The organism is Streptomyces sp. CA-251247 (genome assembly GCF_050952975.1).
In the GTDB taxonomy this organism is placed as follows: domain Bacteria; phylum Actinomycetota; class Actinomycetes; order Streptomycetales; family Streptomycetaceae; genus Streptomyces; species Streptomyces achmelvichensis.
This window is the reverse complement of sequence record NZ_CP191861.1, coordinates 3,700,424-3,755,960: the sequence shown is the minus strand read 5'-3', so window position 1 is coordinate 3,755,960 and position 55,537 is coordinate 3,700,424. Positions and strand designations below refer to the sequence as shown.

General features: G+C 72.1%; 51 protein-coding genes and 2 pseudogenes (2 of these 53 cut by a window edge). 25 read left to right on the top strand and 28 right to left on the bottom strand.

The features are described from left to right. A protein-coding gene (locus ACQPWZ_RS16360; protein ID WP_433571710.1) for a helix-turn-helix domain-containing protein crosses the window boundary here: on the bottom strand, positions 1–664 show its 5' portion. Its footprint begins 179 nt before the window's first position; only the first 664 of its 843 coding nucleotides appear in the window; its start codon is at positions 662–664; the stop codon falls past the left edge of the window. A gap of 113 nt (positions 665–777) precedes the next feature. Here ACQPWZ_RS16360 and ACQPWZ_RS16355 point away from each other — a divergent pair, with 113 nt between their 5' ends. The 4 genes from ACQPWZ_RS16355 (at position 778) to ACQPWZ_RS16340 (ending at position 3,495) form a co-directional block, all read left to right on the top strand. Further along, on the top strand, positions 778–993 hold the full coding sequence (locus tag ACQPWZ_RS16355; protein ID WP_340473809.1) for a hypothetical protein: 216 nt from the start codon (positions 778–780) through the stop codon (positions 991–993). Then, entirely contained in the window at positions 990–1,208 is a 219-nt protein-coding gene (locus ACQPWZ_RS16350) for a hypothetical protein (RefSeq protein ID WP_340478193.1), read from the top strand. Before ACQPWZ_RS16355 ends, ACQPWZ_RS16350 begins: the two co-directional genes overlap by 4 nt. 87 nt (positions 1,209–1,295) lie before the next feature. Then, entirely contained in the window at positions 1,296–2,759 is a 1,464-nt protein-coding gene (locus ACQPWZ_RS16345; protein ID WP_433571709.1) for an ABC transporter permease, read from the top strand. Positions 2,760–2,808: 49 nt separating this feature from the next. Further along, on the top strand, positions 2,809–3,495 hold the full coding sequence (locus ACQPWZ_RS16340; RefSeq protein ID WP_356703950.1) for an ABC transporter ATP-binding protein: 687 nt from the start codon (positions 2,809–2,811) through the stop codon (positions 3,493–3,495). 158 nt (positions 3,496–3,653) lie between these two features. Here ACQPWZ_RS16340 and ACQPWZ_RS16335 read toward each other — a convergent pair whose 3' ends face one another. The 3 genes from ACQPWZ_RS16335 to ACQPWZ_RS16325 are packed head-to-tail and all read right to left on the bottom strand — an operon-like array spanning position 3,654 to position 7,050. Further along, the gene (locus ACQPWZ_RS16335; RefSeq protein ID WP_340473806.1) at positions 3,654–5,108 is read right to left on the bottom strand and encodes a PTS transporter subunit EIIC; all 1,455 of its coding nucleotides are present in this window, start codon (positions 5,106–5,108) and stop codon (positions 3,654–3,656) included. 52 nt (positions 5,109–5,160) lie between these two features. Beyond that, complete coding sequence (murQ, locus tag ACQPWZ_RS16330) at positions 5,161–6,120, bottom strand: N-acetylmuramic acid 6-phosphate etherase (RefSeq protein ID WP_405570715.1); 960 nt, start codon at positions 6,118–6,120, stop codon at positions 5,161–5,163. A 12-nt stretch (positions 6,121–6,132) separates the two neighbouring features. Beyond that, positions 6,133–7,050, bottom strand: a complete 918-nt coding sequence (locus ACQPWZ_RS16325) for a MurR/RpiR family transcriptional regulator (RefSeq protein WP_356703947.1) — start codon at positions 7,048–7,050, stop codon at positions 6,133–6,135. Positions 7,051–7,166: 116 nt separating this feature from the next. On the opposite strand from ACQPWZ_RS16325, the gene ACQPWZ_RS16320 reads away from it, so the two are divergent. Together ACQPWZ_RS16320 and ACQPWZ_RS16315 are read left to right on the top strand one after the other, a co-directional pair. Beyond that, the gene (locus tag ACQPWZ_RS16320) at positions 7,167–7,523 is read left to right on the top strand and encodes a hypothetical protein (protein WP_313945629.1); all 357 of its coding nucleotides are present in this window, start codon (positions 7,167–7,169) and stop codon (positions 7,521–7,523) included. Beyond that, a complete protein-coding gene (locus tag ACQPWZ_RS16315) occupies positions 7,520–7,786 on the top strand; it encodes a DUF4031 domain-containing protein (RefSeq protein ID WP_340473802.1) in 267 nt (88 codons plus the stop codon). Before ACQPWZ_RS16320 ends, ACQPWZ_RS16315 begins: the two co-directional genes overlap by 4 nt. A gap of 111 nt (positions 7,787–7,897) precedes the next feature. Here the strand turns inward: ACQPWZ_RS16315 and ACQPWZ_RS16310 are convergent, their stop codons facing one another. Together ACQPWZ_RS16310 and ACQPWZ_RS16305 are read right to left on the bottom strand one after the other, a co-directional pair. Continuing rightward, a complete protein-coding gene (locus ACQPWZ_RS16310) occupies positions 7,898–9,133 on the bottom strand; it encodes a Cmx/CmrA family chloramphenicol efflux MFS transporter (protein ID WP_433573830.1) in 1,236 nt (411 codons plus the stop codon). Between the two features lie 98 nt (positions 9,134–9,231). Next, positions 9,232–9,885, bottom strand: a complete 654-nt coding sequence (locus ACQPWZ_RS16305; RefSeq protein WP_340473801.1) for an HD domain-containing protein — start codon at positions 9,883–9,885, stop codon at positions 9,232–9,234. 93 nt (positions 9,886–9,978) lie between these two features. Here ACQPWZ_RS16305 and ACQPWZ_RS16300 point away from each other — a divergent pair, with 93 nt between their 5' ends. From ACQPWZ_RS16300 to ACQPWZ_RS16290, 3 genes are all read left to right on the top strand, one after another. Then, entirely contained in the window at positions 9,979–10,632 is a 654-nt protein-coding gene (locus tag ACQPWZ_RS16300; RefSeq protein WP_433571708.1) for a maleylpyruvate isomerase family mycothiol-dependent enzyme, read from the top strand. A 127-nt stretch (positions 10,633–10,759) separates the two neighbouring features. Beyond that, positions 10,760–11,080, top strand: coding sequence for a DUF6479 family protein (locus ACQPWZ_RS16295; protein ID WP_405570710.1), 321 nt, complete (start codon positions 10,760–10,762; stop codon positions 11,078–11,080). A gap of 237 nt (positions 11,081–11,317) precedes the next feature. Beyond that, positions 11,318–12,016, top strand: coding sequence for a copper homeostasis protein CutC (locus tag ACQPWZ_RS16290; RefSeq protein ID WP_340473797.1), 699 nt, complete (start codon positions 11,318–11,320; stop codon positions 12,014–12,016). 65 nt (positions 12,017–12,081) lie between these two features. Here the strand turns inward: ACQPWZ_RS16290 and ACQPWZ_RS16285 are convergent, their stop codons facing one another. Continuing rightward, positions 12,082–14,124, bottom strand: coding sequence for a HelD family protein (locus ACQPWZ_RS16285; protein WP_433571707.1), 2,043 nt, complete (start codon positions 14,122–14,124; stop codon positions 12,082–12,084). Positions 14,125–14,441: 317 nt separating this feature from the next. Between ACQPWZ_RS16285 and ACQPWZ_RS16280 the strand changes: the two genes are divergently transcribed. Then, entirely contained in the window at positions 14,442–14,633 is a 192-nt protein-coding gene (locus tag ACQPWZ_RS16280) for a hypothetical protein (protein ID WP_313945636.1), read from the top strand. Between the two features lie 126 nt (positions 14,634–14,759). Beyond that, positions 14,760–15,806 (top strand): glycosyltransferase 87 family protein, encoded by a 1,047-nt coding sequence (locus ACQPWZ_RS16275; RefSeq protein WP_433573829.1) that lies wholly within the window; start codon positions 14,760–14,762, stop codon positions 15,804–15,806. Here ACQPWZ_RS16275 and ACQPWZ_RS16270 read toward each other — a convergent pair. Further along, entirely contained in the window at positions 15,764–17,401 is a 1,638-nt protein-coding gene (locus ACQPWZ_RS16270) for a DNA repair helicase XPB (RefSeq protein WP_340473794.1), read from the bottom strand. The two genes, ACQPWZ_RS16275 and ACQPWZ_RS16270, sit on opposite strands and share 43 nt — an antisense overlap. A gap of 134 nt (positions 17,402–17,535) precedes the next feature. Here ACQPWZ_RS16270 and ACQPWZ_RS16265 point away from each other — a divergent pair, with 134 nt between their 5' ends. Beyond that, positions 17,536–18,192, top strand: coding sequence for a VanZ family protein (locus ACQPWZ_RS16265; protein WP_433571706.1), 657 nt, complete (start codon positions 17,536–17,538; stop codon positions 18,190–18,192). Here the strand turns inward: ACQPWZ_RS16265 and ACQPWZ_RS16260 are convergent. Then, positions 18,155–20,701: a helicase C-terminal domain-containing protein gene (locus tag ACQPWZ_RS16260; protein ID WP_405575902.1), complete on the bottom strand. Its 2,547-nt coding sequence runs from the start codon at positions 20,699–20,701 to the stop codon at positions 18,155–18,157. The two genes, ACQPWZ_RS16265 and ACQPWZ_RS16260, sit on opposite strands and share 38 nt — an antisense overlap. A gap of 104 nt (positions 20,702–20,805) precedes the next feature. Between ACQPWZ_RS16260 and ACQPWZ_RS16255 the strand changes: the two genes are divergently transcribed. Next, positions 20,806–21,855, top strand: coding sequence for a hypothetical protein (locus ACQPWZ_RS16255; RefSeq protein WP_433571705.1), 1,050 nt, complete (start codon positions 20,806–20,808; stop codon positions 21,853–21,855). Between the two features lie 22 nt (positions 21,856–21,877). Here ACQPWZ_RS16255 and ACQPWZ_RS16250 read toward each other — a convergent pair whose 3' ends face one another. The 3 genes from ACQPWZ_RS16250 to ACQPWZ_RS16240 all read right to left on the bottom strand — a co-directional run bounded on the left by ACQPWZ_RS16250 (position 21,878) and on the right by ACQPWZ_RS16240 (position 24,907). Next, complete coding sequence (locus ACQPWZ_RS16250) at positions 21,878–22,732, bottom strand: ABC transporter ATP-binding protein (protein ID WP_433571704.1); 855 nt, start codon at positions 22,730–22,732, stop codon at positions 21,878–21,880. Next, on the bottom strand, positions 22,729–23,784 hold the full coding sequence (locus ACQPWZ_RS16245) for a FecCD family ABC transporter permease (RefSeq protein ID WP_433571703.1): 1,056 nt from the start codon (positions 23,782–23,784) through the stop codon (positions 22,729–22,731). Before ACQPWZ_RS16245 ends, ACQPWZ_RS16250 begins: the two co-directional genes overlap by 4 nt. Before the next feature lie 112 nt (positions 23,785–23,896). Continuing rightward, the gene (locus tag ACQPWZ_RS16240) at positions 23,897–24,907 is read right to left on the bottom strand and encodes a FecCD family ABC transporter permease (RefSeq protein ID WP_433571702.1); all 1,011 of its coding nucleotides are present in this window, start codon (positions 24,905–24,907) and stop codon (positions 23,897–23,899) included. 87 nt (positions 24,908–24,994) lie between these two features. Here ACQPWZ_RS16240 and ACQPWZ_RS16235 point away from each other — a divergent pair, with 87 nt between their 5' ends. After that, a complete protein-coding gene (locus ACQPWZ_RS16235; RefSeq protein WP_433571701.1) occupies positions 24,995–25,666 on the top strand; it encodes an HAD family hydrolase in 672 nt (223 codons plus the stop codon). Here the strand turns inward: ACQPWZ_RS16235 and ACQPWZ_RS16230 are convergent. Continuing rightward, entirely contained in the window at positions 25,642–25,914 is a 273-nt protein-coding gene (locus ACQPWZ_RS16230; protein WP_340473787.1) for a hypothetical protein, read from the bottom strand. The two genes, ACQPWZ_RS16235 and ACQPWZ_RS16230, sit on opposite strands and share 25 nt — an antisense overlap. A gap of 179 nt (positions 25,915–26,093) precedes the next feature. Here ACQPWZ_RS16230 and ACQPWZ_RS16225 point away from each other — a divergent pair, with 179 nt between their 5' ends. Further along, positions 26,094–26,477 carry a cold-shock protein gene (locus ACQPWZ_RS16225; protein WP_327682950.1) on the top strand — a complete coding sequence of 128 codons (384 nt, stop codon included), beginning with the start codon at positions 26,094–26,096 and terminating at the stop codon, positions 26,475–26,477. A gap of 24 nt (positions 26,478–26,501) precedes the next feature. Here ACQPWZ_RS16225 and ACQPWZ_RS16220 read toward each other — a convergent pair whose 3' ends face one another. The 4 genes from ACQPWZ_RS16220 to ACQPWZ_RS16205 form a co-directional block, all read right to left on the bottom strand. Further along, positions 26,502–27,347 (bottom strand): 1,4-dihydroxy-6-naphthoate synthase, encoded by an 846-nt coding sequence (locus ACQPWZ_RS16220; RefSeq protein ID WP_313945646.1) that lies wholly within the window; start codon positions 27,345–27,347, stop codon positions 26,502–26,504. Then, a complete protein-coding gene (locus ACQPWZ_RS16215) occupies positions 27,344–28,150 on the bottom strand; it encodes a futalosine hydrolase (RefSeq protein WP_433571700.1) in 807 nt (268 codons plus the stop codon). Before ACQPWZ_RS16215 ends, ACQPWZ_RS16220 begins: the two co-directional genes overlap by 4 nt. Before the next feature lie 16 nt (positions 28,151–28,166). After that, complete coding sequence (locus ACQPWZ_RS16210; protein WP_340473783.1) at positions 28,167–28,646, bottom strand: DUF2771 domain-containing protein; 480 nt, start codon at positions 28,644–28,646, stop codon at positions 28,167–28,169. A gap of 158 nt (positions 28,647–28,804) precedes the next feature. After that, positions 28,805–30,154: an MFS transporter gene (locus tag ACQPWZ_RS16205; RefSeq protein WP_340473781.1), complete on the bottom strand. Its 1,350-nt coding sequence runs from the start codon at positions 30,152–30,154 to the stop codon at positions 28,805–28,807. A gap of 302 nt (positions 30,155–30,456) precedes the next feature. Between ACQPWZ_RS16205 and ACQPWZ_RS16200 the strand changes: the two genes are divergently transcribed. Both ACQPWZ_RS16200 and ACQPWZ_RS16195 read left to right on the top strand, forming a co-directional pair. After that, the gene (locus ACQPWZ_RS16200) at positions 30,457–31,389 is read left to right on the top strand and encodes a DUF3027 domain-containing protein (RefSeq protein ID WP_405570679.1); all 933 of its coding nucleotides are present in this window, start codon (positions 30,457–30,459) and stop codon (positions 31,387–31,389) included. A gap of 263 nt (positions 31,390–31,652) precedes the next feature. Beyond that, on the top strand, positions 31,653–34,802 hold the full coding sequence (locus ACQPWZ_RS16195) for a sacsin N-terminal ATP-binding-like domain-containing protein (protein ID WP_433571699.1): 3,150 nt from the start codon (positions 31,653–31,655) through the stop codon (positions 34,800–34,802). Positions 34,803–34,916: 114 nt separating this feature from the next. Here the strand turns inward: ACQPWZ_RS16195 and ACQPWZ_RS16190 are convergent, their stop codons facing one another. The 6 genes and pseudogenes from ACQPWZ_RS16190 to ACQPWZ_RS16165 form a co-directional block, all read right to left on the bottom strand. Further along, positions 34,917–37,451, bottom strand: coding sequence for a hypothetical protein (locus tag ACQPWZ_RS16190; protein ID WP_433571698.1), 2,535 nt, complete (start codon positions 37,449–37,451; stop codon positions 34,917–34,919). 135 nt (positions 37,452–37,586) lie between these two features. After that, complete coding sequence (locus tag ACQPWZ_RS16185; RefSeq protein WP_433571697.1) at positions 37,587–38,171, bottom strand: hypothetical protein; 585 nt, start codon at positions 38,169–38,171, stop codon at positions 37,587–37,589. Between the two features lie 134 nt (positions 38,172–38,305). After that, a complete protein-coding gene (locus tag ACQPWZ_RS16180; protein WP_433571696.1) occupies positions 38,306–39,175 on the bottom strand; it encodes a hypothetical protein in 870 nt (289 codons plus the stop codon). 369 nt (positions 39,176–39,544) lie between these two features. After that, complete coding sequence (locus tag ACQPWZ_RS16175) at positions 39,545–41,005, bottom strand: MFS transporter (RefSeq protein ID WP_433571695.1); 1,461 nt, start codon at positions 41,003–41,005, stop codon at positions 39,545–39,547. 103 nt (positions 41,006–41,108) lie between these two features. Next, positions 41,109–43,574, bottom strand: a complete 2,466-nt coding sequence (locus ACQPWZ_RS16170) for an HAD-IC family P-type ATPase (RefSeq protein ID WP_433571694.1) — start codon at positions 43,572–43,574, stop codon at positions 41,109–41,111. Positions 43,575–43,755: 181 nt separating this feature from the next. Continuing rightward, a pseudogene (locus tag ACQPWZ_RS16165) lies at positions 43,756–44,040 on the bottom strand (DUF2530 domain-containing protein); the annotation flags it as partial. Positions 44,041–44,241: 201 nt separating this feature from the next. Between ACQPWZ_RS16165 and ACQPWZ_RS16160 the strand changes: the two are divergent. Continuing rightward, positions 44,242–45,678 (top strand): NCS2 family permease, encoded by a 1,437-nt coding sequence (locus ACQPWZ_RS16160; RefSeq protein WP_391844342.1) that lies wholly within the window; start codon positions 44,242–44,244, stop codon positions 45,676–45,678. A gap of 34 nt (positions 45,679–45,712) precedes the next feature. Here ACQPWZ_RS16160 and ACQPWZ_RS16155 read toward each other — a convergent pair whose 3' ends face one another. After that, entirely contained in the window at positions 45,713–45,895 is a 183-nt protein-coding gene (locus tag ACQPWZ_RS16155; protein ID WP_313945660.1) for a ribbon-helix-helix protein, CopG family, read from the bottom strand. Positions 45,896–46,089: 194 nt separating this feature from the next. Here ACQPWZ_RS16155 and ACQPWZ_RS16150 point away from each other — a divergent pair, with 194 nt between their 5' ends. From ACQPWZ_RS16150 to thpR, 3 genes and pseudogenes are all read left to right on the top strand, one after another. After that, positions 46,090–46,530: a MarR family winged helix-turn-helix transcriptional regulator gene (locus ACQPWZ_RS16150; protein WP_356703929.1), complete on the top strand. Its 441-nt coding sequence runs from the start codon at positions 46,090–46,092 to the stop codon at positions 46,528–46,530. Between the two features lie 27 nt (positions 46,531–46,557). Further along, positions 46,558–47,874 carry an MFS transporter gene (locus ACQPWZ_RS16145; RefSeq protein ID WP_405570664.1) on the top strand — a complete coding sequence of 439 codons (1,317 nt, stop codon included), beginning with the start codon at positions 46,558–46,560 and terminating at the stop codon, positions 47,872–47,874. Positions 47,875–48,005: 131 nt separating this feature from the next. Continuing rightward, positions 48,006–48,572, top strand: a pseudogene (gene thpR / locus ACQPWZ_RS16140) (RNA 2',3'-cyclic phosphodiesterase); the annotation flags it as partial. Positions 48,573–48,880: 308 nt separating this feature from the next. Here the strand turns inward: thpR and ACQPWZ_RS16135 are convergent. Both ACQPWZ_RS16135 and ACQPWZ_RS16130 read right to left on the bottom strand, forming a co-directional pair. Then, positions 48,881–49,870 (bottom strand): aldo/keto reductase, encoded by a 990-nt coding sequence (locus tag ACQPWZ_RS16135; RefSeq protein WP_433571693.1) that lies wholly within the window; start codon positions 49,868–49,870, stop codon positions 48,881–48,883. Positions 49,871–49,928: 58 nt separating this feature from the next. Next, positions 49,929–50,441, bottom strand: a complete 513-nt coding sequence (locus tag ACQPWZ_RS16130) for a MarR family winged helix-turn-helix transcriptional regulator (RefSeq protein ID WP_433571692.1) — start codon at positions 50,439–50,441, stop codon at positions 49,929–49,931. Positions 50,442–50,546: 105 nt separating this feature from the next. Between ACQPWZ_RS16130 and ACQPWZ_RS16125 the strand changes: the two genes are divergently transcribed. Continuing rightward, complete coding sequence (locus tag ACQPWZ_RS16125; RefSeq protein ID WP_405575900.1) at positions 50,547–51,017, top strand: carboxymuconolactone decarboxylase family protein; 471 nt, start codon at positions 50,547–50,549, stop codon at positions 51,015–51,017. A 212-nt stretch (positions 51,018–51,229) separates the two neighbouring features. Then, positions 51,230–51,697: a hypothetical protein gene (locus tag ACQPWZ_RS16120; RefSeq protein WP_340473767.1), complete on the top strand. Its 468-nt coding sequence runs from the start codon at positions 51,230–51,232 to the stop codon at positions 51,695–51,697. A 30-nt stretch (positions 51,698–51,727) separates the two neighbouring features. Here the strand turns inward: ACQPWZ_RS16120 and ACQPWZ_RS16115 are convergent, their stop codons facing one another. Then, positions 51,728–52,411, bottom strand: a complete 684-nt coding sequence (locus ACQPWZ_RS16115) for a GDSL-type esterase/lipase family protein (RefSeq protein WP_433571691.1) — start codon at positions 52,409–52,411, stop codon at positions 51,728–51,730. A 137-nt stretch (positions 52,412–52,548) separates the two neighbouring features. Between ACQPWZ_RS16115 and ACQPWZ_RS16110 the strand changes: the two genes are divergently transcribed. Next, positions 52,549–53,535, top strand: coding sequence for a WD40 repeat domain-containing protein (locus tag ACQPWZ_RS16110; protein ID WP_433571690.1), 987 nt, complete (start codon positions 52,549–52,551; stop codon positions 53,533–53,535). Between the two features lie 237 nt (positions 53,536–53,772). On the opposite strand, the gene ACQPWZ_RS16105 is transcribed toward ACQPWZ_RS16110, so the two are convergent. Further along, entirely contained in the window at positions 53,773–54,684 is a 912-nt protein-coding gene (locus ACQPWZ_RS16105) for a TetR/AcrR family transcriptional regulator C-terminal domain-containing protein (protein ID WP_433571689.1), read from the bottom strand. Positions 54,685–54,783: 99 nt separating this feature from the next. Between ACQPWZ_RS16105 and ACQPWZ_RS16100 the strand changes: the two genes are divergently transcribed. Then, a protein-coding gene (locus tag ACQPWZ_RS16100) for an ATP-binding cassette domain-containing protein (protein ID WP_433571688.1) crosses the window boundary here: on the top strand, positions 54,784–55,537 show its 5' portion. 266 nt of this gene lie beyond the right edge of the window; the window shows 754 of its 1,020 coding nt (coding positions 1–754); it begins with the start codon at positions 54,784–54,786; its stop codon lies off the right edge, out of view.

The following is a 55,537-nucleotide window of genomic DNA, read 5'->3' as shown; positions in this document are numbered from 1 at the left end:
GAGCATCGTGGAAGTACATGAGTTTGACCCCACCGTCCAACGCCGCGTGGGCACCCGCACTGAACGGCAGAACCTGCGCGATGATCCTGTGGCGCTCGATCAGCGCCTGCACGTGTCCCAGGATCTCGGTCATTGCTGTCGGCCCGCCGACCGGACGGGCCAAGGCTGCTTCGTCCAGGACAACCCACAACTCGGGCGTTGTTGGATCGTCAAGCAGGCGGGTCCGATCCAGTCGTGCGTCGACCCCCTCGTCGATCTCCGAGTCCAGAGCCGTAGGGCGATAGGCGCGGAACACCGCAGTCGCGTACTTCTTGGTCTGAAGCAGCCCGGGCACCAGCAGCGGCACGTACTGCTTGATCGTATGCGCCAGCGCCTCGGCCTCGACCGCCTCCGTGAACTGCGCGGGGTAGCGCGACTTGTTGGACACCTCGCAGTTGCGGGTGAAGAACCCGTTCGTCCCGAGGATCTCGTCTATCTGGTGCGCGTACTCGGGCAGCATCCGGCGCGTACCCGCCTCCATCTGGCCGATGTACGAACCGCTGACGAACAGTGGTCTGCCCAACTCGTCCTGGGTGAGCCCCGCTTGATCACGTGCGTGGCGCAGTTCGGCGCCCAGCAGGGCGCGGGGGGATGAGGAGGGATCGAGATCCTTGGGTCCTGGCAAGGCAACTCCCTGGCTGACAGGTCGCGTTGTTGGGCCGCCGTCACTGTTCAGGCTAGCCAGTGACGGACACGCTGGGTGAGGAAAGCGAACACTGAGTGTGGAGGTGCCTGGTCATGGTGGTGCGTTCGGCGGAGCGGCTGCGGGCCGCCGAGGAGGTGGTGGCCCAGTTGCGGCAGGGCCTCGATGTGGTGTCGGTGACGCTGCCGTCGCTGCGGGTCGATCTGGTGTCGCTGGCGGGTTCGGCGCCGTATCCCCTGGTGGAGCTGGGGCGTTGCAACCTCGACACCGCGCTGCGGCTGGCGGCGGTGCTTCAGGGGCTGGAGAAGTGAGCGCGCAGGTGCCGGAGGCGGGCGCGTACGCCGTCGATGTCCGTGACGGCCGCGTGGGGCTGGTCATGGGGCGCGTCGGCACCTGTGTGCAGCTGCGGCCCGTGGGGGGCGGGCGGGAGTGGGACTGCCCGCCCGAGGACGTACGGCCGGCGCCGCCCGGCGAGGTGCTGAGGGCGCGGGTGCGGCAGCTCAACGCGGAGGGCCGACTGCCGTGAACGGGTGGTGAGGGCGGCGCAGGGGTTCTCATGCTTCTCTCACCGCGCACTTAACCGGCCATCACGCCACCCGCCTAACTTCCAGCCATGTTCTTCACCTACCTCCGGCGCGAACTGCGCCGCCGCAGAAAAGCGGCGCTCGTCGTCGCTTCGGGACTCGCTCTCGGAATCGCGCTGGTCATCGTGGTCAACTCGGTCTCGTCCGGGATGAATCGCGCGCAGGACAAGGTCCTGGAATCGCTGTACGGACTGGGCACGGACATGACCGTCACCAAGGCCGCCGCGCCGCCCGGGGAGGGCGAGACGACGCGACCCCGGTTCGAGTTCGACGCACAGGACAACGACGACACCGCCGAGCAGGCGCGGGACCTGGTGATGGTCCAGGGCTTCGAGACGCTCGCCTCGTCGACCGTCGCGCAGGTCGGCAAGCAGGACGGCGTGGGGGACGCCGTGGGCGGCCTCAGCGTGCGGGTCATGAAGGTCAACGGGCAGTTCCGGCGCGGGGAGGCCGCTCCCGCGCAGCCCCGGCAGGGCGGACCGGGTGGCGGCACCGGCGGCGGTGGCGGCGAAGTGCAGGGCGGCGGTGCTGCCTTCGACGTCGACTCGTACACCGCGTACGGCACGGACGTCACCCAGCAGGACCTCGGCCCGCTGACCTCGTCGAAGATCACCTCCGGGCGTACGTTCAAGGCGACGGAGACCAACGCCAAGGTCGTCGTGCTCGACAGCGCGTACGCCAAGGAGAAGAGCCTCGGCGTCGGAGAGACCCTCACCATCTCCAAGACCCCGTACCAGGTCATCGGTATCGCGACGGCCGACAGCGGGGACGCCGCGGCCAACGTGTATCTGCCGCTCACCCAGGCGCAGTCGCTCGCCGGCGCCAAGGACAAGGTCACCACGGTCTATGTCCAGGCGAAGGACTCGCAGCAGATCGACGCGGTGAAGCAGACCATCCAGAAGAACATCTCGGGGACGACCGTGACGACGTCGGCCGATCTGGCCGACACCGTCTCCGGGTCCCTGTCCACCGCGTCCGACCTCGCCTCGGGGGTCGGCAAGTGGCTGTCGATCCTGGTGCTCGTCGCCGCGTTCCTGGTCGCCGGACTGCTGACCTCGTCCGCGGTGAGCCGGCGGGTGCGGGAGTTCGGGACGCTGAAGGCCCTGGGGTGGAAGAGCGGCTGGGTGACCCGGCAGGTGGCCGGGGAGGCCCTGGCCAACGGGCTGTTCGGCGGCGCGCTCGGCATCGCGCTCGGTCTGGCGGGAGCCTGGCTGATCACGACCTTCAGCCCGACGCTGACCGCACAGCTCGGCGGCGGTAGCGGCGGGGCGGGCGGCGGCGGCGGCCGGATGTTCGGAGCCGCTCAGGCGGGACAGGGCGGGCCCGGCGCCACGTCCCGGGCGCTCGACATCGCGCTCACCGCGCCGGTCTCGCTGACCACGATCGGTCTCGCCGTCGCTCTCGCGGTGGCGGGAGGACTCGTGGCCGGGGGCTTCGGTGGCTGGCGCGCGTCCCGGCTCCGCCCCGCCGACGCGCTGCGCCGCGTCGAGTGACGCGGCGACCGCAGCAGCCTTACTCATCCATGTGCAACAGGAGTTGACGATGTACGAGCTCAGTGGCGTCACCAAGCGCTACCGGCGGGGCAAGGACACGGTGCACGCACTGGCCGGCGTGGACCTCACCATCGAGGACGGCGGGCGGCTGGTGATCCAGGGCCCGACCGGCGGCGGCAAGTCCACGCTGCTGCAGATGCTCGGCGGCCTGGACCGGCCGTCGGAGGGCAGCGTGATCCTGGACGGGACGGATCTCGCGAGCCTGCCCGAGGCGCGGCTGACCCGGGTCCGTGCGGAGAAGATCGGGTTCGTCTTCCAGAGCTTCAACCTGATTCCCACGCTCACGGCCCAGGAGAACGTGGAGACCGCGCTGGTGCCGCTCGGCCTGAAGACGGCCGAGCGGCGTGAGCGGGCCGCGGAGGCGCTCGGCTCGGTGGGGCTCGGCGAGCGACTGAGACATCTGCCGGGTGAATTGTCGGGCGGTCAGCAGCAGCGGGTCGCGATCGCCCGCGCGCTGGTCAAGCGGCCTGCGGTGCTGCTGGCGGACGAGCCCACCGGGAACCTCGACGAGTCGATGCGGGACGAGATCATGGAGGTGCTGGAGTCCCTGTGGCAGGAACACGCCTTCACCTTCGTGATGGTCACGCACGACTCGGCGCTGGCGGGGCGGGCGAGGCGGGTGGCGGTGATCCGTCAGGGGCGGGTGACGATCAAGGAGCAGGCGGGAGCGGGGTGAGGTTTCCGGCCGGGCTGGGTGTGCGGGTCAGGCAATTCCAGCCCGTCCGGCGATTGAGGACACGCCCGCGGGGTGTGCGGGGCGACGAAGGGTGCGGGTGGTTCGCCGGGGCGCTGCCCCGGACCCCGCGCCTCAAACGCCGGCGGGGCTGGATGTCGTCAGACGCCCGCCGGGCTGAACTCCCGCTGCTTGGCGTCCGGCGCATCCTCCGCCGGCGCCGTGTTCAGGTCCGTCAGCATCTGCTGCGTGAAGCCGAACCAGTACGTCGCCAGGAAGCCCACCGCGTACCCGGCCAGCAGGCCTCCCGCGTAGATCGCGATCGTCTCGCCCAGGCCCTTGTTTCCGTCCACCAGCGGGAACAGGGCCCAGCCCGACGGGCCGATGGCCGTCGAACCGACCTTGTCGCCCAGCATGTTGAACAGGCCCACGAAGCCTCCGCCGAACGCGCCGCCGACGCAGGCCGTGATGAACGGGCGGCCCAGCGGGAGCGAGACGCCGTAGATCAGGGGCTCGCCGACACCCAGGACACCCGCGGGGAGTGCGGACTTGATGGTGTTGCGGATCGAGGTGTTGTGCGGGAGACGGGCGTACACGGCGACCGCCGCGCCGACCTGGCCCGCGCCCGCCATCGCCAGGATGGGGAGCAGGACGGTGAAGCCCTGCTGCTCGATGAGCGTGGCGTGGATGGGGATGAGCGCCTGGTGGAGGCCGAGCATCACCAGCGGGAGGAAGAGTCCGCCGAGGACGAAGCCGGCACCCGCTCCGCCGCTGGCCAGCAGCCAGTTGGCGAAGTCGCCGATGGCCGTGGAGATCTCACCGGCCACGAACATCAGGCCGAAGATGGTGACCAGGCCGGAGACGAGGACGGTCAGCGTCGGGGTGACCAGGACGTCGAGGGAGGCCGGCACCACGCGACGGCACCACTTCTCGACGTACACCGCGAGGATCGCCGCGGCGAGAGCGCCCAGCACTCCGCCCTGGCCGGGGGAGAGCTTCTGGCCGAAGGCCTCGATGTTGGCGACGCCGGGGAAGACGATGATCGCGGCGACCGCGCCGCCGAGGATCGGGGTTCCGCCGAACTCCTTCGCGGTGTTGTAGCCGACGAAGACCGCGATCAGGGCCATGAAGCCGCTCGCCATGGCGGCGAGTGCGGGGGTGACGGACGGCAGCCAACCCAGGTTGATGAGCAGGCCGTTGAGGCCGGCGATGATGCCGCAGCCGATGAGGGCGGGGATCAGCGGGACGAAGATGTTCGCGATCTTCCGCAGGAAGAGCTTGAAGGGGGTGGCGTTGCGCGACTTCCGTTCTGCCCTGATGGCCGCGCCCCGGTCGGCGAGGGCTTCCGCGGTGACGGGCGCCTCCGCGATCAGCGCCTCGAACTCGGGGGTGACGCGGGCGACGGTGCCCGGGCCCAGGACGATCTGGTAGGTGTCGTCGTCGACCACCCCCATGACGGCGGGCAGCGCGGTGAGTTCCTCGTCCCGGACGAGGGAACGGTCGCGCAGACCGAGGCGGAGACGGGTCATGCAGTGGGCCACGGACGTGACGTTGGCGGCGCCTCCGACGAGGGGGAGGATCGCTGCCGCCGTCGCCTTGTGATCGATCGTGCTCATGGTGCGAGTGCCTTGCTGTGCGGGGGTGGGGGACGAGCGGGGGAAGGGCGGATCAGAGAGCGGACTGCAGTGCGGCCCGGAGGTGGCCCCGGGATTCCGTGAGGAGGCGGCGGGCCGTGGCGGCGTCCACACCGGCCAGGATGGTCAGGATCGCCTCCTTGACCTCGCCGTCCGTGGCGGCCAGCGCCGCCTCGATCTCCTCGTCGGCCGCTTCGGTGGCGAGCGCCACGATCCGCCGCGAGCGGGCCCGCAGCTTCTCGTTGGAGGCGCGGACGTCGACCATGAGGTTTCCGTACGTCTTGCCGAGCCGGATCATGGTGATCGTCGAGATCATGTTGAGGACGAGCTTCTGCGCCGTACCGGCCTTCAGCCGGGTCGAACCGGTGAGCAGTTCGGGTCCGACGACGACCTCGATGCCGTGGTCGGCGGCCGCGGCGAGCGCGCTGTCCGCGTTGCAGGAGAGTCCGACGGTCAGCGCGCCGAGGGCGCGCGCGTGCTCGACCGCGCCGATGGCGTACGGGGTGCGGCCCGACGCGGAGATCCCCACGACGGTGTCGTCGGCGGTCAGCCGGAGGCCGTCCAGATCGGCGGCGGCCAGCTCCTTGCTGTCCTCCGCGCCCTCGACGGCCTTGACCATGGCGGAGGGGCCGCCCGCGATCAGGCCCAGCACCTCGGAGGGGTCGGTGTTGAAGGTGGGCGGGCACTCGCTGGCGTCCAGCACGCCGAGCCGGCCGGCCGTGCCCGCGCCCGCGTACACCAGCCGGCCGCCGCGGGACATGCGCTCCGCGGTGGCGTCGATGGCGGCGGCGATCCGCGGCAGCTGGGCGGCGACCGCGTCGGGGACGGTGCGGTCCTCGCCGTTCATGATGCGGGCGATCTCGAGGGTGGGCTGCTGGTCGATGTCGGCGAGCTCCGGCCGGAACGCTTCGGTGGTGAGCGTGGCCAGCTGAGCGCGGAGTTCGCCGTATGCGGGCGACGTGGAGGTCATGGAGGTGCGGCTCGGCTTTCTCATGAGGGGGGCTGATCAGCGGGAGCGCGGGCTGTGCCGGTGCGCGAGAGCCTCGTAGGAGGCGGCGAGGGCAGGGGCCGCCGTCTCGTACGTGCGCTGCGCGACGCCTATGAACAGGCAGTCGACGACGAGGAGCTGACTGGTGCGCGAGGACATCGCGGCCGGGCGCAGCTCGCTCTCGCGCGCGGTGGACGTGGTCAGTACGTGGTCGGCGTACTGCGAGACGGGTCCGTCCGGGCGGCCGGTGATGGCGACGGTGGTCGCCCCGCGGTCGAAGGCGACCCGCAGCGGCTCGATCACGTCGCCGGTGGAGCCCGAGTGGGTGATCGCGATGGCCACGTCGCCGGAGCGCAGCTGCACGGCGTTGGTGACGGCGAGGTGCGGGTCGCTGTGGGCGTGGGCGATCAGGCCGATGCGCAGCAGCTTCTGGGCGAGGTCCATGCCGACGAGCGAAGACGCGCCGACGCCGTAGATGTCGATGCGGCGTGCGGTGGCCGCGGCGGAGACGGCCGCGCCCAGCTGGACGGTGTCGAGCCCGGCGGCGGTGTCCGCGAGGGTCTGCTGCTCGTCGTACGCCAGCTTGGTGACGACGTCGGCGATGGGGTCGTCGACGGCGATGTCCGCGGTGACGCTGGGGGCGCGGCCGGACTGCTGGTGGGCGGCCAGGCCGGCCAGCGCGAGGCGCAGGTCGCGGTATCCGGGGTAGCCGAGGAGACGCGCGGTGCGCACCACGGTGGCCTCGCTGGTGCCCGTGAGCTCGGCGAGGCCGGTGACCGTGAGGGCCGCGCAGCCCGCCGGGTCCTCGGCGACGGCTGCGGCGACCCGCTGCATGGAGCGGGTCATGGACGGCGTGAGCGTCCGCACCTTCGCCGCGAGGGCGGCGGGGGCGGGCGGAGCGTCGCCGCTGAAAATTTCCTTCACTGGATTGGTCACCTCTGAAAGATATTTTCGCTTTTCGCCGGGCGTCAACCCCCCTCCGCAGCGGAGAGCTGGGCGGATGCGTCACACCGGGCCTCCGGACGCAGGGCCGGTTGGGTGACAATGTCTGCATGGACGACGCCAACCCGATCGAGCAGGCCCTGCACACGGCGCGCTCCCTGGTCCTCGCCGACCTGGCCGCCCGCGATGTGGCCGACGCCGCGGTGGTGTCCCTGGTCGAGGAGGCCGTGACCCACCGCCGCTGGTGGGTGGAGCAGTGGCCGGAGGGCGTCGAGTACGTCGCCGGTCTGGTGGCACAGGACGTCCAGGACGCGCTCCTGGAGCGGTACGGCCGCTGGCCGCTGTGCCCGGTCTGCGACGCCGGTGACCCGCACGCCCTCGACGTCGAGCCGGAGCTGGGCGCGGACCCGCACTGGGTCTGCGGCAAGGCGGGCGTGGTCGTGGCCCGGGTCGGCGGTCTGGCATGACGGTGTACATCGATCCGCCGACGTGGCCGGGCCACGGCCGTATGTGGTCGCACCTGATCAGCGATGTGTCCTTCGCGGAGCTGCACGCGTTCGCGCAGTCGATCGGCTGCCCGGCCACCGCCTTCGAGCGGGATCACTACGACGTCCCCTCACATCGGTACGGGGACGCGGTCGCGGCGGGCGCGGTGCAGGTGTCGAGCCGTGAGGTGGTCAGCCTGCTGACGCGGGCGGGGCTGCGGCGGCCGAAGGGCCGCGCGGTCTGACGGCCGGAGGGGCCGAGGGTGTGCGGCCGGAGGGGCTCACCAAGGGTGTCCGCCGCGCGGTCACCACAGGCGTCCGCCGTGCAGCCGGAAGAGCGTGCCCGCGCCGGCGCGTCAGTCGGCGGTCGGGCGGCAGACGCCGACCCCGGGCACGGTGCCGGCCACGTCCGCCGTCTCGTGCCGCGGGGAGGAGGCGATCACGCGCGACCTGCCGTGCAGACGCAGAGAGATCCCGACCAGCGCCAGCGCGGCGATCGTCATCGCGGCGCCCGCCCACGCCGTGGAGGCGAAGCCGAAGTCCGCGTCGATCACCGTGCCGCCCAGCCAAGGGCCACCGGTGTTGCCCACGTTGAACGCGGCGGTCGTCGTCGCGCCCGCCAGGGTGGGCGCCGCGCCCGCGACGTTGAACATGCGGGCGTTGAGGGCCGGGGCCGTGAAGAAGGCCGAGAAACCGAGCAGCAGCGTGAGTACGACGGTCGCCGCGGGGCCGGCCGCGAACAGCGCCAGCGCGGCCAGCAGGACCGTCGAGGCGGTGATGCCGCTCAGCAGCACACCGAAGAGGTGCGCGTCCGCGATCCGGCCGCCCACCGTTGTCCCGATCAGTGCGCCGATCCCGAAGAGGGCGAGCACGCTCGGCACCCAGCCGGCGTCCAGACCCGAGACGTCCGTGAGCAGGGGCGCCAGGTAGGAGAACGCGCAGAAGACACCGCCCGCCGCGAGTGCGGTGATCGCCACGGACAGCCAGACCTGACGGTCGCGGTAGATCGACAGCTCGCGCCGCAGCCGCGGCTTCTCGTCGGGCAGCGGGATGCGCGGGATCAGGGTGACGACACCGGCCAGCGCGATCGCGGAGGCGGCGGCGACGGCCCAGAACGCGGAGCGCCAGCCCAGGTGCTCCCCGAGGAACGCGCCCGCCGGGACGCCGAGGACGTTGGCTATGGACAGCCCGCCGATCATCACGCCCATGGCGCGGGCGCGCGAGGTGAACGGCACCATCGCGATGGCGACCGCGGCGCCCACCGCCCAGAAGCCCGCGCAGGCGAGCGCGCTGATCACCCGCGACGCGAAGAGGATCTCGTACGTCGGTGCCAGGGCACCCGCGATCTGGCCGAGTCCGAAGAGCGAGATCAGGGTGACGAGCGTCGTCTTGCGGGGCAGCCGCAGGGTGGCCACCGCGAGCAGGGGCGCGCCGACGACCATGCCGATCGCGAACGCCGAGATGAGCAGCCCGGCCCGGGGGATGGAGACGTTCATGTCGTCCGCGATGGGCGGCAACAGCCCGGAGAGCATGAACTCGCTCGTGCCGAGCGCGAAGACGGACAGCCCCAGGATGTAGACGGCGAGGGGCATACGGGAACGGCGCTGGGCGGATTCGGGCATGACAGCAGCAACGACCTGTATCGCTGATTGCATTCCCGCCGGACGTGACCGCTCTGCCGATTCGGCGCTCAGCCGGCGGCGCCGAGCAGCTCCAGCTCCGTCCCGAGGTTGCGGCGGGCGGCCGGTTCCCACACACGTTCGCCGTGCGGGGTGTGGAACAGCCGTGGCAGCTCCAGCAGTTGGCGCAGCACCGCCGCGCGGCCCGCACGGAAGGCGTCCTCGGGGACGAAGCCGTACTCCTCGCGGACCGCGGCGGCATAGGCGGCGTACGGTTGTGGGCCGGAGGCCAGGATCGCCAGGTCCGCGTCGCACAGGACCGCGCCGTTGGCGTCGGAGTCGTCCGGGGCATGGGTGACCGTGAGCCGCACCAGGCGGGCGACCTCCGCGGTCGCCTCGGGGGAGAGGCCGGCCTCGGGGAGTGCGCGTTCGGCGAGGCGGGCCGAACGCTCCTCGTTCTCCGAACGGTCGGGGAAGTACACCGCGTCGTGGAACCAGGCCGCGAGGCGTACGAGATCCGGGTCGGCCGCGTGCTCGGCGAGCGTGTCGATGTGGTCCAGGACCGCGGTCAGATGCGCGGTGGAGTGATAGCGGCGCTGTGGTTCGGCCCAGCGTGCGAGCAGATTCTCGGCGTACGGCAGGGGGTCCGGTGCGCTCGCCGCGGACGGGCCCCGGCGGGCGGCGAGCAGGGCCTCGGTCCAGCGTTCGCGGAGATCGGCGGTCATGTGCCGACTGTAGTTCGTGCCCTTCGCGTCCGGTCTGGCCGATCCCGGCCCCGGACCCTGGAGGCGCTCGGCGCGATGCGGTTGGCTGTGCGCATGGAATCTGTACGCGATCCCGAGCTGCCCGGCCTGTTGCTGCGCGCCGAGCGCGACGCCCTCGTCCCGCTGCTGCGTGCCCGCCCCGACGACGACTTCGCCCTCCGCACCTGCTGCCCCGGCTGGACCGTGCGGCATGTCCTGGCCCACTGCAGCTCGGCGCTGACGCGCGTGGTGGACAACCGTTTCGAGGAGGGCGTCTTCACGCCCGCGTCCAACGACCGCGACATCGCCGAGCGTGCGGACTGGACGAACGCCCGCGTCGTCGACGAGTTGGAGCGCGGGATGGCCGAGGCGGGCGAGGTCATGGCCGCCGCCGGACACGGGATGCTGGACAAGATCGCCCTCGGTGAGTGGGTGCACGCCGGTGATGTGCGGGCGGCCCTCGGGGAGCCCGGGGCGTACGAGGGGGAGGGGATGGCCCATGCGCTGGCCCTGCTGGCCGCCCTGACCCGGGCGCACAAGTCGCTGCCCCTGCTGGCCCGGCTCGACGGGCACGACGCACCGCTGGTACTCGGCTCCGACAGCCCGGAGCCCGCCGTCTACAGCGGGTCGGCGGCCACCCTGGTCCGCCTGGTGGCGGCCCGCCCGCTGACCGGGACGCGCTACGAGCTCACGGGGGCGACGGAGAAGGAACTGGTCTTCTTCGACTGACTCGCGCAGCGCGCTGCCACCGGCGGCTTGTGCCGTTCCTGCCTCCGCCGCGGAGTGAAGTCGTCATACCGGGAGATAATGGGATCAAAGGCATGTGTGTCGGACCAGTGAGGCGGAGGCAGACGCCATGATCGCAGTGATGATCGTTTTCGGGCTCATCCTGGTGTGTCTCCTGGCGGGAGCCATGTGGTGGGACGGCAGGCGCCGGGAGCAGCTCGTCCCGCCGCTCCCCGAGGAGCAGCCCACGGCCCCGGACCACCGCGAGCACATCGAGGAGGTCCGCGAGGAGGACGACGACACCTTCCCGCACAAGGGCGACGACCGGCTCCTTCCGTACAACATGCGGACGCACAGCACCCACAGCACCGGCAAGGGACCCGACGAGCGGCCCCAGCACGGGAAGAACGCGCACAGCGGCTCGTTCGGCAGCGGCGGCCTCGGCGGCTGAGCCTCGGACGAGGCGGCCGGTCGCAGACCCGGCCCGCGCGGGTGCGTGACCAACGGCTCACGCCCCGCCCGGCCGGTGGCTCATGCCCCTATGGGGTACCTCATGCGGTTATGCACACCCCGCGCCGGCGGTTTGTCGCACGCGGATCCTCGGGCGCAGCTGCTTTCGTGGTACATGCGCATTACGCTGGCATTGGACTAGACCTATATGAGCCGTCTCCCTGGAGGATGGGGTCACATGAGCAACCGTGCAGTCCTGGAGGTGATCGCTCTGGACGCGCAGGACGCGGTCGCGGCGCAGTCCGGAGGGGCGGACCGGCTGGAGTTGGTCACCGACATGGCGGCGGACGGGCTGACCCCGTCGCGGGAGACCTTCGCCCGCATCCGTGACGCCGTGGACATTCCGCTGCGCGTGATGCTCCGCCTCGCGGACGGCTTCTCGGCGGGCTCGCCGGCCGACGTGGACTCCCTCGTACGGGCGGCGGGCGGCCTGCGGTCCGAGGGCGCGGACCAGTTCGTGCTCGGCTTCCTCGATGAGGCCGGCAACCCGGACCTGGTGACGGTGGAGCGGCTGATGGCCGAACTGCCCGGCTGTCGCTGGACCTTTCACCGTGCGATCGACCGCGCCGCCGACCGGGACTCCTTGCGCAAGCAACTGGCGGATCTGCCGGGCCTCGACACCTATCTGACCGCGGGCTCGCCCGACGGGGTCGACGACGGCCTGCCGACCCTGCTGTCGGAGGCCCGGAGGTCGGGCGAACCGGGCTACGAGCCGCAGATCCTGGTGGGCGGCGGGCTGCGGCTGGAGCATCTGCCGGTGCTGCGGGAAGCGGGCGTGGAGGCGTTCCACATCGGCGGGGCGGCGCGGCCGGACGGCTGGGAGAGGCCGGTGGCGCCCGCCGCCGTCGAGGAGTGGCGCCGGGCGCTCGACGCGTAGGTGCGCCCCTCGGGGCCGCGTCCGACGGACGGACCCGCGCCCCCACCGGGCGCGGGCCGTCCCTGTCACGCGAGTTGGGCCGGCAGCGGCGACCTGTGCAGCACCGTGAGTCCCGAGACCGCGCGGGTCAGGGCCACGTACAGCCGGCGCAGGCCCGTGCGTTCGTCGGGTTCGGCGGCCACCACCGACGACGGGTCGTCCAGGACGACGTAGTCGTACTCCAGACCCTTCGCCAGGGACGCCGGGACCAGCGTGAGACGGGATGTCAAGGTCGTCTCCGACCCCGGGGTGAGCCACGTCAGGCCCGCCGCCGCGAGTGCTTCGCTCAGCGCCGGGATGCGGCCGTCCGCCGCGATCAGGCCGATCGAGCCCTCGTGGCGCAGCGATTCCTCGCACGCCGCCACCACCGCCGCGTCCAGGTCCGGCACCTCACGGATCGTCAGCGAACCGGGCGACTCCCGTACGGAACTCACCTCCCGCAGCCCGGGCGACATGTGCGGGAGCAGCCGAGAGGCGTACGCGATGACCTCGCGCGGCACACGGAAGCCCGCCGTCAGTTCCTCCACCACCGCGTCCGGCTTGCCCAGGTGGAACAGCGCTTCCTGCCAACTCTCCGTCGCCCAGGGGGTGGTGCCCTGTGCCAGGTCGCCCAGCACGGTGGCGGAGCCCGTCGTGCAGCGTCGGCCCACCGCGCGGTACTGCATCGGGGAGAGGTCCTGCGCCTCGTCGAGGACCACATGACCCAGCGAGTGCGTGCGCGCCACCAGGTCCGTCGCCTCGTCGATCAGCACCGCGTCCGCCGCCGACCACTGCGCCGTCCGCAGGCTCCGCGGCGGCTTCTGCCACAGGACCCTCTTCTGGTCCTCGGGTGTCAGCACACCCTCCGCGTGCGCGGCCAGGAAGTCCGCGTCGGACAGCAGCCGCAGCACCAGTTTCGCCGGGTCCACCGGCGGCCACATCGCCTTGACGGCCGCCTTCACCGCGGGGTTGCGTGCCACCGCGTCCTGCACACGGTCGTCCGGCGCCTCGCCCGCCTGTTCCATCCGGACCAGCACCGTGTGCGCGATGCGCTGCGGCAGCGCCTCCCGCGCGGCGCCGTAGCGGATGTCGCGGTCCAGCAACTCGCGGACGATCTCCTCGAGTTCGTAGGCAGGCACCCGCCACCGCCGGGAGCCGCGGACGACCATCAGCGGTTCCGTAGGGAGGCTGACATGGGAGCGGACGGCCCGGCGCAGCACCTGAGCCATCCTCGCGTCGCCCTTGACGACGGCGGTCGCCGCCTCGTCGGTCCCGCGCACCTCCACATGCGCCACGAGGTCGTCGACGGTCGCCTGCTTCACCTCCAACTCGCCGAGCGCCGGCAGCACTTGCTCGATGTAGTGGAGGAAGGACCGGTTCGGCCCGACGACCAGCGTGCCCGTCCTCGCCAGCCGCTCCCGGTGCGCGTACAGCAGATAGGCCACCCGGTGCAGACCGACGGCCGTCTTGCCGGTGCCGGGGCCGCCCTGCACACAGACGGTGCCGCCGAGGCCGGACCGTACGATCTCGTCCTGCTCCGGCTGGATCGTCGCGACGATGTCCCGCATCGGGCCCACACGCGGCCGTTCGATCTCCGCCTGGAGCAGCCTGCTGGTCCGTTCCGCCTCGGCCGGATCGCTCAGATGCTCGTCCTCGTACGCCGTGAGGTCGCCGGCCGTGTAGCCGAAGCGCCGCCGCAGTGCGACATCCAGCGGGTCCTTCTTCGACGCCCGGTAGAACGGCTGCGACACGGGTGCCCGCCAGTCGACGACCATCGGATCGCCGTCCACGTCGTGCACATGGCGGCGGCCGATGTAGAAGCGCTGCCCCTCCTGCGTGGTGTGGAGGTAGTCGACGCGGCCGAAGAAGAGCGGGGTGTGGGAGAGGTCGGCGAGCGCCTTGATGCGCTCGTCGATCTGCGCCTCCAGCACCGCCGCGTTCACCCAGTTCGCGGTGACGTCCTTGATGTCGAGGGCCTGGACGTCCTCCCGCATGACACGCAGGGCGTCGCGCGAGGCCGAAAGGTGGGCACGTTCACGCGACAGGGGGTCGGTGTCGGCAGGGTCGGGTTCAAGGGCGTGCGCGGGCACGGGTCGCCTCCGGCGGCTACGGCAGGGATCTGGGCAGGCAGACCACCCGGTTTCCGACCGGGCGGTGGCGCTCCTCAGCGGGAGGCGGGCAAGACGGAGGAGTCTAATCAGCGCGGTGGGCGCGGGCGACCGAATTTCGCGCGAGGGTGACGCGGGGCGGCCCGAAGTCGCGCGAGGGTGACGCCCGGCCGTGCGAGTACTACGCGCAGGCGTCCTCCCCGTAGGGGACGGCCTCTGTCTGGAGTCGTACGCACGGGTCCGCAGGGTTCAGTCCATGGATCGATGTTCTGCGCGCGCGGGAATCCCATCATGGAGGTATGAGTACAGCGACCTTCACCCCAGCAGCCCATGTCCCTCCACCCCATCACGGAGCCACCGCGACCGGAGCCCCGCACTCCCCGCACCGCGTCGGCAACGCCCTGCGTGCCGTCAAGGTCTTCGCCGAGGCCGTCTTCAGCGTTGCCGTCCTCGGTGAGTACGCGGAGGAAGCGGGCGTCCGCCGCCGTTGATCCACTAGGGTCGCGGCCGTGAAGTACCGGAACGTGACCCCTCGTTTACTCACCGCAGTCACCTCGACCGCTCTCGCCGTCTCCCTCGCCGCGCTCGCCGGACTCTGCATCGCCCAGCGCATCCCGATGGCCGACACGCTCGTGTACCGGGCGGAGGGAGCAGCCGTCGCCAACGGCACCGATCTCTACGGGTTCACCGTCACCCAATGGCGTCTGCCCGCCACGTATCCGCCCTTCGCCGCGATCCTCTTCGTACCGACCACCTGGCTGCCCGTCCCCGCGCTCAAGGTGGTCTTCGCCGTCGGCAATGTCCTGCTGCTCGCCCTGCTGGTGCGGCTCTCCTGCCGCTTCGCGGGCCTGCCCGCCCGGACCCCGCTGGTCCTGGCCGCCGTGGCCGCCGGCCTGTGGCTCGAACCCGTCTTCCAGACCGTCCTGTTCGGACAGATCAATCTCGCCCTCGTCTGCCTGCTGCTCTGGGACCTGTCCCGCGACGAGGCGGCCATCGGAAAAGGGTTCGCCATCGGGGTCGCCGCGGGCATCAAGCTCACGCCGCTGGTGTTCGTCGTCCATCTGCTGATCACGGGCCGGGTCCGGGCGGGACTGACCGCACTCGGCTCGTTCGCCGGCACCGTGGCCCTGGGCGCGCTCGTCCTGCCGCAGGCCAGCGCGGACTTCTGGACCCGGCGCATCTTCGAGACGGACCGGGTCGGCAAGGCGTGGATCATCGACAACCAGTCCCTTCAGGGACTGTTCGCCCGGCTGCTGCACACCGGGGAACCCGGGGCGGTCTGGCTGTTCGCCGCCGCCCTCACCGCCGTCGCCGGGCTGTGGATCGCCGTCCGCGCGGACGGACCGTGGGGTGTCCTGGCCACCGCGACGACCGCCCTGCTCGTCTCCCCGATCAGCTGGTCGCACCACTGGGTGTGGTGCGTCCCGCTGCTGGCCCTGCTGATCGCGGAGAACCGGATGCGCACGGCCGCGGTGGTCGCCGCCGTCTTCATGGCGCGCACCCTGTGGCTGGTGCCGCACCACGGGGACCTCGACCTGCGGCTGCCCTGGTGGCAGCAGGTACTGGCGTCCCCGTACCCGCTGCTGGGGTTCACGGTGCTGGCGCTGGCGCGAGGGTGCCGTCAGCGCAGCAGCTCGTCCGCGTCCATGATCCGGTATGCGTAGCCCTGTTCGGCCAGGAAGCGCTGGCGGTGCGCCGCGAAGTCCTGGTCGATCGTGTCCCGCGCGACCACCGAGTAGAACCGTGCCTCGTGGCCGTCGGCCTTCGGGCGGAGCACCCGGCCGAGGCGCTGGGCCTCCTCCTGGCGGGAGCCGAAGGTGCCCGACACCTGGATGGCGACCGTGGCCTCCGGAAGGTCGATCGAGAAGTTCGCGACCTTGGAGACGACCAGGACGGAGATCTCGCCCTGCCGGAACGCCTCGAAGAGCTTCTCCCGCTGGGCGTTGGACGTCTCGCCCTTGATCACGGGTGCGTCCAGGTGCTCGCCGAGCTCGTCGAGCTGGTCGATGTACTGGCCGATCACCAGCGTCTGCTCACCGCGGTGCTTGGCGACCAGCGCCTCCGTCACCTTCCGCTTGGTCGCGGTGGTGGCGCAGAAGCGGTACTTCTCCTCGGTCTCGGCGGTGGCGTACGCGAGCCGCTCCGCGTCGGTCAGATTGACCCGGACCTCGACACAGTCAGCGGGCGCGATGTAGCCCTGCGCCTCGATCTCCTTCCACGGGGCGTCGAAGCGCTTGGGGCCGATGAGCGAGAACACGTCCGACTCGCGGCCGTCCTCGCGGACGAGCGTCGCGGTCAGACCGAGCCGGCGGCGGGCCTGGAGGTCGGCGGTGAACTTGAAGACCGGTGCGGGCAGCAGATGCACCTCGTCGTAGAGGATCAGGCCCCAGTCGCGGGAGTCGAAGAGCTCCAGGTGGGGGTAGATCCCCTTCCGCCGGGTCGTCAGCACCTGGTAGGTGGCGATGGTGACGGGGCGGATCTCCTTCCGCGTCCCGCTGTACTCGCCGATCTCCTCCTCGGTCAGGCTCGTCCGCTTCACCAGCTCGTGCTTCCACTGGCGGGCGGAGACCGTGTTGGTCACCAGGATCAGCGTGGTCGCCTTGGCCTGCGCCATCGCACCGGCGCCGACGAGGGTCTTGCCGGCGCCGCAGGGCAGCACGACGACACCCGAGCCGCCGTGCCAGAAGCCCTCGACGGCCTGCTTCTGGTACGGGCGCAGCGCCCAGCCGGTCTCGTCGAGGTCGATGCGGTGCGCCTCGCCGTCGACGTAGCCGGCGTGGTCCTCGGCGGGCCAGCCCAGCTTCAGCAGCGTCTGCTTGATCTGACCGCGCTCGGAGGGGTGCACGGCGACCGTGTCCGGGTCGAGCCGCTCGCCGACCAGCGGCTGGACCTTCTTCGAGCGGAGGATCTCCTCCAGGACCGGCCGGTCGCTGCTGGTGAGCACCAGTCCGTGGACGGGGTGCTTGGAGAGGGTCAGCCGGCCGTAGCGGGCCATCGTCTCGGCGACGTCGACGAGCAGCGCGTGCGGGACGGGGTAACGCGAGAACTCGACCAGAGCGTCGACGACCTGTTCGGCGTCGTGTCCCGCGGCCCGCGCGTTCCACAGACCGAGCGGGGTGACCCGGTAGGTGTGGATGTGCTCGGGCGCGCGCTCCAGCTCCGCGAAGGGCGCGATGGCGCGACGGCAGGCGTCCGCCTGCTCGTGGTCCACTTCGAGGAGAAGAGTCTTGTCGCTCTGGACGATGAGGGGTCCGTTCACACCTGCGCCCTTTCGGTAAGCCAAACCTCCAGTGTGCCGTACCGGGCGACAGAAGTGGCGGGCCTGATCCCGGCGGGCGGGGGCACCAGGGACCCATGACCGTACAACGGGAAGGCGCCACGCCCGGAAGCGTCGTGGCAGAAGTCTCATGGGGCAGGACCGCCCTCCGCGTTCTGATCATGGTTCTGGGGTTCGTCGCGCTGGTCGGCTTCTCCGCCGTGCTGGCCAAACTGACGCTCACCCCGTCGCCGGCCTCGTCGGAGATCGCCGGAGCCAATCTGCGGCCCGGGAACTCGCTGCGGCAGTACGCCGAGGACTACACGTTCCTCGCGGCCTGCAAGCAGGTCGGCGGCAATCTGGTGCTCGGCGCCCCGTTCGGGCTGATCCTGCCCGTGCTGGTGCCGCGCAAGATGCGCATGGTGCGGGTCGTGGTGCTGACCGCGCTCGTGATGGTGCTCGTGGAGATGGCGCAGGGCGCGATCGTCGAGGGACGCGCCTTCGACGTCGACGACGTCATCCTCAACACCAGCGGCGCGCTGATCGCGTACCTCCTGGTGGGGCGCAAGATCGGACGCCGATTCCACGCACTCGCGCGGCCGGGACAGCGGGCCCAGGAGCGCGCGGAGCAGGCGGAGGAGCGCCGGCTGGAACGCAGCCGGGAGCGCGAGCGCAAGCGCAAGGCCGCCCGGGCCAAGGCCCGTACCCGGCCGGGTGCCGAGTGGCGGGCCGTGCGGACGCGGGTCGCCGACCGGGTCAGGCGGAGTCGTCGGCGAGTTCCGCGACGCCCGTGATGCGGTGCAGCGGGTAGGTGCGGACCTCGTCGGCCGTGTGGTCGTACGCCGTCACGAACCCGCCCTCGACGCGCACCGGCGCGATCACGCGCTGGCTCGCCGAACCCTCCGCGTTGACATAGCCGATCCAGATCGCCGAGCCCGTCATCGCCGCGGCCTGCACCGTGGCGAGGGTCTCGGCCGAGGAGGACCGCGGCAGGCTGCCGTTCGGTGAGGGCTCGGGGGCGGGCTTGCGTTCGACGGTGGCGGCGAGGTCCCCGGCCCGGATCGCCTTCACGGCGGCGCCGAGCAGCGTGGGGTCGGGCACCGGCGGGCCGTCCGGGACCGGCGCGGGAGGTGTGCGCGGCGGCGTACGGCGGGCGTGCGCCCGGGTGATCAGGACATCGCCCTCGGCCGACTCGGCGGCGGGCGCGTACCCCATGGACCGCAGACCGTCGAGGAGAGCCCCCGGGTCGGCCTGGGCCGCGAGCACGGTCGGCGCGAGGCGTCGCAGACGCAGGCCCTGGGAGCGCTTGTCGGCGAGGATCTCGTCCAGCATGACGTCGTCGTCGCAGCGGACATACGCCGAGGCGGCGCCGATCCGCAGATGGCCGTGGCGGCGGGCCACGTCGTCGATCAGGTACGACAGCGGCTGCGGAACCGGCGTGCGCGAGTGGGTGGCGAGAAACGCGTGCAGGTCGGAGGCGGACCGTCCGGCGTCGAGCGCACGGCGGACCGAGCCCGGCGTGAAGCGGTAGACCGTCGCACCGCCCTTGGACTCCACATCGGCGAGGACGGCCAGCGTCTCCGCGAGCGGCCGCTCCAGCGGGCCCGGGGCGACGGCGGTGAGGTCGGCCTGGAGGAGGACGTGGTCCAGCGGCTCGGGCAGCAGCGGCGCGAGCGCGGCGGCGGCGAGAGCGACCGGATCGGGGCCGGCGCCCGCGGTGCGTGAGGCGTCGGGGCCGGGGGTGCGGGCCGCGTCAGGGCCCGTGCCCGAGGGACCCGAAGGGCCGAGCAGCGCGCGGCCGTGCGCCGACAGGGCGCCACGGCCCGTCACACCCAGCGTCTCCGCCTCCGTCAGCGTCCATGCCGCGACGCGTGAGCGCAGATCCACGGAACCGTCCGCGGCGCTGCGGGCCGCGTTGGCGTCCGCGCCGGTCCCGCCCCGCAGCGGACGCTCCCAGCGCAGCCTGGCGAGCACCGTCTCCGGGTCCGGGGCCGTGCCCGCCGGCAGCACGGCCAGCAGATCGAGGACCCGGCGGCGCACCTCCGCGGCCGCCGAACGGTCCAGATCGGGACCGAGCGCCGAGAGCGAGCGGCCCTTGGCGTCCTGGCCGCCGATCAGACCGGACGTACGCGTCGCGGTGAGCCAGGCCGATGCCAGCAGCGCCCAGCGCTCGGCCGGGGGCAGGGTGAGCCACTCGTCGTACGCGGGCGTCGGGGCGTACCGCTCGTTTGCCTCGCCGTCCGCCGCCAACAGGCCGGCCGCATAGGCGAGTTCGATCCAGAAGGCGGCCATCTGCTCGCCGGTGTCCAGCGCGGCGGCGGCCCGCTTGAGATCGCGTACGGACAGACCGCCGGAACGCATGACGGCAGGTCCGCCCTCGTGCCAGTCCTGGAGCAGGTCCTCGACCGTCGACAGCGCGGTGAAGGCCTGGCCGGCCGCGGTGCTGTCCACAACCTGTGGACGGCCCTGCGTGAGGGACGCGCTCGCGGCGGGCCCCACCGCCGGCGGCACGGGCTCCGGCACCCGGTGCGCCCGGCCGCCCCGCAGATGCAGGGCCACTTCACGGGGCAGCACCACGGTGCGCGGCGAGGCGGGCAGCAGCATGCCGTGGTCGCGCAGCCACTGCACGGGCGGCGCCGGATTCGCCGTCACCTCGCCGTACGGAGGCCCCCACACCAGCCGGTCCAGGACCGTCAGCGCCTCCGACGGCGCGGTGTCCAGCAGCGCGCCCATCCGTCTGCGGTCGGTGAACAACGAGGTCAGCGAGGCGACCGCGGACACCGGATCGTGCGTCGTCGACAGCCCGGCGGCCGCCAGGATGTCCTGGAGGCGGCCCGGCGACATCCCCGACGTGGACTCGGCGACGGTCGGGCCGAGCCCGGTCGGCGACGGCCGGGTGGGGGAGGGGGCCAGCAGCTCGCGCACGGTACGCACCAGCCGCAGCCGGTCGTCGCCGCCCCACACCAGCGCCTGCCCGCGCAGCACACCCAGCGCGCGCGGCAGGGCCGCCTCGACGTCCGGGTCGCCCTCGTCACCGGACAGCAGGGCGAGCAGGGTCTTGTACGGGGCCGGGTCGGGGGCCACCGCCAGCGCCTCGGCCGTCTGCAACGCGAACCGGTCCAGACGCTCCAGTGCCCGCACGACCGAGGCGCGGGTGCCGGCACGCGTGGCCAGCTGCGTCACATCGTTGGGTACGGGGTTCAGCAGATCGGGGCGGGCGCGCAGCAGCGCCGCCAGCTCCTCGTCGTCGCGGGTACGCAGGGCCTCGGCCAGCGTGCGCGGACTGCTGCTTCCTTCGGGCATGGTCCCCATCCGCCCCACGGTAGACCCTGGAGCGCTACCGTCGGGGACAGGGCGGGCCCGGGAAGACAGGGCGGCCCGGCAGGGGAACGTCAGGGGAAACGGCCGTGGGGATCGAGAGCGACCAGCTCGTCTACGACTATCTGAGCCGGGTCGGCGACCTGGCGCAGCGGCAACAGCTGCCGTCCGGCACCCGGATGAAGCTGGTGTCGGCACTGCGCGGCGAGATCGACCGGCAGCGCGCGAAAGCCGTGTCCGACAGCCCGGCGGCCGTGCGCCGCATCCTCGGACGGCTCGGCACACCGGACGAAGTGGTCGCCTCGGCCTCGGACGGTGACGGCCCGGCACAGCCGCCGGCCATCCGGCACACGCCCTCGCGCGCGGCCCCGCCGGAACTCCTTCCCACCGCCGATCTGCCGGCCCAGCGCGTACGCCGCCGGGTACCCCGGCCACGCACCGGAACGGCCCGCGAACGGCCCGGGAATCCGCAGCCGTCGGTGGGCGCGTCGCCGCCCCATCTCGCCGGCATGGACGAGCTGGGGCCGTCCGACGGGGTCGACTGGTGGCGGGTCGAGCCCAAGCCGTTCGGCGCGGGCGAGAGCGTGGCCGGCTTCACCGGCGGGGTGGAGATCCCCGAGATACTCAAACCCCCGCCCACCGAGGAGGAGTTGGCGGCGAAGGCCGCCAGGGCCGCCGAGGAGGAGGCCGAGGCGGCGGAGTACGAGAGCGAGGAGGCGGCCGGCGAGGCGACGGAGACGGTCGTCGCGCGCCGCCGCCGGCTGCCCCGGCTGTGGCGCCGCGCGGAGGAGGCCGTGCCCCGGGCGGGCTTGGGCAACCCGTTCCTGCTGCTCGCGGCCGCGTTGCTGGTCGCGGGCGCACTCCTCGGCAACTGGCTCGCGCTGGGCCTCGGCTGGCTTCTCGCGTACGGCTCGCGCCGGCTCACGCCCGCGGAGGTGAAGACGGCGGTCTTCGGCCTGCCGGGAGCCGCCGTGACCGGCGGACTGGTCTGGCTCTGGGGCCGGTTCGAGGGCCGCTGGGGCGAGCCGATCCCGGAGAACGGCATGCGCGACGCGCTGGCCGGGACCTGGCCCTGGGTGCTGAAGGGCGCGGCGCTCGCCTCCGCGCTCTATCTGGTGTGGCGGGCGCGGAGGCGGTGAGCCGTGCGGGGTTCGGCGGTGGTCAGGACGTGAGGCCGGTCCGGAGCGGATCGGTGCTCCCGGACTGCACCGGGACGCGGTCCCCGGTCCCGGCCGGCCACGGACTGCCCGGTACCACCAGGGGCGAACCCGTCACCGGGTCCGGGACCACCACCGACTCCAGGCCGAAGACCTCGCGTACGAGCGCGGCCGTGACGACCTGCGAGGGGTGCCCCTCCGCGACGATCCGGCCCTCCTTCATCGCGACCAGGTGATCGGCGTACCGGGCCGCCTGGTTGAGGTCGTGGAGCACGGCGACGACCGTGCGTCCGCGCTCGTGGTTGAGCCGGCGCATCAGGTCGAGTACCTCCACCTGGTGCGCGATGTCGAGGAACGTCGTCGGCTCGTCGAGCAGCAGCAGGTCCGTCTCCTGGGCCAGCGCCATCGCGATCCACACCCGTTGGCGCTGCCCGCCGGAGAGCTCGTCCACGAAACGCTCCGCCAGAGCGGTCACATCGGTGCGCGCCATCGCGTCCGTGACCGCCCGCTCGTCCTCCTGTGACCACTGCTTCCACCAGGCCTGGTGGGGCTGACGGCCGCGCGAGACGAGATCGGCGACGGTGATGGCCTCGGGGGCGACGGGAGACTGCGGCAGCAGTCCGATCGACTGGGCGATCCGCTTCGTCGGGATCCTCGCGAGCTCGTCGCCGTCGAGCAGGACGGCCCCGCCCTTCGGCCTGAGCAGTCGGCCGAGCGCGCGCAGGGTCGTGGACTTGCCACAGGCGTTCGGGCCGACGATCACCGTCACCTGCCCGTCGGGGACGGCCAGGTCGAGATCGTGCACAACCGTGCGGTCCTCGTAGGCGAGCGTCAGCCCGCGAGCGGTGAGCCTGCTCACGACGTTCCTCCAGCGGTACGGCTCCGGACGATGAGCCAGATCAGGTACGGGGCGCCGACGGCGGCCGTCAGCACGCCCACCGGCAGTTCGGTGGGCGCGAGAAGTTTCCGGGCGAGGAGATCGGCGAGTACGACGATCACCGCGCCCATCAGGGCGGAAGAGAGCAGCGGGATCTGCGCGGTCCGCGTCATCCGGCGGGCGATCTGCGGCGCGAGCAACGCCACGAAATCGACCGGTCCGGCGGCGCCGGTCGCCACGGACGCGAGCACCACACCGAGCAGGACGAGCCCGAGGCGTACGCGTCCCAGCCGGACGCCGAGCGCGGTCGCGGTGTCGTCGTCGAGGGAGACGGTCCGCTGAGCGCGGGCCGCCCACAGGATCGCGGGGACCAGCGCGAGAAGCAGCCAGCCGAGGGGCGCCGCCTCCTCCCAGCCCCGGCCGTTGAGCGAACCGGTCATCCAGATCTGGGCCTGCTGGGCGACGAGCACGTCGCCCTTCGTCAGGAAGAGCGTGGTGACCGAGCGCAGCGCGATCGCGAAGCCGATGCCGATGAGGACGAAGCGGGTGGCGTGCAGGCCGCCCCGCCAGGCGAAGGCGTAGACGAGTGCGGCGGCCGCGACACCGCCGGCGACCGAGAGGTAGGGCAGGACGGTGTAGGAGGTGAGCCCGAAGGTCATCGCCCCGACCGTGAGCGCGCTCGCGCCCTGGCTGATCCCGATGATGTCGGGGCTGGCGAGGGGGTTGCGGGCGACGGTCTGGATGAGCGCGCCCGCGATGCCGAAGGCGGCGCCGACGAGCAGCCCCACGGTCATCCGGGGCAGTCGCAGGGTGCCGACGACCAGCTCGTCCGCGGAGGGCCGGCCGAGGAGCACCCGGACGACCTCACCGGGCGCGACGAGCCTCTCTCCCACGCTGAGGTAGGCGACGCAGACGACGGCGAGCGCCACGGCGAGAGCGGCGGCGGTGACGGCGGCGCGCCGGTGCAGGAGGTACGAGCCGCGCCCGGCTCGCACCACGGCGTACCCCGGGGGGCGGACGGTGGTACCGCTCATGTCGTGGCCCCTGCGCGGTGGGTGGTGCGGGAACAGGTCTCGCGGGTACGGGTGTCGCGGTGACGGGTGCGGTGGCCGAACCGGTCGGCGCCGCCCCGGTGGAGGGTCGCGCTCATGCCGGGACCGCCTTGCGGCGGACCAGGGCGACCAGGAACGGAACACCGATCAGCGCCGTCATCACACCCGCCGGGATCTCCCCGGGCGGGAACACGATCCGGCCGATCACGTCCGACACCAGCAGCATCACCGGGCCGATCAGCGCCGCCATCGGCAGCAGCCGGCGGTGGTCGCCGCCCACGATCGCGCGGGCGATGTGCGGCACCGCGAGGCCGACGAACGCGATCGGGCCGGCCGCCGCGACCGCCACGCCGGTGAGCACCGTCGCGCCCACCCCGCCGACGATCCGCACGGTCGCCACGTTCTGGCCGAGCCCCTTCGCCACGTCCTCGCCGAGCGCCAGCGCGTCCAGGCCCCGCGCCACCGAGACGACCATGACCGTGCCCACCAGCAGGAACGGCCAGACCTGGCCGACGACTTCCGCGTCCCGTCCGGCGACGGACCCCACCTGCCAGAAGCGGAACTCCTCCAGCGTCGCCGCCTTCGTCGTGAGGACCGCCATCGTCACCGACACCAGCAGCGCGTTGATGGCCGCGCCCCCGAGCGCCAGCTTCACGGGGGTCGTGCCGCCCCTGCCGCTCGCGGCGATCGCGTACACCGCGATGGATGCGAGTGCCGCGCCGGCGAAGGCGAACCAGACGTACCCGGTCAGCGTGTGGATCCCGGCGAAGGCGATGGCGAGGACCACGCCCACCGAGGCGCCCTGGCTGATGCCGAGGATGCCGGGGTCGGCGATCGGATTGCGGGTGATGCCCTGGAGGACCGTGCCGGCCAGGGCGAGCGCCGCGCCGACCATCAGAGCGATGAGGGTGCGCGGGACGCGCAGTTGGCGGACGACCTCGGCGTCGTCGCTGTGCCCGCCGTGCAGCAGGGCGTCGAGTACGGCCGTCGGCGCGATCGCCCGCGCGCCCACCGCGAGGCTGAGCAGGATCGCGAACAGCAGGGCCGCGACGGCGGCGGCCGTCCAGCCGATGCGGCGGACCGCGAGCGCGCGTCTGGCTGACATGGGGACCAATCGAACGGGACAAAGGGTTGGTAAGGCTTGCCTGAGTCTACGGAAGGGTCCCCGCGGCCCGATGGGCACAATGGTCTTATGGCATCGCACCCCTCACCCGGCCCGTCGTCCGCGTCCCCGGCCCGCCCCGACGGCCCTCTCACCGTCGGGTTCGACCTCGACATGACACTGATCGACTCCCGCCCGGGCATCCACGCCGCCTACCGTGCGCTCTCGGCGGAGACGGGGGTGTGGATCGACGCGGACCTCGCCGTCACCCGGCTCGGCCCGCCGCTGGAGCAGGAGTTGGCGCACTGGTTCCCCGACCGGCAGATCCAGGCCATGGGCGACCGGTACCGCGAGCTCTACCCCACGTACGCGATCGGGCCGACCCTCGCGATGCCCGGAGCCCGTGAGGCGGTGACCGCGGTCCAGGACCTCGGCGGCCGCGCGATCGTCGTCACCGCCAAGCACGAGCCGAACGCCAAGCTCCACCTCGCGCACCTGGGCATCGAGCCGGACGCGGTGATCGGCTGGCTGTGGGCGGAGGCCAAGGGGGAGGCGCTGCGCGAGCACGGCGCGAGCGTGTACGTCGGCGACCACACCGGGGACGTGCGCGGCGCACGCACCGCGCGGGCGCTGTCGGTCGTGGTGCCGACGGGCCCGTGCAGCGCCGATGAACTGCGGGAAGCCGGCGCGGACGTGGTGCTCGACGACCTGATGGCCTTCCCGGCCTGGCTCCGCGACTACGCGGCGGGACGAGCCGCCTGAGGTGCCTGCGCCGCCTGTGCCGACCTGGCCGCGCGGCGCTGCACCGCGATGGAGCGCAGCACACCGGCCGCGGCGATCAGGAAGCCGACGCCCATCAGCATGCAGACCGCGTACGCGAGGGACGGGAAGGGCTCGGTGCCGAGGAACAACGGTGCCACCGTGACCAGTGTGGCGACCGCGCCGACGATGAACACGATGGCGCCGGCACGGACCAGCCCGTCACCGGGGGCGGGAGGAGTAGCAGTCATCCGGCCAGGGTAGTTCCCTGCGCGTAGGAACCGATCGGCGACGTCTTGTCACCGGCCCCTGGACCATTAGCCTTGGGGGTGGCGGGTCAGGCGACCCGCTGTAGTGCTATCCAGAGCCGTTTTTCGGCGCCCATCTTCCGGTGCCCCAGCGCCCCAAGAGTACGAGGACGAGGACAGACGTGCCTACCGGCAAGGTCAAGTGGTTCAACAGCGAGAAGGGCTTCGGCTTTCTCTCCCGCGACGACGGCGGCGACGTCTTCGTGCACTCGTCGGTTCTGCCCGCCGGGGTGGAGGCGCTCAAGCCCGGTCAGCGTGTCGAGTTCGGCGTGGTCGCGGGTCAGCGCGGCGACCAGGCTCTGTCGGTGACGGTTCTCGACCCGACCCCGTCCGTGGCGGCGGCACAGCGCCGCAAGCCCGATGAGCTGGCCTCCATCGTCCAGGACCTGACGACGCTGCTGGAGAACATCACGCCGATGCTGGAGCGCGGCCGCTACCCCGACAAGGTGCACGGCGCGAAGATCGCCGGCCTGCTGCGCGCCGTGGCGGACCAGCTCGACGTCTAGAGGCAGTCGGGCCGCCGGGCCCGGTCAGTTGTCGACGAAACCCAGCGCATCGCGGCCGAGGGGCGGTACCAGCCCCTCGGCCGCGGCGCGTGTCAGCAGCCCGCGCACCGCGGCGTAGCCGTCCTCGCCGAGGTCGGCGGTGAACTCGTTGACGTAGAGCCCGATGTGCTGATCGGCCACCGCAGGATCCATCTCCTGGGCGTGCTCCAGTACGTAGGTGCGGGAGGCCGCGGGATCGTCCCAGGCCATGCGGACCGACGTACGGATCGACTCGGCCAGCTGCCGCAGAGTCCCGGCGCCCAGCGACCGCTTGGCGATGATCGCGCCCAGCGGGATGGGCAGCCCGGTGGTGGACTCCCAGTGCTCGCCCATGTCGGCGAGGCAGTGCAGCCCGTAGTTCTGGTAGGTGAAGCGCGCCTCGTGGATGACCAGACCCGCGTCCACCTTGCCGTCGCGCACGGCGGGCATGATCTCGTGGAACGGCATCACGACGACCTCGCCGACGCCTCCCGGCACGAGGTCCGCGGTCCACAGCCGGAACAGCAGATACGCGGTGGAGCGCTCGCTCGGCACCGCGACCGTCTTCCCCCGCAGGTCCACCCCCGGCTCACGGGTCAGCACCAGCGGACCGCAGCCGCGGCCGAGCGCCCCGCCGCAGGGAAGCAGGGTGTATTCGTCGAGCACCCACGGCAGTACGGCGTAGGAGACCTTGAGGATGTCGGACTCGCCGCGCTCCGCCATGCCGTTGGTGATGTCGATGTCCGCGAAGGTGACGTCGACACCGGGCGCGCCCGGCACCCGGCCGTGCGCCCAGGCCTCGAAGACGAACGTGTCGTTCGGGCAGGGCGAGTACGCGATCTGCAGGGTCACGGCGATTCCTCGAACAGGGGTGTGAGCAGCTGGAAGGCGTGCCGAAGGGAGTCCAGGGCCTCTTTGATGCGCCAGGCGTCGCGGTCGCGCGGGCCGACGGGGTTGGAGACCGCACGGATCTCCAGGACGGGCAGGGCGTGGGCGGCGGCGGCCTCGGCGACCCCGAAGCCCTCCATCGCCTCGGCGCCGGCGCGGGGGTGACGCGCGATCAGCTCCTCGGCCCGGCGGGCGGTGCCGGTCACCGTGGAGACGGTGAGCACAGGTGCGACGAGATGCGGCAGCCCGCCGGCGTCCAGCAGCTTCGCGGCCCGGCCCGGCAGCCCGGGGGGCGGGAGATGGGTGGTGCGGCCGAATCCGAGCCGGTCGACGGGGAGGTATCCGTCGGGGGTCTCGGCGCCCAGATCGGCGGCGATGATCTCGTCGGCGACGACGACCGTGCCGAGCGGGGCGCGGGACGGGAACCCGCCGCCGATGCCGGCGGAGACGACGAGGTCGTAGGGCGGGAGGGTGCCGGGGGCATCCCCCGGTGCCTGTGAGGGTGCCGCGGTCAGTGCCCGTGCCTGCTCGTGTGCCGGTGCGGTCAGGGCGGTCGCCGTCGCTGCCGCCGCCGCTGCCGGACCCACGCCGGCCGCAAGGACGTCCACGAGCACGACCGGGGTCTGCGCGCCGGACGCAGGGCGCGCGTACCGCGTCAGCGCGTAGCCGCCCGGCAGGGCCCGCGGGCTCCCGTCCGCGAAACCCGCGAGGCCGGCGGCGACCGATCCGGCCTCCGCCGCCACCGCGGTCACGACAAGTACGCGCACAGCCACGCTCCTGGGGTCAGGAGGTCTTCTCGAGGGTGAAGTGCCAGATCCCGACGAGCTTCTTGCCGTCCGTCTCCACGATGCTGACCTGGGCCTTGTTCGTGGTCTCGCCGGTCTGCGAGGCGAAGAACGCGTTGCCGGGGATGGTCCGGTACGTCTTCTTGTACGGCTCCTGCTCGGCCTGCTGACCGCCGATGAACAGGGTCCAGCCGTTGTCGGCGATCTCGGGGTCGACGCCGAAGCGGACCTTGTCGTCCATCGCGACCTTGACGGTCTTGCCGTCCTTCTTGTTCAGGCAGCCCTGGATCAGGGATTCCTTGATGGCGGCACCGTCGTTGTAGCAGGCCGCCTCGGTGCTGACCGAGTTCGTCCCGACCGTGACGGTCGCGAGCGGTGTCGGCTTGTCGCAGGCGGAGAGGACGAGGAGCCCGGCGGAGACGGCACCGACGGCGGCAGCAGCACGGCGGCGCTTGCCGGAGAAGAACGCAGCGGTCATGGCCGAAAGGCTATCGGGCCGGGGGCGCGGGTCGGCGCGGGGGTGGCGTGTCGCCGCGCGGTTGGTGGCTGAGCCCGCCCGTTCCGGCCCCGCCGGCGGGTGAGGAAGTGCGGGCCCTGTCCCCGACAGGCGCAGGCGCAGGCCTCTGAGGCGGCGCCCTACGCCAGCTTCGGGCGCGGGTGGCTGCCCCGGTGCGCCGCCGTCAGCAGGCCCCGTACCGACAGTGCCGCGCCCACCGCCACGATGCCCGCCGCCACCGACATGCCCAGCGTGCCGTTCAGCGGCAGCGCGATACCGATCGCACCGCCGACCACCCACGCCATCTGGAGCAGCGTCTCCGAGCGGGCGAACGCCGACGTACGGACCTGCTCGGGCACATCGCGCTGGATCAGCGCGTCCAGGGACAGTTTCGCCAGCGCCTGGCACAGACCCGCCGACGCGCCCAGCACCGCCACCATGCCCGCGCCGAAGAACACCGCCGTGGCGATCGCGGCCGCCAGCACCACCGCCAGCACCGTCGCGATGATCACCTCGGGGCCGCGCGACTTCAGCCACGCCCCGACCGTCGTGCCGAGCGCGTTGCCGACACCCGCGGCCACGCCGACGATGCCGAGCGAGACCGCCGCGCTCTGCCCGGCCAGCGGATGCTCGCGCAGCAGGAAGGCGAGGAAGAAGATCAAGAACCCGGACAGGGCACGGAACGCCGCGTTCGCCTGGAGACCGTGGAGCACCGAGGGCCCGACCGTGCGCAGGCTCGGCTTCTTCTCCCCGTGCGTGAGCATGTGCGCCTTGCCCTCGCCCTTCGCCGAGTCCACCTTCGGCGGCATGGTGAAGGCCCAGTACGCGCCGAGCAGGAACAGCGCACACGCCCCGTACAGCGGCCACTCGGGCCCGATCTTCTGCAGCCCCACCCCGATCGGCGCAGCGATCCCGGTCGCCAGCAGCCCGGCGAGGGTGACCCGGGAGTTCGCCTTGACCAGCGAGAACCCCGGTGGCAGCAGACGTGGCACGACCGCGCTGCGCACCACTCCGTACGCCTTGGACGCGACCAGCACTCCGAGCGCCGCCGGATACAGCTCCAGACCGCCCGTCGCCACCGCGCCGGACAGCGTCACCGCGAGCACCGCCCGGGTGAGCATGGCTCCCGCCATCGCCGCCCGTCGGCCGTGCGGGATGCGGTCCAGCAGCGGGCCGATGACCGGGGCGAGCAGGGTGAAGGGCGCCATGGTGATGGCCAGATACAGCGCCACCCGGCCGCGCGCCTCGTCCGTCGGCACGGAGAAGAAGACCGTCGTCGCCAGCGCGACGGTGATCATGACATCGCCCGCGCCGTTGACCGCGTGCAGCTCGATCAGTTTTCCGAGACCCGACTCGCCCGCGCCGTGTGCGTGTGTCGCTTTCCGGATGCCGCGGGCGGTGCCGGTGAACGGCAGATGAAGGGCGCGTCCGACCGCCCGGCCCGCCCTCCCGACCGGCCCGGCTCGCTCCGACGACCTCACGGTTGCCACCACGTCATAGTGCCCCAAGCCCCGCCATGACGAACCGAGATGCGTCGTAGTTGGACCCTTGTTGGGGCGCGCAGGTGGGCGGCGGGCTGCGGAGGGGGTAGCGTGCGTAGCGCGCCACCGGCGGTTGTTCTCGGCCGCGCGCCTCTTCGGCATCCCGCAGAATGGATGACGGTAGGTGTGCCCGAGACAGGTTGGTCTGGGCGCGGACGTCGATGCGGCCCTCTGGTCCGCTCCGCCTGCGGCCCGTCCCTCACGAATCGGCCGGCGCACCCGTGAGACGGCGTAGGAGAGAAGCGAGACCTGTGAGTGCTGCGACGACGCGAAGCCGAACCCCCGACCGTCTGTGCGCCGAGGCGGTAGACCTTGCCCGGGAGGCGGCCGAAGAGGCCGCTGCCCCAGGAGTGGTCGGCGAGCATGTGTCCCTCGTGTCCGAGGGAGACCGCGTCGTCACGCACTTCTTCGAGAGCAAGGAACCCGGCTACCGCGGCTGGCGCTGGGCCGTCACGGTCGCCCGCGCCTCCCGCGCGAAGGTCGTGACGCTCGACGAGACCGTCCTGCTGCCGGGACCCGACGCGCTGCTGGCCCCCGAGTGGGTGCCCTGGAGCGAGCGGCTGCGGCCGGGCGACATGGGCCCGGGCGATCTGCTGCCCACCGAGGCGGAGGACCTGCGCCTCGAACCCGGCTGGACCGGCGAGGACGCACCGCCGCCGAACTCCGCCGTCGCCGAGACACTGCACGACCTGGCCGAACGGGTCGAGGACGAGGACGCCGAGCTCACCGACCGCAGGCCCGCGGGCAGCGGGGGCAACGGCCGGGGCGCGATCACGTCGATCGCCGAGGAGCTGGGACTGCGCCGGGCGCGGGTGCTGTCCCGGTACGGCCTGCGCGCTGCGGCCGCCCGCTGGGAGGAGTCCTTCGGGCCGAACACCCCGATGGCGCAGGCAGCCCCCGCTCCCTGTGCCTCCTGCGGGTTCCTCGTGCCGATCGGAGGCTCGCTGGGGCAGGCCTTCGGCCTCTGCGCGAACGAGTTCTCGCCCGCCGACGGGCATGTCGTGTCCTTCGCGTACGGCTGCGGTGGCCACTCCGAGGCCGCCGTGATGCCGAAGACGCCGACGCCCGCACCGCATGTGCTCGACTCGATGGGGGCGGACGCGTTCCCGCTGCGGCCCGCCCGCGACGGGGGCTCGGTGTCCTCGGAGCCGGACGCCGAATCGGACGACCTCGGGCACTCGTAACGCCTGCGTACGGATCGGGCCGGGCTCGCGCGAGCCCGGCCCGCCCGATCCACCCGCCCGGCGCTGCGTCGTGCCCGTCCCCGATGTGTCCCCCCGTTCGGGGACAAATCGGTGGACACAGCTCCTTCCGCCCTCTGGACGTCCCGCGCTCGGTACGCGGTACCTTCGGCCGCACAGGCATCACCGCCGGCACGAGTCCGGGCAGCACCGGCAGTGCCGGCAGCACGGCACCGGCGGCATCAGCGGAAGAGCGGAGTCACAGCGTGAGCGTCAGGACGACCGAGTGGGCCGACCCGTTCGGGACGGCGCGGCTGCGGCGCGGCGTGCTCGACGCGTGGGGTGCGAGCCCCGCTCGCTTCCGGGAGGACGCGAACGCCGAGGAGGACCTCGTCCTCGGCGGCTACCGTGACCGCCTCGTCGTCGAGCTCGCCCAGAACGCCGCCGACGCCGCCGCCCGCGCCGGGACCGCCGGCCGCCTGCGGCTGACCCTGCACCCCGGCACCGGGGACGCACCACCGGTCCTCGCCGCCGCCAACACCGGCGCGGCCCTGGACGCCACCGGCGTCGAATCGCTGAGCACCCTGCGTGCCTCCGCCAAGCGCGACAGCGGTGAGAGCGCCGTCGGCCGGTTCGGCGTCGGCTTCGCGGCCGTGCTGGCCGTGAGCGACGAACCCGCCGTCATCGGCCGCCACGGCGGCGTCCGCTGGTCCCTCGCCGAGGCGCGCGGTCTGGCCGAGGAGGCCGCCCAGGCGAGCCCCGGCCTCGGCGACGAGCTGCGCCGCCGCGACGGGCACGTACCGCTGCTGCGGCTGCCGCTGCCCGCCGAGGGCACGGCCCCCGAGGGGTACGACACCGTCGTCGTCCTGCCGCTGCGCGACGGCGCGGCGGCCGACCTCGTGGAGCGGCTGCTCGCCGGGGTCGACGACGCGCTGCTCCTCACCCTCCCCGGCCTCGCCGAGATCGTGATCGAAACCCCGGACGGCGTACGGGAGTTGAGGCGTACCGTCCAGGGTCCCTACGTCCACGTCCAGGACAGCGCGCACGGCGAGCGGCGCTGGCGTGTCGTCAGCCACGGCGGCGGCCTCGCTCCGGCCCTGCTGGCGGACCGGCCCGTCGAGGAGCGTCTGCGGCCCCACTGGGCCGTCACCTGGGCCGTGCCCGTCGACGACGAGGGCGCGCCGGCCCGGCCGCGTACCGCGCCCGTGGTGCACGCGCCGACCCCCACCGACGAACCCCTCGGCGTCCCCGCGCTGCTGATCGCCACGCTTCCGCTGGACACCACGCGCCGCCATCCGGCGCCCGGGCCGCTCACCGACTTCCTCGTGGAGCGCGCCGCGCAGGCCTACGCCGAGCTGCTCGGCGACTGGCAGCCCGTCACGGTCGGCACGATCGACCTGGTGCCGGGCCCGCTCGGCAAGGGCGAGCTGGACGGCGCACTGCGGGCGGCGATCCTGCGGCTGCTGCCGCGTACGGCGTTCCTGGAGGCGGCGGCCCCGCGCGACGTCGCCGGGGAGTGGTCCGGACGGGACGACACCGGACTGCCCGTGGGCGAATCCTCGGCCGGTCTGCGGCCGATCGAGGCGGAGGTCCTGGAGGGCGCCGGCGCGGAGACCGTGCAGGTGCTCGCCGAAGTGCTGCCGAGTCTGCTGCCGGCCGGGCTGGAGCGCCGGGTGGAGCTGCGGACGCTCGGCGTCGCCCGGGTCCCGCTGACCGAGGCGATCGACCGGCTCGCGGGGCTGGAGCGCGAACCGGACTGGTGGCGGCGGCTCTACGACAGCCTCGCCGGTGTCGACCCCGACCGGCTGACGGGCCTGCCCGTCCCGCTGGCGGACTCCCGGACCACGATCGGGCCGCGGCAGACGCTGCTCCCGCTGGCCGACACCCCGCAGGAGTTGGCCCGGCTCGGCCTGAAGGTCGTCCACCCCGACGCGGCGCACCCGCTGCTGGAGAAGCTGGGGGCGCTGCCCGCGACACCGCGAGCGGTGCTCACGACGCCGCAGGTGCGGGCCGCGGTCGCCGGGTCGATGGACGCCGGCGAGATGTGGGACGAGGACGCGCTCGACGCCGACGAGGTCGTGCAGACCGTGCTCACGCTCGTACGGGACGCGGGTCTCGAACCCGGCGACGAGCCCTGGCTGGGCGCCCTCGCGCTGCCCGACGAGGACGGGGAGCTCGCCCCGGCGGGTGAACTGGTGCTGCCGGGCAGCCCGTTCGCGTCGGTGATGCGCGACGACGAGCTGGCGCTGTGCGATGCGGAACTGGCCGAACGGTGGGGCGAGCAGCCGCTCGCCGCCTGCGGGGTGTTGGCGAACTTCGCGCTGGTACGGGCCACGGACGTCGTCCTCGACCCCGATGAACTGGAGCCCCGCGACGGGGACTTCGCGGAACCCGACGACGCCGGCCTGCTGGACGCGGTCGACGTCTGGTGCGAGGACGTGCTCGACCGGCTGCCGGACACACCCGTGCCCCCGGTCGCCACGGAGATCGTCGCGGTGCGCGATCTGGACCTGGTGGACGACGACCGCTGGCCGCAGGCGCTGGCGCTGCTGGCCCAGCCGCCGCTGCGGGACGCGCTCACCCAGGCCGTACGGGTCCTGCTGCCGGACGGCACGACGGAGACCGTGCGGCCCTACACCGCGTGGTGGCTGCGGGACCACCCCGTCCTGGACGGCAGGCGGCCCGCCGGGCTGCGGGCCGCGGGCGGCGATCCGCTGCTCGAAGGGCTGTACGAGGCCGTCGACGCGACCGGCTTCGACGACGCGCAGGTGCTGCGGGCGCTGGGCGTACGGACGTCGGTGGCGTCCCTCATCGACGAGCCGGGCGGCGCGGCCGAGCTGCTCGGCCGCCTCGCGGACCCCGGCCTGCCGGTGCGGCCGGCCCAACTGCACGCGCTCTACACGGCGCTGGCGGAGCTCGACCCGGAGCAGGTGACGCTGCCGGACGAGCTTCGCGCGGTGGTGGACGGAGAGGTCCGGGTGGTCGACGCGTCCGACGCTGTCGTGGCCGACGCCCCCGACCTCCTCCCGCTCACCGTCGGCATCCCGCTGCTGCCGGTGGCTCCGTCCCGGGCGGCGGAGCTGGCGGAGCTGTTCCAGGTACCCCGCCTGAGCGAGACGGTGGCGGCGGAGGTCACGACCGAGGGCGAGGAGTACGAGGTCCCCGAGTCGGTGCACGTCCTGCTGGGCGCGGGCACCCCGGCCACGTACATCGAGCACGACGAACTGATCGCGGGCGGCACCGAACTGGAATGGCGCCGCACCCCGGACGGGGTGATCCACGCATCCACGGTGGAGGGCGTGGCGGCGGGCCTCGCGTGGGCGGCGGCCCAGTGGCCGCGCCGCTTCGAGGTGGCGGCGCTGCTGGAGGACTCGTCGCGTACGGACGAGCTGGCCCGGAACCGCTGGTTCGACTGAGACACCGGCCTGCGCGGACACGTGAGAACGCGGACACGCGAGAACGCGGACACGCAAGAAGGGGGGCGCCCGGACAGGGCGCCCCCCTTCTCGCGTACGACCTCGTTCGTGTCCCTAGCGGACGTCCACGAAGACGACCGGTGAGGCGGCAGCCCCCACACCGGGCGTACGCGGCAGCAGCCACCGCCAGTTGGCGTCGTACGCGGCCTTCGGCGCGGCCTTGACCGTGCCCGTCGCGTCGGCGGTCACGTGGGCGGCGATCGTGTAGGCCGAGGTGCCGGGACGGCGGAACTCCAGCTGGACCGCCTTGCCCGGCAGGGCGTTCCAGCGGCCGGTCGACCAGTCCGCGATCCCGGCGATGCCGGAGACGGCGAACGCCTTGCCCTTGGTCACCGCGACCGTCGGCGCGGTGATCGTCACCCGGGTCTCGCGCAGGATCTGGGCCGTGGCGAGATCGCTCCGGTCGGTGAAGCTCCGGCCGTCGAGGGAGCGGGCCCAGACGGCCGCCTTCCACTCACCGGCGAGATCGTTCCGGCCGAGCTGACCGCGGGCGTTGAGCTGGAAGGGCGCCTCGCACGTGGACGTGGTGGCGTCCACCGGTGTGCACGCCGGGGTCCAGGTACGGATCACGGCGTCCGGCCGCCCCGGGTCGCTCCGGTGGAGAATGACGCCCGTGTTCGCCACGCCCGCCGGGTCGGAGACGGTGTAGCGGACCGTGTACGGCTCCCGGTTGGGGTCGTCGTACATGACCGGCGCGATCACCCGGCCGTTGTTGACGACGACGTCGGTGATCCTGATGGAGCCCACGGTCTCGTCGGCCGCCGGCGCCGGGCCGACGAACGCCCGGACCACCGTTCTGCGGACGGTCGATCCCTGCGAGTCCTTGCCGCTCACGCGCAGCGAGACGTATCGCGCGTTCTGCGGGACGGAGAGTTGGGCCGTCGCCCGGCCGCCCGTGTCCGCGACGGGCAGAGCGGTCCATGTCGCGCCGTCGTCGGCGGAGTACTCCAGGCCGGTGACGCTCGCGGTCGCCCCCAGCCCGCGGGTGGTGGCGAGCGCCTCCACGGTGACGGGGGAGGCGCCGGCCGCGTTGCGGGCGTCGAGCCCGTCCACGCGGACATCGACGTCGGCGAGCGGCAGTTCGTCGGTCGGGCCGCCGCCGTAGCCGTCCGAGACGAAGCCCCACTCGGTCGTCTGCCGGGTGGAGAGCCGCGTGGGCCGACCCGTGTGCCTCACCGTCTGGGTCAGTTCATAGGGCGCCTGCGCCCTCGGGACCGTGGCGGACCACACCTTGGGCGTCTCGAGGTCCTTCGTCTCGGCGAGCTTCGTGCCGCGCGAGGTGAGCAGGAAGTCCTGGACGGAGTCGTAGTCGCTGCCCGCGTGGCCGAGCGAGTCGGTGAAGGCCCACGGCTCGTACACCTCCAGCTTGTCGGCCCGCCGGACGGCGCCGGAGGGCGGGAAGGAGCGCACGGCGAAGGGCGCGGCACCGAATGTCTCGGCCGGGCCTGCGCCCTGGGGGAGGGTGCGGGGTTCGGCGGTGACCGTGGGGCCGCCGTCGTAGGACAGCATGCGGCCGAAGGCCTGGCCGGGCGTGGCGTACTCCGTGACCGTGGAGGGGAACCGGACCGGGGTCGGGAGGTAGACGCCGGACGAGTCGCTGACGGAGGGGTACGACGAGAACCAGCCCGTGGTGTCGTCTCCCGCCGCACGCAGGGTGGTGACCGTCCGTGCCAGGTCGGCCGTGCGCACCTGGGCCCGCGGCGAGGCGGGCACCCCACCCGGGAAGTTGCGGTAGAGGTCGTAGCGGTACGGGCTGGGCGTGTTGGCCGCGGACCCCTCCTTGACCAGCACCTCGTGCACGCGCAGTGAGGCACCGGGCAGTGAGAAGGGCGTCGCGTAGACCTTGTTGCCCCAACCGCCGAGGAAACCGACGATGTCCCCGTTCGGCATGCGGAGCGACACGGCCGCGGAGGCGCGGCGCGCGGACGGGTCGTCCGCCGTGATGGCCGCCTCCTTGGCGAGCGCCGGGTCGAACGTCACCGTCAGGCCGCGGTCCTTCACCGTGAACGTCTTGGTGAGGATGTGGTCGGGCTGCTGCCAGTTGTTGTACATCCCCACGGTGATGTAGTCGCCGGGCGGCAGCGAGACCTTGCCGGAGCTGCCGAACTGCTCCTCGTCGACCTCGTGGGAGACCCAGGTCTTGCGGTTCCACACCTGGATGATGGGCCCGAAGTGATCGGTGCCGGTGAGCTGGATCTTCACGGAGTACGCGGCGCGCGGAGCCGGAGCGGACCGCGTCGGCGATCCGATGCCGACCGTGGTGGACCTCGCGGGCTTGTGCAGTCCGACGGGCCGCACCTGAAGCTTTCCGTCCATGACGCTGTAGGCGTACCGGCCCGGCTGCTCGCCCTGGCTCTTCGGTACGACGCGGAAGCCGGGCGCCGACTTCCCACGGCGCGGGACGACTTCCAGCCGCTCACCGGTGGCGAGCGTCGCCCCGGCGGACGGGACGGGCGCCTGCCCGGCGGGTGCGGACGGCCCCCCGGCGGCCTGCCCCCACCCGGGCGCGAGGACGACGGCGCTCGCGGCGAGCGTCCCGATCAGTGCGCCGTACGCGGTTCTTCGCCGTATTCCGGCATGCCGCAGCATCAATGCGGTTCTCCCCACCCCTTGTCGCCCTGGCGTCTCCCACGCCTCGGGCGTCACAGCGAACGCTGTGCTGGGCACAGCGTAATGGCGGTGGTTGAACGATTGAATATGACCCCCGCATGGTGCGGCCGGGGGTCAGTGGCCGCCCTTGGGTTCCTTGCAGCCGCCCTCCATGTAGAAGCCGTGCGACTCCACCTCGGGGGGCGTGCGGAGCAGACCCGTGATGCAGGGCCCGGCGTCCGGCACGAGGAAGGTGAAGCCGAGCGAACCGCCCGTCTCGTACACCTCCAGGTCCGCGCTGCCGTAGCCGAGCCGTCCCAGTGCGGCACGCAGGGCGGGCTCGTCCCGGACACCCCCCAGCCCGCGCGCGACGCGCTTCGCATGCGCCTCACCACGGCAGGCGGCATCGCCCGACAGCGGTGCCTTCCGCTTGAACGCGTGGTTCTCGGCGTACTTCTGCGCCTCCGGGTCCATCGACCGTGACGCCGTGGCTTCGGGGGACGCGCTCGGCACACCGTCGGAGCAGATGAGCGCCACGTCCTTGAACCGGCGGTCGTGCTCGGCCTTCGCGGTCTTCCGCGCGGCCTCGTAGGAGGCGGACGCCGACGCGGCGGCCCGTTCAGCGGTCTGTTCGGCGGCCTTCTCGGTGCCGCAGCCCGCCAGCACCGGTACGGCGAGCACGAGGAGGAGACCGGCGGCGACGGGCATCAGGCGATTCATGCGGCGATTGTGCGCTGTGGCACGGGTGTTGGTCCTGAGTACGCGTACTCAGGCGCCGGGCCCTTCGCCAGGAGCGGGTTCGGTCACCGTGAGCCTGAGCAATCCCGTTGTCATACGGCGAGTTGTGGGCGTCGTCAGCATGCCGGTGCCAGGACATCCGGCGGGCAGTCCCGGCAGCGGCCCGGTTCCGCCGCACGGAAGGCCCGTTCGCAGCCGCCGTCGCACGTCTGCCAGGGCAGTACGGGCGGCGTGCCGGACGCGGCTGATGGAGGCGGGGGTGCGAGGGGTACGTCGCGGAGGCGGAAGGCCAGGATGCGGGCCGGGCGGGCCCGTAACCGGTCGGGCAGGCCGGTGACGAGCAGATCGGTGAGGTCTTCCTGAGCGACGCCGTGCGCCAGCCACTGGGAGACGGCCGGGGCGAGCAGGTCGGCCTCTCGCCGGGAGAGGACCAGCCGCCTGTCGCGGGTACGCAGGCCGGCGAGGACGGCGACCGCTCGCGGGTCGAGCTCGGCGACGGGGGCGGGCGCCACCGCCTCGGGCGTCGGCGCTTCGGTCCGTGCGGGGGCGGCCGCCGGTCGCGTCGTCGGGGGGAGCCTGCGGGGCCGTGGTGGTGCGGGCGGGGTCGGGCGCGGCGACGGGGGCGGGGGATCGTCCTCGGGCGGTACGTCGTGGAAGAACGTCCGCGTGCGGAGCACACCGCCGGGACCGCGCTCGCGGCGGCGCTCCAGGTAGCCCTCCGCCTCCAGTTCCCGCAGGGCCCGGGAGATGAGGATCTCGCCCTCGGTGAAGTGCCGGCACAGGGCGTCGATGCGCACGGGTGCACCGTCGGGCAGCGACAGGATGTAGGCCGCGACGCCGACCGTGACCGCGCTTCCGCGGCGCTGCGCAAGGGCGTTGGCCATGACCGTGAAGTCGGCGGTGAGGCGGGTGCGGACGTGGATCACGCCGGAGGTCGGAGCTCCGGCGGCGGCGCGCAGGCGCGCGTTAGACTGCGGTTCAGCCATCGGGAAGGGTTTGCTTCCTGATCGGTGAGGCCCTCGTTCGGGATGCCAGTCCCGGCCGGGGGCCGTCATATGCCAGCGGTTGTTTGCGGGGAACGTAACCGCCAACTTCCCGCCCCCGCAAGCCAGTCACCCGTCCGGGTGACGAGGGGGAGGGGAGGGTGGGTGGTTGGTTCTTTATCCCAGGTTCTTCAGGGAGTTCGTGGCTGTCCGGCCCCTCGCCGACGAGGTCCCGGTGCCCGTGCAAGCCCTGGTCACTCCCGGATCCCGGCCGACGCGGCCCCGGCCACCCGCAGTCCCCGCTCCGGCCCCCGAAACCTGGCGGCTCGGGCCGGTCGTGCCCAACTCCCCTGCCGCACACCCCCGTACACCTCACCCCCGCCGCGGCCCGGTGCTCTCGTCCGACTCCGACTCCGACTCCGTCTCCGGCGGCGGCCACGGCGCGTGCATGGACAGCGGCGGCACCTTGCCGTGGACCACGAGCCGGTGGCGTACCACCAGCACGACGACCGACGTCGGCAGGATCACCGCTCCGCCGAAGCGCAGGATCGTGTCGTACGCGTCCTCCGCGGGACTCTCCGGAGTCATCGCCGTGATCGTGGCCGCCGCGCCCGCGAGGGCGATCGCGCCCAGGGTGACCAGGAACGTCAGCACCACACCCGACGCCTCGCCCGCCCTGGCGGGCGGTACGACCTGCTGGGTCGCGACGCTGGCGAAGGTCCAGCCCAGTCCGAGGCCGAGCCCGCACCAGGCGAAGACGGGGATGTAGAGCCACCAGGCCGTCACCTGGCTGAGCGCGATCATCCCCGTTCCGGCGATCAGCCCGGCGAGTGCCATCACCGCGGTGGGCCGCATGTGTGTCCCCAGCCGGGCACCCAGGGGGCCGGCGCATGCCACGAGCAGGGCGGGGGCCAGGAACACGATGCCCGCCATCAGCGGGGACAGACCGCGTACGCCCTGGAGATAGAGCGTCGCGACGAAGACGGTGACGCCGTAGCCCATGTTGGCGACCGAGCCCATGCCCGTCACCAGGTCGAAGGAGGTGTTGCGGAACAGACGCAGATCGACCAGGGGGTGCCGGGCCCGGCGTTCGCGCAGCAGGAAGAGTCCGCCCGCCACCACGGCCGCACCGAAGAGGGCGAGGGTGCGGACGCTGTCCCAGCCCCACGCACTGCCGCGTTCCACGGCCAGCGTGACGGCCGCCAGAGCGCACACGATCGTGAAGCAGCCGGTCAGATCGAGCTGGCGGGGCGCCGAGGGGTCACGGGAGTCGGGGACGGAGCGGAGCGCGACGATCAGCGCGAGTGTGCTGAGCGGGGCGAGCAGCCAGAAGATCCAGCGCCATCCCGGGCCTTCGGTGAACCCGCCGCCCACGAACGGCCCGAGAGCGGTGCCGATGTTGGCGATACCGAACGCGGCGCCCAGCGCGCGGCCCTGGTTCTCGCCGGGGAAGGCGTTGCTGATGACCGCGACGGACACCGGGAAGACGAAGCCGGCGCCGATGCCCTGGACGATACGGGCGGCGACCAGCAGCGGGAGCCCGGGGGCGAGCGCGCACGCCACCGACCCCGCCGCGAACAGCGCGATGCCGACGAGCAGGGTGCCGCGGCGGCCGAAGACGTCCCCGACCCTGCCGCCCACGATGAAGAAGCAGCCGATGGCGAGCATGTACGCGGACAGGGTCCACTGGGCGGCCGAGGGGGTGACGTCCAGCTCGGCCGATATCCCGGGGATGGCCAGGTTCAGGGCGAAGAAGTCGAGCTGGATGCAGAACAGGGCGACAGCGCAGGCGACGAAGGCGCCCTTCTGCGCGGACGACGACTCTGCGCGCATGGGCACGTCCTCTCAGGCGGGCCTGCCCGTGTCCCTCGCCGTCCATTCTCGGGCCGCCCCCGCGGGTCCGCAGCCCGACGCCCGCCCGCCGCGCCCCGGAGCCCTACGCCGGGTACTTCCTGCCCACGAACCGCCAGGCCAGCTCCAGCAGCACCGCCCCCACCGCAGCGATCGCCGCCGCGGCCCACGGCATCGTCATGCCGACCAGCTTCAGCGCGAAGAAGTGCTGGAGCCAGGGCACGACCAGCACGATCAGGAAGCATCCGCCCATCGTCGCCACCAGGGCGATGCGCCACCACGTGTACGGGCGGGCGATGATCGCGAGGACCCACATCGAGACCAGGAACAGCGTGAGCGTCGCCGCGCTCGTCTCCGCCTCGAGGGCGCCGGGTCCGGCGTAGTGGGAGCGGGCCAGGAGGTAGGTGCAGAAGGTGGTGACCGCCGCGATCGTGCCCGAGGGGATCGCGTACCGCATCACCCGGCGCACGAAGTGCGGCTTCGCGCGCTCCTTGTTCGGCGCGAGGGCCAGGAAGAACGCCGGCACACCGATCGTCAGCGTCGACAGCAGCGTCAGATGCCGGGGCAGGAAGGGGTACTCCACCTGCCAGCAGACCACCAGGATCGCCAGCAGCACCGAGTACACGGTCTTGGTCAGGAAGAGCGTCGCGACGCGGGTGATGTTGCCGATCACCCGCCGCCCCTCCGCCACCACGGACGGGAGGGTCGCGAAACTGTTGTTCAGCAGCACGATCTGCGCGACGGCCTTGGTCGCCTCGGAGCCGGAGCCCATGGAGACGCCGATGTCCGCGTCCTTGAGGGCGAGCACGTCGTTGACGCCGTCGCCGGTCATGGCGACCGTGTGGCCCTTGGACTGGAGCGCGCCCACCATGTCCCGCTTCTGTTGCGGGCTCACCCGGCCGAAGACCGCGTGGGAGTCGAGCTCGGCGGCCATCTCGGCCCGCTCGGAGGGGAGCCGGCGGGCGTCGACCGTGTTCTCCGCGCCCGGCAGACCGAGCTTTCCGGCCACCGCGCCCACGGAGACCGCGTTGTCACCGGAGATGACCTTCGCGGTGACGTCCTGGTCGGCGAAGTAGCGCAGGGTGTCCGACGCGTCGGGCCGCAGCCGCTGTTCGAGGACCACGAGCGCGGTGGGGGTCGCCCCGGCCGCGACGGCCGGCGCGTCCAGTTCGCCCGCCGCCCGCGCGAGCAGCAGCACCCGCAGACCCTGCTCGTTGAGCTGCTCGATCTCCGCGAGCGCCTTGTCACCCGCGGGCAGCAGGACGTCGGGCGCCCCCAGCAGCCAGGTGGAGCTGTTGCCGTTGCCCTCGCTGAACGCGGCACCGCTGTACTTGCGCGCCGACGAGAACGGCAGCGACTGCGTGCACCGCCAGTCCTCGCTGTCCGGGTAGGAGTTGATGATCGCCTGGAGCGAGGCGTTCGGCCGTGGGTCGGACTCGCCCATCGCGCCCAGCACCTTGCGCACATAGGGCTCGTCCGCGCCGTCCAGCGGCCGCAGCTCGGTGACGTCCATGCCCCCCTCGGTCAGGGTGCCCGTCTTGTCGAGACAGACGACGTCCACCCGCGCCAGGCCCTCGATCGCGGGCAGCTCCTGGACGAGGCACTGCTTGCGGCCGAGCCGGATGACGCCGATCGCGAAGGCCACCGAGGTGAGCAGCACCAGCCCCTCGGGGATCATCGGCACGATGCCGCCGACGGTCCTGGCGACCGAGTCCTTGAAGTTGTTGTCCTTGACCACCAGTTGGCTGATGATGAGCCCGGTCGCGGTCGGGATCATCATCCAGGTCACGTACTTGAGGATCGTGCTGATGCCGCTGCGCAGCTCGGAGTGGACCAGCGTGAAGCGGGACGCCTCCTCGGCGAGCTGGGCCGCGTACGCCTCGCGTCCCACCTTCGTCGCCGTGAACGCGCCGCCGCCCGCCACCACGAAGCTGCCCGACATGACCTCGTCGCCCGGCTGCTTGAGGACCGGGTCGGCCTCACCCGTCAGCAGCGACTCGTCGATCTCCAGGCTCTGAGCCTCAGCCACTTCGCCGTCGACCACGACCTTGTCGCCGGGGCCGAGTTCGACGAGATCACCGAGGACGATCTCGGAGGTGGAGATCTCCGCGGAGGCCCCGTCGCGCCGTACGGACGGTTTGGCCTCACCGATGACGGCGAGCCCGTCGAGGGTCTTCTTGGCGCGCAGTTCCTGGATGATGCCGATGCCGGTGTTGGCGATGATCACGAAGCCGAAGAGGCTGTCCTGGATCGGCGCGACGAAGAGCATGATCACCCACAGCACGCCGATGATGGCGTTGAAGCGGGTGAAGACGTTGGCCCGGACGATGTCGGCGGTTGACCGCGAAGAGCGCACGGGGACGTCGTTGACATCGCCCCGCGCGATGGCTTCGGCGACCTCGGCCGCGGTGAGCCCGGTGGCCGGCGGCCGGGTCGCGATGAGCGACTTCGGCGGCTTCATCGGGTGCACGGGATCCAGTTCGGCGCCCGCGTCGATGTGGGGGCCGTCCGGCTCGGGGCCGTTGGTCTCGATCCTCGCCCGCTGCGTCATGGTCTCGACGGTACGACCGGACGGTCCCGTTCACCCGCCGAGTCGCCCGGGATCAGACCGGGGGAGGAGACGAATCGTCCCGGGGAACTACGGGTTCGTCCGAGGGTGACCCCGGCTTGCTCCCGGGAACGGCGGATTCGTCCCCGCGCGCCCCGGGCTCGCTCCGCCCGGGCTCGCTCCGCGCGGGCCCGTCCGCGGCGGCCGGGGCCGTCGCGCTCTCCGCCGTCTTCGCCCGCTTGATCGCGACATCCCGGCCGCGTACGTACCAGATACCGATCAGGCCGAGGCCCGCGCCGGCCAGGCAGGTCCACACCCACCACATCAGGTCGCGTTCGTCGAACCAGTTGTAGAAGGGGATCTGCACCAGGAAGAGGACGAACCACAGGATGGTGCCGCCGACGATGGTGCCGACGATCGGCCCCTCAAGGGGCTCAGGTGCCTCGTGCCGTGGGGTCCACTTCGCCATGCGGCCAGTCTAGGCCGCGGCCCGTACGCCCTTCCCGCCCGGTCGCCTCCGCTGCTCACACGCTGTCTACGCGCGGAGATAGCGATCACGGCCTCATATGTTCATACTGAAACGGTTTGCCCCTGACCGGTTTTATTCGTATGAACCGCCAAGTTCAGTCTCCGCTGAACCGCCGAGTTCAGTCACCGCAATGAGGACCGCATGACCAGCTCGGCCCCCGCCAAGGTCGACCCCCCGCAGACGCCGTCCGGCCCCCTGGACCGCTTCTTCAGCATCTCGCAGCGCGGTTCCACCGTGGCCCGCGAGGTCCGTGGCGGCTTCGCCACCTTCTTCGCGATGGCCTACATCATCGTGCTGAACCCGATCATCCTCGGCAGCGCGAAGGACATGTACGGGCATCAGCTCGACAGTGGCCAGCTGGTCACCGCCACGGTGCTGACCGCGGCCTTCTCCACGCTGCTGATGGGCGTCATCGGCAATGTCCCGATCGCCCTGGCCGCCGGTCTCGGTGTGAACACCGTCGTCGCGCTCCAGCTCGCGCCCCGGATGTCGTGGCCGGACGCGATGGGCATGGTCGTCCTCGCCGGCATCGTCGTGATGCTGCTGGTCGCCACCGGGCTGCGGGAGCGGGTGATGAACGCGGTGCCGCGCAGCCTCCGCAAGGGCATCGCGATCGGTATCGGCCTGTTCATCATGCTGATCGGGCTCGTCGACTCGGGCTTCGTCTCCCGTATCCCGGATGTCGCCAAGACCACCGTGCCGCTCCAGCTGGGCCTCGACGGCCACCTCAACGGCTGGCCGGTGTTCGTCTTCGCCGTGGGCGCCCTGCTCACGCTCGCCCTGATCATCCGCAAGGTGCCGGGCGCGATCCTCATCTCCATCGTCGTGATGACGCTGGTCGCCATGGGCATCCACGCGGTGGCCGACGTCCCGAGCTGGGGTCTGACCACGCCCGAGTGGCCGGGCAGCCCGGTCGCGACCCCCGACTTCGGGCTGGTCGGCGAGGTGAGCCTGTTCGGCGGCTTCGAGAAGGTCGGCTATCTGACCGGTGTGCTGTTCGTCTTCACCGTGCTGCTGTCCTGCTTCTTCGACGCCATGGGCACCATCCTCGGTGTCGGCGACGAGGCGAAGCTGATGGACGAGGACGGCAACTTCCCCGGGATCAACCGGGTCCTGCTGGTGGACGGTCTCGCGGTGGCCTCGGGCGGCGCGACCTCGTCGTCGGCGACGACCTGCTTCGTGGAGTCCACGGCGGGTGTCGGTGAGGGGGCCAGGACGGGGCTCGCCTCGGTGGTGACCGGCGCGCTGTTCTCGGTGGCGCTGTTCCTCACACCGCTCGCGACCATGGTCCCCTCGCAGGCGGCGACGCCCGCGCTGCTGGCGGTCGGCTTCCTGATCCTCGCCGGTTCGATCCGGGACATCGACTGGAGCGACTACACGCTCGCGGTCCCGGCGTTCCTGGCGATGGTGATGATGCCCTTCACCTACTCGATCACCAACGGCATCGGCATCGGCTTCATCGCCTTCAGCGTGCTGCGGCTGGCCGTCGGGCGGGGCCGCGAGGTGCCCGTCGCGATGTACGTCGTCTCAGCGGTGTTCGTCTTCTACTACGCGATGCCGGCACTCGGCCTCACCTGATCCCCCTCCCACGGCCCGACATGACGCCCAGGGCTCACGTCAGGCCGTAGAACTTCTCCGTCTCGTCGACGGCCGCCTTGAAGCGTTCGTCGAAGTCGTCGCGAATGAGCGTCCGGACCACGTAGTCCTGGACGCTCATTCCGCGTATGGCGGCGTGGTGCCTGAGCCGGTCGAGCAGCTCACCGTCTATCCGCAGGCTGAGCACAGTCGATCCCATGCCTGTCAGGGTCGCCGCAGCGTTGTGGCCGGTGCGTCACTTTCCGGATACGTCTCACTCATATGGGTGACCCAGTCATTTCCCGGGCGCCGCCGGGCCGCCCCCGGGGTGCGCCGCCCGGCCGCCTTCGCGCCCCTGTCCGGCCCCTGCCCTCGGCTGGTATTTAGCATGGGTAATGAGTTACGCTAACGAACATGTCGGACCTGTCCTACGGCGACGATGCCGCCGCCGTGAACTCCCTGCGCTCGGCCGTCATGCGGCTGGGCCGGCGCCTGAAGCACCAGCGCGTCGACGAATCGCTGAGCCCCACCGAGATGTCGGTGCTCGGCACGCTGGCGCGCTGCGGCTCGGCCACCCCCGGTGAGCTGGCCCGCAAGGAGTACGTACAGCCGCCGTCCATGACCCGGATCGTGGCGCTCCTGGAGGCCAAGGGTCTCGTCCGGCTCGAACCGCACCCCGACGACCGCCGGCAGAAGGTCGTCAGCCAGACGGAGCAGGCCGAGGCCATGCTCGAGGAGAGCCGCCGTAAGCGGAACGCCTGGCTGGCCACGCTCGCCGAGGGGCTCGACGATGAGGAATGGGCCAAGCTGCGCGCGGCCGCTCCTGTACTGGAGAAGCTCGCGCACCTGGCGTAAGCACCAACCGCCGAGGAGGCGACGCTTTTGAGTACGGGACCCGGAGCAGACTCCGCACCCGCACCCTCTCCTACGACCATGTTCAGCTCACTGAAGATCCGTAACTACCGGCTCTTCGCCATCGGCCAGGTGGTGTCCAACACGGGCACCTGGATGCAGCGCATCGCCCAGGACTGGCTGGTCCTGACGCTCACCGGATCCGCATCCGCCGTCGGCATCACCATCGCGCTGCAGTTCCTGCCGATGCTGCTGTTCGGCCTGTACGGCGGGGTGCTCGCCGACCGCCTGCCCAAGCGCGGTCTGCTGCTGGCCACCCAGTCGGCCATGGGCGCGACGGGCGCCGCGCTCGCCGTCCTCACCCTCACCGGTCACGTCGAGGTCTGGCACGTCTACCTCACGGCCTTCCTGCTCGGCATGGTCACCGTCGTCGACAACCCGGCACGCCAGTCCTTCGTCTCCGAGATGGTCGGCCCCGACCAGCTCGGCAACGCGGTCAGTCTCAACTCCGCCAACTTCCAGTCCGCGCGTCTCGTCGGCCCCGCCGTCGCCGGTGTCCTCATCACGGCCGTCGGCAGCGGCTACGCGTTCCTCTTCAACGGACTGTCCTTCCTCGCCCCCATCGCCGGCCTGCTGCTGATGCGCAACAGCGAGCTGCACAAGGTGGAGCGCGCGCCCCGGGGCAAGGGGCAGTTGCGCGAGGGCCTGCGGTACGTCTCGACGCACCCCGAACTGATCTGGCCGATCATCCTGGTCGGGTTCATCGGCACCTTCGGCTTCAACTTCCCGATCTGGCTGTCGGCGTTCGTCGACGACGTCTACCACTCGGGCGCGGGCACCTACGGCCTGCTGAACACGCTGATGGCGGCCGGATCGCTGGCGGGCGCCCTGCTCGCGGCCCGGCGCGGCACCTCACGGCTGCGGTTCCTGGTCGGAGCCGCGGTGATGTTCGGACTGCTGGAGACCGTCGCCGCGTTCGCACCGGGCTTCTGGATCTTCGCGCTGATGATGGTGCCGATCGGGATGGCCGGCCTCACCGTCAACGTCACCGCCAACTCCAGCGTCCAGATGGCGACGGAACCGGCGATGCGCGGACGGGTGATGAGCCTGTTCATGATGGTCTTCGTCGGCGGTACGCCCCTGGGCGCGCCCGTGTTCGGCTGGATCACCGACACCTACGGACCGCGGATCGGCTTCGCGGCGGGCGGTCTCATCTCCCTGCTCGCGGCGCTCGGCATCGGTGTGATGCTCGCCCGCGCCGGCGGACTGCGGCTCAAGGTCGATCTCCGACCGGGCCACAAGCACCTGGAGTTCGTGCCCCGGGAGCGGCTCGCGACCGCCGCGTGAGACGAGGGCCGCCGCTGTGTGAGACGGCGGCGGGCCACGGTGTGGGACGGAGCCCGCGCGCTGCGTGGGACGGGGCGGGGAAGGGCTCTCGACGGCTGTGTGAACCGGGCCGGCTGGGCCAGACTCGGATCATGAGACTCTTTGCCGCCGTACTGCCGCCCGGCCAGGCCGTCGATGAACTCGGCCTCGCCGTGGACCGGTTGAGAACCCTGCCCGGCTCGGACAGCCTGCGCTGGACCGGCCGGGCGGGCTGGCACTTCACCCTCGCCTTCATGGGTGAGGTGGACGAGAAACTCCTGCCCGAGCTGCACGAACGACTCGGCCGGGCGGCGCGCCGTACCGACCCCTTCCCGCTGCACATCCACGGCGGCGGACACTTCGGCAAGCGCGCGCTGTGGGCCGGGGCCTCCGGCGGGCTGGCGGAGATGCGCCTGCTCGCCGAGCGTGCGGACGCAGCCGCCCGCAGGTCCGGGATCCTCATGGAGGAACACCGCCGCTACACGGCCCACCTCACCGTCGCCCGCAGCCGCGTGGACCTGTCGCTGAGCCCGTTCGTCGACGCGCTGGCCGACTTCGACAGCACCCCCTGGGAGGTGTCCGAGCTCCATCTCGTCCGCAGCAACCTGCCGGTGAGCGGCGTGAAGGGGGAGGAGCCGCGGTACGAGGCGGTCGGCACCTGGCCGCTCGGCAAAGGCGCGGGCGCCCTGCCGGAACCGGGTGCGGAAGCGGCCATGGAACCGGGGCCGGCCACCGATCCGGGGCCGGGTGCCGCTACGGGTCCCGGCACGGAACCGGGCCCCGGTACGGAGCCGGGTTCGGGGCCGCTCGAACAGCCGCGTTAACCTCGTTGCGTGAAGACCAAGACCAGAAACCAGATCATGGCCGGCGTCCTAGTGCTGATGTTCGGCATCATCGCCGTGGCGGCCGTGGCCGGCCGGTAGCGGCGTCCGTTACCCGTCCGCCGCCCGGCCGGCCCACGGGCCGTCCGTCGCCTACCGCCGGTGTCCTACCAGGCGAATGCCTCCGGAGAGGGTCCCGGACCCGGGAAGATCTCGTCGAGACCGGCCAGCACCTCGTCGCTCAGTTCGAGCTCGACGGCGCGCAGGGCGGACTCCAGCTGGTCCGCGGTACGCGGTCCGACGATGGGACCCGTGACGCCCGGACGGGAGAGCAGCCAGGCCAGAGCGGCCTCGCCCGGCTCCAGGCCGTGCTTGTCCAGCAGGTCCTCATACGCCTGGATCTGTGCCCGGGAGTCGGCGTCGGCCAGGGTGTCGGCCGCACGCCCGGTCGCGCGGCGTCCGCCCTGTGCCTCCTTCTTGAGCACGCCGCCGAGCAGTCCGCCGTGCAGCGGTGACCAGGGGATGACGCCCAGGCCGTACTCCTGCGCGGCCGGGATCACCTCCATCTCGGCGCGGCGTTCGGCGAGGTTGTAGAGGCACTGCTCGCTGACCAGCCCGTACGAGCCCCGGCGCGCGGCCGCCTCGTTGGCCTGGGCGATCTTCCAGCCGGGGAAGTTGGACGACCCCACGTACAGGATCTTGCCCTGCTGGACGAGGGTGTCGATGGCCTGCCAGATCTCGTCGACCGGGGTGCTGCGGTCGATGTGGTGGAACTGGTAGAGGTCGATGTAGTCCGTCTTCAGTCGCTTGAGACTGGCGTCGACGGCGCGCCGGATGTTGAGCGCGGAGAGCTTGTCGTGGTTGGGCCAGGCCTCGCCGTCGGCGCCCATGTTCCCGTAGACCTTGGTGGCGAGGACGACCTTGTCGCGGCGGTCGCCGCCCTTTGCGAACCAGCTGCCGACGATCTCCTCGGTGCGGCCCTTGTTCTCGCCCCAGCCGTAGACGTTGGCCGTGTCGAAGAAGTTGATGCCCGCGCCGAGTGCGGCGTCCATGATCGCGTAGCTGTCGGCCTCGTCGGTGAGAGGCCCGAAGTTCATCGTCCCGAGGACGAGTCGGCTGACTTTGAGTCCCGTGCGTCCGAGCTGCGTGTACTCCATGGGCACCAAGCCAACTCCTTGGAGCGCGCTCGAAGCAAGGCCCGGCCTCGCGGCGCGCTCAAGCCCCGCCGAACCAGCCTGCCGCGTCGAGGCGGAAGGCGTCGGCGGGGGCGACGGAGCGCAGCGCCTGCTCGATGTCGGTGACCCGGTCCGCACCGAGCTTCCGTGCCCAGTCCGCGCGCAGTTCGTCGAAGATCGCGGCCGAGCGGGACAGCGCGTCCAGGCCGTGCGGAGTGAGGCGGACGAGCTTGCGGCGGGCGTCGGACGGGTCGTCGGCCCGGACCGCGTAGCCCAGTGCCACGAGCCGGTCGACGGTCTTGCCCGCGGCCTGCTTGGAGACGCCGAGCCGGCGGCCGACGTCGCTCGCGGTCGCGCCGTCGATGCCGATCGCCTGCATCGCGAAGCCGTGCGCGGGGCGGACGTCGGGGTGGCCCTGGCGGGCCAGCTCGACGTGGAGCCGGTCGATGAGGGACCGGAAGCCGGCGAAGAGGAGCAGGGGGAGCTCGTAGCCCCTGCCGGGAACTCCCTTGCCGCCATCGACAACCTGGTTTACCTTTTTATCGTCAACCATGTTGTCCATTCTAAAGGGGTCACCGTGTTCTCCGATCACGCCGTTGCCGATCGCGCCTTTCCCGACCACAGCCCGGAGTCCGCGCCGCCCGCCTCCCGCCGCTCGATGGAGGCGGTCCGGCGCAATCTGGGGCACCTGCCGCCGGCGGTCGCCAGACTCGCCGCCTCGCCGCACACGCTGGACGGATTCCTTCAGCTCAGCGCCCTCTTCGAGCGCACGACGCTGGATCCGGTCGCGCGCGAGGTCGTCATCATGACGGTCGCGGCGCGCAACGAGTGCCATGTGTGCGTCGTGATGCACACCGGCAAGCTCCGGGCGCTGGGGGCCGGTGAGACGGCCGTGGCCGCGCTCGTCGCGCAGCGCCCGCTCGACGACGAACGCCTCGAAGCCGTACGGCGGTTCACGCTCGACGTGATCGCCGCGTCCGGGGCGGTCGGGGACGAGTCGCTGGCGGCGTTTTTCGGCCAGGGCTTCACTCCGCAGAACGCGCTGGAGGTGGTCATGGGGATCGGGACTTACACGCTCTCCACCTTCGCCAACCGCCTGACGCGCGCCCCGCTGGAGCCGACAGCCTGATTTGGCCGTTACATGTCAATATTCGGTGGCTCTCCTTGTTTTCCCCGGAGGCCCGTGCAGCAATGGGGAGCGTCGCTGACGACCCATCAGCCGCACCGTGCTCGCAGGTGATCCAGCTCCCCGGGCTCCCCACGCCCCAGGATTGCGTGCGCACGCCCGATGGCAGCCGCCGGCGCCGGCCCGTGACCCCACACACGAAGGCGGGACCTCCCATGAAGCACGGCACCTTTGGCATCGGCACGTTCCTCGGCGTCGGCCTGCTGGCCGCCGGCACGCTCGCGATGGCGCCCGCGGCCCAGGCGGTGACGCCGGACAAGGCGACGCTGTCCTTCGACTGCGGTTCGTTCGGCTCGGGTACGGCGAACCTCGCGGCCACCCAGGACGGCACGGCCGCGACCATCAGTCTGGCCACGGACGCCATCACCTCGCCGCTCCCCATCTCGGCGAATTCGGTGAAGTCCACGCTCACGCTGGCGAAGAACGGCACGGACACGACAACGTTCACCGGCAACGCCAACCCCGCGATCCCGGCGGGCGGCGCCGTCTCCACCGGCCCGCTGGACGGCACCGTGGCGGTGGGCGACAGTCTCGAAGCCACATCCCTGACCGTGGTGGTGTTCGGGATCACCGCCACGTGCACGGCGACCTCCCCGCAGAACCCCGGGCCGTTCGTCTTCTGACGCCTTCGGCCGGGGCGGTACGCGGCAGGATCAGGCCGCGGCCTCGTAGCGGGCGCCCAGCCCCCACGCCTGGTGCATCGCCTGTGCGTACGCCGCCGCGAGCTTGTGCTCGCCCGACGCGCTCGGGTGGGTGCCGTCGTAGGTGTCCGTGTCGAGGTCGTACCGCTCCGGCCGGGATGCCAGGAGGATCGGGGACGCCGCGGTGTCCAGGTCGGCGACCGCTTTGGCGAGCAGTTCGTTGAAGCGGTCGCACTCCGCCGCGAACGGCGCGTCCGCACGGGCGCGCACGTTCGGTATGACGGGGAGCAGCACCATCCGCACCTGCGGGTTGGCCGCACGGGACTCGGCGATGAACCGGCGGACGTTCAGGGCCGTTTGCCCGCTGTCCGTGTAGAAGCCGAGGTCTATCAGGCCGAGCGAGACCAGCAGGACGTCCGGGCGCTGGTCGGTCACCGTCTCGCGGATCACCGGCGCCATGTGGAGCCAGCCCTCGCCCCAGCCCGCGAGATGGCGGCGGGCGTCCGCGGGAAACGGGGCCGCGTAGGCGTACGAGCGCGGGGTGTCCACCTCGGTGTCGTACAGCCAGGTCCGCGGGCCGACGATCTCGTACGGGCCGCCGAAGGATGCGCCGAGGTGCTGCCACATCCGGTAGCGCCAGGTGTAGTCGCCGGCGCGTCCGATGGTCATGGAGTCGCCGACGAACATGAAACGCATGGGGCACATCATGGCGGACGGGACGGCTGGTCCGCGATGTGAGACCGGCCACGGGGGTAATGCCTGTGCCCGTGCGGCCGCCGGGGGCGGTTCCGGGGGCGCGGGCCGGAACCCCGGCGGGATGGCAGGCTTGGGGCATGCGTTCGCTCCCGTACGTCACCGCCGCTGCCGCCGCGTTCGTCCTGCTCGCCGCCGTGCCGGCCGCCTCCGCAGCGTCGGAGGACCCCGGCTTCACGATCAAGGACCCGCGGGTCACGGAGTCCAGCGGTCTCGCCGCCAGCCGGGCGCACCCGGGGGTGTACTGGACGCACAACGACCAGGACGAGCCGCGGGTGTTCGCCGTCGACGCCCGGACGGGCAAGACGGTCGCGACGATCACCCTGCGCGGGGTGGGCACTCCGCGGGACATGGAGGCGATCTCGGTCGGCCCGGACGGCAAGGTCTACGTCGGTGACATCGGCGACAACCTCAACGGCAGCTGGGACCACGTGTGGATCTACACGTTCCCCGAGCCGAAAGCCCTGAGGGACATGACCGTGAACGCCACCCAGTACACGGTCACGTACACCGACGGAGCCCGCAACGCCGAGGCGCTGATGGTCCATCCGAAGACCGGGCGGGTCTACATCGCGTCGAAGAACGAGGACGGCGGCGGCCTGTACGAGGGCCCGGCCCAACTCACCCGGTCCGGTGCGAACACCTTCCGCCGGATCGCCGAGGTGCCGTGGGTGACCGACGGCGCGTTCTCGCCGGACGGGAAGGAGCTGGTGCTGCGCTCGTACTTCAGCGCCCGCGGCTACGCGTGGACGAACGGCCGCCTCGGCGCGGACCACCGGGTGAAGGCGCCGATCCAGGGCCAGGCGGAGTCGGTCACGTACACGACGGACGGCAAGGCGCTGATGTTCGGGACGGAGGGGGAGCAGAGCGAGGTGGAGCGGGTGCCGCTCGGCAAGGACGAGGCGTCGGGCGGGACGTCGCCGTCGGGGAAGGACGGTGCGTCGGGCGGCGGTGGTTCCGGGGGCGCCGACGACGACGATCAGAACAGCTTCACCTACGCGGTGATCGGCCTGGCGGCGGCGACGGCGCTGGTGCTGGGGCTGAAGCGGCTGCTGCGGCGGGGCTGAGCGCGGTTCAGCCTGTCCGGCGTTTGAGGACACGTGTGCGGGGCGACGAAGGGTGCGGGTGGTTCGCCGGGGCGCTGCCCCGGACCCCGCGCCTCAATCGCCGGCGGGGCTTGATTTTGTGCCGCACGTGGGCTGCGGGTCAGGCAATTCCGGCGCAGCCGGTTGGCGGGGCTTGATTGGTGTGCCCGGCAGGGATGGCGCAGCCGGTTGGCGGGGCGCTGCCCCGGACCCCGCGCCTCAATCGCCGGCGGGGCTTGATGTGCCGCCTGTTGCCCTGGCGGGGCTTGATGTGCCGCCTGTTGCCCTGGCGGGGCTTGATGTGCGGCCTGTTGCACCAGCGAGGCTGGATGCGTCGCCTGTTGCTGCGGCGGGGCTGGATGCGTCGCCTGTTGCCCCGGCCGGGCTTGAGGTGCGGTCCCGGACCAGGACCTCCAGGCCGTCCACCAACCTGCGCAGGCCGAACGCGAAGTGGTCGAAGTCCCTGCTGAACGTGTCCTCCGCCAGCCCCGCCATCCGCGGGTACTCCCCGCTCGCCATCGCCCGTTCCAGGAAAGGCCGTTGCCCCTCCCAGAAGTCCTCGTCGCTGCGGCCCGTCGCCTTCGCCGCCTCGATCGTCTCGATCTCCATCCGAGCGATGCCCATCACGAAGCTCTGCGTCGCGATGATCACCGAGATCAGCTCGGGGTCCGTGAGGCCCATGTCCTGAAGGCCCATCAGCGCGTGCTCCAGTCCCCGTAGCGCGCTCGGGCCCAGGACCGTTCTGGCCTGGTTGACCTTGAGGAGCCAGGGGTGCTCCCGGTAGAGCGTGAGGTAGCCGCGCGCCAGGGCGTCGATCGCGGCGCGCCAGTCCGCCTCGGGCTCCTTCGTGGCCGGAGGCTGGCCGCCGACGCGGTCCAGCATCAGGTCGAGCAGCTCGGCCTTGCCGGGGACGTACCGGTAGAGCGTCATCGTGCCGGTGCCCAGTTCGGTGGACAGACGGCGCATCGAGACCGCTGCCAGGCCCTCCGCGTCGGCGATCTCGACGGCCGCCGTCACGATCCGGTCGAGGGTCAGGCCGGGCTTGGGGCCCCGGCTCGGACGGTCGCCCGTACCCCACAGGAGCTCCAGGGTGCGGGAGATGTCTCCGCTGCCGCTCGTTTCGGTCGTCATGGCTTCAGCCTAATGCGCTGGACAAGAACTGGGTACGCTGTACTCTCTTGTGAGTACACCGTACCCAGTTGTCTGTCATTCGTCCTGCCGGGAGGGCTCGTGAACGAACACGCCGTACTCGCCGAAGCGATCGAGAAGAGATACGGGGAGAAGCGCGCACTCGACGGCTTCGACCTGGCCGTGCGCCGGGGCACCGTGCACGGTCTGCTCGGGCCGAACGGCGCCGGCAAGACCACCGCCGTGCGCGTCCTCAGCACGCTGCTGCGGTTCGACGGCGGACGGGCACTGGTCGCCGGCGTCGACGTCACACGCGACCCCCGCCGCGTCCGCGGCAGGATCGGGCTCGCCGGTCAGTACGCCGCCGTCGACGAGATCCTGACCGGCCGCCAGAACCTGGAGATGTTCGGGCGGCTCTTCCATCTGGGCGGCAGGCGGGCCGCGCTGCGGGCCGGTGAACTGCTGGAACAGTTCGACCTGTTGGAGGCGGCGGACAAGGGCGTCGGACAGTACAGCGGAGGTATGCGCAGACGCCTCGACCTCGCCGCATCGATGATCCTCGCGCCCGAGGTGCTGTTCCTGGACGAGCCGACGACGGGCCTCGACCCGCGCGGGCGCGGCGAAGTGTGGAAGGCCGTACGGGAGTTGGTGGCGGGCGGGACGACCGTGCTGCTGACGACGCAGTACCTCGACGAGGCGGACAAGCTCGCCTCGCACATCACCGTCATCGACCAGGGCAGGGCCATCGCCGACGACACCCCCGACGGGCTGAAGAACCGCGTGGGCGGCGACCGGATCGAGGTCGTCGTCGGCGATCCGGCGGACCTGGCGGCGGCCGTCGCGGTGGTCGCCCGCG

Coding starts and splice junctions, on each gene's coding strand:
- ACQPWZ_RS16125 (WP_405575900.1), top strand. CDS start 50,547: ATGGAGGCGGTCCGGCGCAATCTGGGGCACCTGCCGCCGGCGGTCGCC.
- ACQPWZ_RS16110 (WP_433571690.1), top strand. CDS start 52,549: ATGCGTTCGCTCCCGTACGTCACCGCCGCTGCCGCCGCGTTCGTCCTG.
- ACQPWZ_RS16175 (WP_433571695.1), bottom strand. CDS start 41,005: ATGCGCGCAGAGTCGTCGTCCGCGCAGAAGGGCGCCTTCGTCGCCTGC.
- ACQPWZ_RS16300 (WP_433571708.1), top strand. CDS start 9,979: ATGGAATCTGTACGCGATCCCGAGCTGCCCGGCCTGTTGCTGCGCGCC.
- ACQPWZ_RS16305 (WP_340473801.1), bottom strand. CDS start 9,885: ATGACCGCCGATCTCCGCGAACGCTGGACCGAGGCCCTGCTCGCCGCC.
- ACQPWZ_RS16170 (WP_433571694.1), bottom strand. CDS start 43,574: ATGACGCAGCGGGCGAGGATCGAGACCAACGGCCCCGAGCCGGACGGC.
- ACQPWZ_RS16315 (WP_340473802.1), top strand. CDS start 7,520: ATGACGGTGTACATCGATCCGCCGACGTGGCCGGGCCACGGCCGTATG.
- ACQPWZ_RS16210 (WP_340473783.1), bottom strand. CDS start 28,646: ATGACCGCTGCGTTCTTCTCCGGCAAGCGCCGCCGTGCTGCTGCCGCC.
- ACQPWZ_RS16190 (WP_433571698.1), bottom strand. CDS start 37,451: ATGCTGCGGCATGCCGGAATACGGCGAAGAACCGCGTACGGCGCACTG.
- ACQPWZ_RS16290 (WP_340473797.1), top strand. CDS start 11,318: ATGAGCAACCGTGCAGTCCTGGAGGTGATCGCTCTGGACGCGCAGGAC.
- ACQPWZ_RS16335 (WP_340473806.1), bottom strand. CDS start 5,108: ATGAGCACGATCGATCACAAGGCGACGGCGGCAGCGATCCTCCCCCTC.
- ACQPWZ_RS16160 (WP_391844342.1), top strand. CDS start 44,242: ATGACCAGCTCGGCCCCCGCCAAGGTCGACCCCCCGCAGACGCCGTCC.
- ACQPWZ_RS16280 (WP_313945636.1), top strand. CDS start 14,442: ATGAGTACAGCGACCTTCACCCCAGCAGCCCATGTCCCTCCACCCCAT.
- ACQPWZ_RS16180 (WP_433571696.1), bottom strand. CDS start 39,175: ATGGCTGAACCGCAGTCTAACGCGCGCCTGCGCGCCGCCGCCGGAGCT.
- ACQPWZ_RS16130 (WP_433571692.1), bottom strand. CDS start 50,441: ATGGTTGACGATAAAAAGGTAAACCAGGTTGTCGATGGCGGCAAGGGA.
- ACQPWZ_RS16310 (WP_433573830.1), bottom strand. CDS start 9,133: ATGCCCCTCGCCGTCTACATCCTGGGGCTGTCCGTCTTCGCGCTCGGC.
- ACQPWZ_RS16115 (WP_433571691.1), bottom strand. CDS start 52,411: ATGCGTTTCATGTTCGTCGGCGACTCCATGACCATCGGACGCGCCGGC.
- ACQPWZ_RS16105 (WP_433571689.1), bottom strand. CDS start 54,684: ATGACGACCGAAACGAGCGGCAGCGGAGACATCTCCCGCACCCTGGAG.
- ACQPWZ_RS16355 (WP_340473809.1), top strand. CDS start 778: ATGGTGGTGCGTTCGGCGGAGCGGCTGCGGGCCGCCGAGGAGGTGGTG.
- ACQPWZ_RS16295 (WP_405570710.1), top strand. CDS start 10,760: ATGATCGCAGTGATGATCGTTTTCGGGCTCATCCTGGTGTGTCTCCTG.
- ACQPWZ_RS16320 (WP_313945629.1), top strand. CDS start 7,167: ATGGACGACGCCAACCCGATCGAGCAGGCCCTGCACACGGCGCGCTCC.
- ACQPWZ_RS16120 (WP_340473767.1), top strand. CDS start 51,230: ATGAAGCACGGCACCTTTGGCATCGGCACGTTCCTCGGCGTCGGCCTG.
- ACQPWZ_RS16185 (WP_433571697.1), bottom strand. CDS start 38,171: ATGAATCGCCTGATGCCCGTCGCCGCCGGTCTCCTCCTCGTGCTCGCC.
- ACQPWZ_RS16340 (WP_356703950.1), top strand. CDS start 2,809: ATGTACGAGCTCAGTGGCGTCACCAAGCGCTACCGGCGGGGCAAGGAC.
- ACQPWZ_RS16240 (WP_433571702.1), bottom strand. CDS start 24,907: ATGTCAGCCAGACGCGCGCTCGCGGTCCGCCGCATCGGCTGGACGGCC.
- ACQPWZ_RS16345 (WP_433571709.1), top strand. CDS start 1,296: ATGTTCTTCACCTACCTCCGGCGCGAACTGCGCCGCCGCAGAAAAGCG.
- ACQPWZ_RS16135 (WP_433571693.1), bottom strand. CDS start 49,870: ATGGAGTACACGCAGCTCGGACGCACGGGACTCAAAGTCAGCCGACTC.
- ACQPWZ_RS16230 (WP_340473787.1), bottom strand. CDS start 25,914: ATGACTGCTACTCCTCCCGCCCCCGGTGACGGGCTGGTCCGTGCCGGC.
- ACQPWZ_RS16260 (WP_405575902.1), bottom strand. CDS start 20,701: ATGCCCGAAGGAAGCAGCAGTCCGCGCACGCTGGCCGAGGCCCTGCGT.
- murQ (WP_405570715.1), bottom strand. CDS start 6,120: ATGAGAAAGCCGAGCCGCACCTCCATGACCTCCACGTCGCCCGCATAC.
- ACQPWZ_RS16155 (WP_313945660.1), bottom strand. CDS start 45,895: ATGGGATCGACTGTGCTCAGCCTGCGGATAGACGGTGAGCTGCTCGAC.
- ACQPWZ_RS16235 (WP_433571701.1), top strand. CDS start 24,995: ATGGCATCGCACCCCTCACCCGGCCCGTCGTCCGCGTCCCCGGCCCGC.
- ACQPWZ_RS16275 (WP_433573829.1), top strand. CDS start 14,760: ATGGCCGACACGCTCGTGTACCGGGCGGAGGGAGCAGCCGTCGCCAAC.
- ACQPWZ_RS16245 (WP_433571703.1), bottom strand. CDS start 23,784: ATGAGCGGTACCACCGTCCGCCCCCCGGGGTACGCCGTGGTGCGAGCC.
- ACQPWZ_RS16150 (WP_356703929.1), top strand. CDS start 46,090: ATGTCGGACCTGTCCTACGGCGACGATGCCGCCGCCGTGAACTCCCTG.